We start from the raw sequence: 57671 nt of genomic DNA on the forward strand, positions 1-57671 counted from the left end.
CCGACTACCTCACCGAACTGGCCGGCGAGACAGCCGCGTACATGCGCCCGAACTTTTTCGTCAACACGCCCGACATCCTGCACGCGTACCTTCAGCAGGGCGGGCGTCCCGCCTTCGAGGCCCGCGCTGTACTGGCCGCCACCCTCTCCCCCACCTGGGGCGTCTACAGCGGCTACGAACTCTGCGAGAACACCCCTCTGCGCGAGGGCAGCGAAGAATACCTGGACTCCGAGAAATACCAACTCCGGCCCAGGGACTGGGAATCGGCCGAGCGGAACGGGCTGTCGATCGCCCCGCTCATCACTTCCCTCAACCGGATCAGACGTGCCCATCCCGCTCTGCACCGGCTCAGGAATCTGCACTTCCACCGGACCGACAACGAAGCGGTGATCGCGTACAGCAAACGTTCCGGCGACGACACCGTGCTGGTGGTCGTGAACCTCGACGCCCACCACACCCAGGAGGCGACGGTCTCGTTGGACATGCCGCAACTCGGCCTGGACGAGCGGGAAGACACACGGCATTCCCTCACGGCGCACGACGAGTTGAGCGGCGAGACCTACCACTGGGGCCGGACCAATTACGTACGTCTGGAGCCGGGCAGGGCGCCGGCACACGTCTTTCACCTGCTGCGGTATTCGACTGGAGGCCAGTAACACCGTGACCGTCAACGATCCCGTCCCGGACACCTTCGAGGACACTCCCGCCAAGGACCGGGACCCCGAATGGTTCAAACGCGCCGTCTTCTACGAAGTCCTCGTCCGCTCCTTCCAGGACAGCAACGGCGACGGAGTCGGCGACCTCAAAGGCCTCACCGCCAAACTCGACTACCTCCAGTGGCTCGGCATCGACTGCCTCTGGCTGCCCCCCTTCTTCAAGTCACCGCTGAGGGACGGCGGTTACGACGTCTCCGACTACACCGCCGTCCTCCCCGAATTCGGAGACCTCGCCGACTTCGTCGAATTCGTCGACGCCGCCCACCAACGCGGCATGCGCGTCATCATCGACTTCGTCATGAACCACACCAGCGACGAACATCCGTGGTTCCAGGAGTCCAGGAGCAACCCTGAGGGCCCGTACGGGGATTACTACGTCTGGGCCGCCGACGACAAGCAGTACCAGGACGCGCGGATCATCTTCGTCGACACCGAGGCCTCCAACTGGACCTTCGACCCGGTCCGCAAGGAGTACTACTGGCACCGCTTCTTCTCCCACCAGCCGGACCTCAACTACGAGAACCCGGCCGTGCAGGAGGAAATTCTGGCCGCTCTGCGCTTCTGGCTCGACCTCGGCATCGACGGCTTCCGTCTCGACGCGGTCCCGTACCTCTACCAGGCCGAGGGCACCAACTGCGAGAACCTGCCGCGCACTCATGAGTTCCTGCGGCGGGTCCGGCGCGAGATCGACGCGATGTATCCGGACACGGTGTTGCTGGCGGAGGCGAACCAGTGGCCCGAGGACGTCGTCGACTACTTCGGCGACTTCCAGAGCGGCGGCGACGAATGCCACATGGCCTTCCACTTCCCCGTCATGCCCCGCATCTTCATGGCCGTCCGCCGCGAATCGCGCTACCCCGTCTCGGAGATCCTCGCCAAGACCCCCGCCATCCCCTCCAACTGCCAGTGGGGCATCTTCCTGCGCAACCACGACGAGCTGACCCTCGAAATGGTCACCGACGAAGAACGCGACTACATGTGGGCCGAATACGCCAAAGACCCCCGCATGCGCGCCAACATCGGCATCCGCCGCCGCCTCGCCCCGCTCCTGGACAACGACCGCAACCAGATCGAGCTGTTCACGGCTCTCCTGCTGTCCCTGCCGGGCTCGCCGATCCTCTACTACGGCGACGAGATCGGCATGGGCGACAACATCTGGCTCGGCGACCGCGACGCCGTCCGCACCCCCATGCAATGGACCCCGGACAGGAACGCGGGCTTCTCCTCCTGCGACCCGGGCCGTCTCTTCCTCCCCACGATCATGGACCCCGTCTACGGCTACCAGGTCACCAACGTCGAGGCGTCGATGTCGTCCCCGTCCTCGCTCCTGCACTGGACCCGGCGCATGATCGAGATCCGGAAACAGAACCCCGCCTTCGGACTGGGCTCCTACACCGAACTCCCCTCCTCCAACCCGGCCGTCATCGCCTTCCTGCGCGAATACAAGGACGACCTCGTCCTGTGCGTCCACAACTTCTCCCGCTTCGCCCAGCCCACCGAACTCGACCTACGGGCGTTCAGCGGCGCACACCCCGTCGAACTCATCGGCGGAGTCCGCTTCCCCGCCATCGGCGAACTCCCCTACCTGCTCACCCTCGCAGGCCACGGCTTCTACTGGTTCCGGCTCACCCGAGTCGCCCCACGCTCTGCCCGACGACCGTGAGTGTGTGCCCGCGAAAGGACGCGTGACCATGCCGAAGACCGCATCTCTTCGCCCGGGCAGGACGGACCTCGTCCGGCCGCTGGCCTCGCTCGGCGGGCCGCTGCGCGAATGGCTGCCCCAGCAGCGCTGGTTCGCGGGCAAGGACCGGCCCGTCACGGACCTGGCTCTGCTGTCGATGACCGAGCTGTTCCCGGGCTGTCTGCATCTGCTCGTCCGCACCGGGCACACCCCCGTCCCCACCCCCGGCGGCACTCCCCCGCCCGGCGACTGCTACCAGCTGCTCCTCGGCGTACGGAACCGTATGTCGCCCCACCTGCGCCGGGCACTCATCGGCCGTGCGGGCGAGGGGCCCCTGGCCGGGATGCTGATCTACGACGCCCTCCAGGACCCCCGGGCGGCGGGGCTGCTGCTGGAGCGGCTCCGGCGCCCCGGCACGGCGGGCCCGCTGCGTTTCGAGGCCGACCCCGGGGTCACCGTGCCCGCCGGGCTCGCCCCGCGGCTCCTCGACGTCGAGCAGTCCAACTCCTCGCTGGTGTACGGCGACTCGTTCATCCTGAAGGTGCTCCGACGCGTGCAGCCGGGTGTCCACCCCGACCTGGAGGTGCCCGCGGCCCTCGCCCGCCAGGGCTGTGCCCGGGTCCCCGCCCCGGCCGCCTGGTTCGGCACCGACCTGCCGCAGGACGCGACCCTCGGGGTGCTCCAGCCGTACCTGCCCGGCGCCTCCGACGGCTGGACGCTCGCCCTGCGCGCCCTCGCATCGGGGCACCCGTTCACCGACGAGGCCCACGAGCTGGGCCGCGCCACCGCCGACGTACACCTGGCCCTCGCGAGCGCCTTCCCCGGCGACACCCGCAGCCTGCGGCACGACACGCGTACGGCGGCGGCGATGGCCGAGCGGCTCGATGCCGCCGTACGCCATGTGCCTGCGCTGCGGCCGTACGCCCGGGGGCTGCGGGCCGCCTTCGACGCGTCGGCCGGACTCGACGCGGGGCCGGACGCGCAGCGCGTCCACGGTGATCTGCACCTCGGGCAGGTGCTGCGCTCCGGGGGTTCCGGCGGGGACTGGTTCGTGATCGACTTCGAGGGTGAGCCGTCCCGCCCCCTCTCCGAACGCCGCAGCGCCCAGTCGCCGGTGCGGGACATCGCGGGGATGCTGCGCTCCTTCGACTACGCCGCCCGTACGCGCCGTCCGTGGCGCACCGAGTGGGCGCGGCACTGCCGGGACGCCTACTGCGCGGGGTACGCGGCCCGGGCCGGCTGGGATCCGCGCCGCGTCCCCGGGCTGCTGCGCGCGTACGAGACCGACCGGGCCGTGTACGAGGTCGTGTACGAGGCACGGAACCGTCCCGACTGGCTCCCCGTCCCGATGGCGGCGATCGAGCGACTCGCCGTCCGAGGAGGCTGACCGCTGTGGCCCTGCACGACTCCGCCCTCCCCGACCCGTCCTCCCTGGGCAGACCGGACGCCCTGTGGGACGCCGACGAGCGGCAGCGCCTGCTCTCCGGCACCCATCACGACCCGCACGGGCTGCTCGGTGCGCATCCCGCGCCGGGCGGCGGGGTCGTCTTCCGTGCCCTGCGTCCGCGGGCGCGTGGCGTGAGCGTGGTCGTGGACGGGATGGCGTGCGCGCTGGACGACGACGGCGGCGGGTTCTTCAGCGCCGTGCTCCCCTTCCCCGGGCTGCCCTGCTACACGCTGCGAGTCGCGTACGAGGACGGCACGTCGGAAGTCGAGGATCCGTACCGCTTCCTGCCCGCGCTCGGTGAGCCGGATCTGCGTCTCATCCGCGAGGGGCGGCACGAGGAGCTGTGGAAGGCGCTCGGCGCCGAGCCGATGACCCACCAAGGCGTCACCGGCACCCGGTTCACCGTCTGGGCGCCCAACGCACGCGGGGTCCGGGTGGCCGGGGACTTCAACTTCTGGGACGCCACGGCGTATCCGATGCGTTCACTCGGCTCCTCCGGGGTGTGGGAGCTGTTCGTGCCCGGTATCAGTGCGGGCGAGCGGTACAAGTTCGAGGTCGTGGCGCGGGACGGCGGCCGGGTGATGAAGGTCGACCCGATGGCCCGGCGCACCGAGGTGCCGCCCGCGACGGCGTCCGTCGTCGCCGTCTCCGACTACGAGTGGGGCGACGAGGAGTGGCTGGCGCAGCGGTCCGGCAGTGCCGTGCACGAGGAGCCGTTCTCCGTGTACGAGGTCCATCTGCCGTCCTGGCGGCCCGGGTTGACGTATCGTCAGGTGGCCGACGAACTTCCCGCGTACGTCCGGGACTTGGGCTTCACGCATGTGCAGCTGATGCCGATCGCCGAGCATCCCTTCGGCGGGTCCTGGGGGTATCAGGTCACCTCCTACTACGCCCCGACGGCGCGACTGGGCTCCCCCGACGACTTCCGGTATCTGGTCGACTCGCTGCACCGGGCCGGGGTCGGTGTGCTGTTGGACTGGGTTCCGGCGCACTTCCCGAAGGACGAGTGGGCGTTGGCCCGGTTCGACGGGGAGCCGCTCTACGAGCCGGGTGACTGGCGGCGGGCCGAGCATCCGGACTGGGGGACCTACGAGTTCGACCTCGGGCGGACCGAGGTTCGCAACTTCCTGGTCGCCAACGCCGTGTACTGGTGCGAGGAGTTCCATCTCGACGGGCTGCGGGTGGACGCCGTCGCCTCGATGCTCTACCTCGACTATTCGCGCGACTCCGGGCAGTGGACGCCTAACGTGCACGGCGGGCGGGAGGACCTGGACGCGGTCGCCTTCCTCCAGGAGATGAACGCCACCGTGTACCGGCGGGTGCCGGGGGTCATGACGATCGCCGAGGAGTCCACCGCGTGGGGCGGGGTGACCCGGCCGACCGACAGCGGCGGGCTCGGCTTCGGGCTGAAGTGGAACATGGGCTGGATGCACGACTCGCTCGGATATGTGGGGCACGAGCCGGTCCATCGCCGGTACCACCACCACGAGATGACGTTCTCGATGGTGTACGCGTACAGCGAGAACTACGTACTCCCCATCTCCCACGACGAAGTCGTGCACGGCAAGCGGTCGTTGGTGTCGAAGATGCCCGGCGACTGGTGGCAGCAACGAGCGAACCATCGGGCGTACCTCGGTTTCATGTGGTCCCATCCCGGCAAGCAACTCCTCTTCATGGGCCAGGAGTTCGCCCAGGGCTCCGAGTGGTCCGAGGCGGACGGCCCTGACTGGTGGCTGCTGGACGCGGAGTACGGGGCCGGGGCCGACCATCGGGGTGTGCGCGATCTCGTCCGTGATCTCAACACCGTCTACCGGCGCACCCCCGCCCTCTGGCAGCTCGACACCGACCCCGCCGGTTTCCGGTGGGTGGCCGGGGACGCCGCCGAGGACAACGTCTTCGCGTTCCTGCGGTATGACGCGGCCGGGACGCCCCTGTTGGCGATCAGCAACTTCTCGCCCGTGGTCCGGCACGGCTACCGTCTCGACGTGCCCGGCTCGGTGCCCGCCTGGCAGGAGGTCCTCAACACCGACGCCGCCCGCTACGGAGGCGGTGATGTCCGCAACTCCGGGCCGGTGAAGGCCAGTTCGTCGGGTGTCGAGCTGACGCTGCCGCCGCTCGCCACGGTGTGGCTGGCGCCGGTGCGCGGATGAGGTGACGGGAACCGATGTCGCGGAAAGCGTGTTCCGAAACGTCTTCGGGGAAGGCGAGTTCACAGTTCCCGACAACAACGTCCGTCACCTGAGCTAGATTCGTTCACCGTCGATAACTCCACTCGTCGGCGCGGTCACAGCCAGTACGATCCAGGAGCAGCGCATGCGCGACTTCGCCCTCGCTCCCCCCACCACCGCACCCATGACAGGCGGTCTCGCCGACAGCGTCTTCGACACGGCGCTGCGGACACCGGACATGCCTCAGATCGCGCGCCGCCCCGACCCGGCCAAGCCGGAGTGGACCCGGGTGACGGCCGCCGAACTGCGCGACGAGGTGGTCGATCTCGCCAAGGGCTTCATCGCCTCCGGCATCTCACCGGGCCACCGCGTGGCCATCATGGCCCGTACCCGCTACGAGTGGACGGTCCTCTCGTACGCCCTGTGGGCGGTGGGCGCCGAGGTCGTGCCGATCTACCCGAGCTCCTCCCGCGACCAGGTCGCCTGGATCCTCTCCGACTCGCAGTGCAGCGCGGTCGTCGTCGAGGACGAACAGGGCCTGATGACCGTCGGCTCGGTGTGCACCTCGCTGCCCCTGCTGCGCCATGTGTGGCAGCTGGACGACGGCGCCCTCACCCAACTCGTCGAGCTGGGGCGGGAGGTGCCGATGACCACCGTCGACTCGCTGCGCCGGATCGTGCTGCCTGACTCGGCCGCGGTGATCGCCTACACCTCCGGCACGACCGGGCATCCCCGCGGCTGCGCCCTGAGCCACCGCAACCTGGCCAGCCCCTGCGACACCCTCCTCGCGGGCTGGCGGCACACTGCGGCCCCGCCCGGCCAGCAGCCCAGCGTCCTCGCCTTCCTGCCCTTCTCGCACGTGTACGGCCTGATGATCCAGGGCCTGTGCCTGCGCGGCGGCATGCTGATGGGCCACGAGCCCGACCTCAGCGGCGAGGCGCTGTCGTCGGCGCTGCTGTCCTTCCGGCCGACGTATCTGTACGCGGTGCCGTCGGTGTTCGAGAAGATCTACAAGAACTTCCTGCGCGCCGCCCAGAAGGCCGGCCGGGGCACCCTCTTCGAGCGGGCCGTCGCCACCGCCCGGGACTTCGCGACGGCGGTCGAGAGACAGCGGCTGGGCACCGGTTCCGGCCCCGGCTTCGACCTGCGGCTTCAGCACGCCCTGTACGAGCGGACGGTGTACCGCAAACTCCGTGCCGCCCTCGGCGGTCGCGTGTGCGGCGCGGTGTCGGGCGGCTCGCCCCTCAACCGTGAACTCGCCCTGTTCTACGCGGGCATCGGCATCCTCGTCCACGACGGCTACGGCCTCACCGAGACCAGCGGCGGCATCACCGCCCAGCCCGTGGGCCGGGAGAAGTTCGGCACGGTCGGACAGGCGCTGCCCGGCTCGGAGATCCGGGTCGCGGACGACGGCGAGATCCTCGTGTACGGCGCCTCCGTGTTCCAGGGGTACATCAACGACGACGCCTCCACCCGCGAGGCACTGCACACCGGCTGGCTGGCCACCGGGGACCTCGGGCGGCTGGACCAGGACGGGTATCTGACGATCACCGGGCGCAAGAAGGACATCATCATCACCAGCAGCGGCAAGAGCGTCGCGCCGGCCGCCCTGGAGCAGCGGCTGCGGGTGCATCCGCTGGTGCACCAGGCGGTGATCGTGGGCGACAACCGGCCGTGCGTGGGCGCCCTGATCACCCTCGACCCGGAGTTCCTGGCCCACTGGCGGGGTTCGCTCACCCTCCAGGAGGACGCCCCGGAACGGCAGGCGCGCGAGGAGAACGCCCTGCGGGAGGAGATCGGCCGGGCCGTCGCCGCCGCGAACAGCACGGTGTCGCGGTCCGAGTCGATCCGGGTGTTCCGGGTCCTCGGCGAACCCTTCGCCCTCAGCAACGGTCTGCTGACCCCGTCGATGAAGCTGCGCCGGGACGCGATCGTGCGGCACTACGCCGTCGAGATCGAGGCGATGTACCAGGCCCGGGCGCCCATCCCCCGGCCGAACCCGGCGGCGGAGGAGCTGGCGCGCTGGGAGGACGCCGACAACATGTTCCGCTGAGCGCACGGTCCGTAGACAGCGCGGACGCCGGTTGACGGTACGGCGGGCGGGCCCGCACAGTGATCTCCGTATCGGCCCTCCCGTACGGATTGGACCCTGTCGTGACCAGTACCAACGCACCGTGGTCGCACGCACCCGTCAAGGTCGGACTCGTCGGCGCCGGACCCTGGGCGCAGTGGGTGCACGCGCGCGTGCTGGCCGCCGGGCCGGAGACCGAGCTGGCCGGGGTCTGGGCCCGCCGCCCGGAGGCCGCGCAGGAGACGGCGGCGCCTTACGGGGCTCCGGTCGCCGCCCGGTTCGAGGAACTGCTCGACTCCTGCGAGGCACTGGCGTTCGCCGTACCGCCCGCCGTACAGGCCGAGTTGGCCCTGCGCGCCGCGAAGGCGGGCAAGGCGCTGCTGCTGGAGAAGCCGATCGCCGAGGATCTCGGGGCGGCCCGGCGGCTGGTGGACGCGATCGAGGAGGCCGGGGTCGTCTCGCAGGTCACCCTGACCAACCGCTACCACCCCGAGACGCGCCGCTTCCTGGCGGCGGCGCGCGAGTCGGAGGTGTTCGGCGCGCGGGCGGCGTTTCTGAGCGGTGCCTTCCTGGGCGGGGCGTTCTCGACCCCGTGGCGGCTCGAACACGGCGCACTGCTCGACCTGGGGCCGCACGTCCTCGATCTGCTCGACGCGGCCGTGGGCCGGATCGTACGGGTGCGCGGGGCCGGGGATACGCGCCGCTGGATCGAGCTGACCTGCGAGCACGAGAACGGCGCGGTCAGCCAGGCCTCCCTGTCCGGTTCGGTGAACGTGACACCGGGCATCGTCCGTGTCGAACTCTTCGGTTCGGGACCGGAGTTGGTGTTCGACGGTGAGTCGCTCGACCACGAGGAGACCTGGCCGGTACTGCGCCGCGAGTTCGCGACCGCCGTACGCACCGGTGTCCCGGGTGAGCTGGACGCCCGTCGGGGGCTGCATCTGCAGACGCTGATCGCCCAGGTGTCGGAGGCCTGAGCAGCCCGTAACGGCACGTGACGTGGATCACGGCCTGTCGGGGAGTCGATGCGGAACAACCGAGGGAGGCCGGCCGTTCTTGTCTACGTGGCTGCGGAGGGGACAGTGTCCCCGGGCCCTACCTATAGCCCATGGGGAAGATCGTTCGGCTGAAGCCCCATGGAGCCTTTCGCCGCGAGGCGACCGCCCTCCGTGTGCCACCACCTACGGCCCTGGCTGGTCTCCCCCGTCCAGCCAGGGCCTTCTTATGTCCTCTCGTGTCAAAAAATCGGTTCGTTCCCGTCGCCGAGGTGCCCGGCACGTCCGCAACGGCTCAAATGGGGGTAGGGGAAGCATCCAGATCGCCGGCGAGGAGCCCTGCTCATGACCAAAGCGACAAAGCTGCTGACCGCCCTGCCCCCGCCCCGCCGTGAGCGCCTGCTGGCCCTCGCGACCGAGGTGTCCTTCCCCGAGGACGAGACGATCTTCGAGGCGGGCGGCACCGCCGACCGCTTCTGGGTGGTCCGCTCCGGCGCGGTCTCCCTGGTGCAGCAGGTGACACCGGTCCAGCGGGTCACCGTGGCCAGCCTCGGCGCGGGCGATCTGCTCGGCTGGTCCTGGCTCTTCCCGCCCCACCAGTGGGACTTCGGCGCCGAGGCCTTCAGTCCCGTACGCGCGTACGAGTTCGATGCCGACGCGGTGCTCGAACTCTGCGAGGAGGAACCGGCCCTCGGGCTGCAGCTCGTGCGGATCATCGCGGAGATCCTCGCCCATCGGCTGGAGCTGACACGGGGCCGGCTGATGGAGCACTTCTCCCTGCACAAGCGGGGGCACGGGTGAGGAACGCCCGGCTCGCCGCTCAGACGCGGTAGCGGCGCAGCGCCGGCATCGCGGCCGTCACGGCCAGGGTGACGGCGACAACCAGGAGTCCGCCGCCCGCGACGGCCGTGCGGGTGCCGAGGGCGGACGCCGTGGTGCCGTGCAGCAGGTCGGCCAGCCGGGGGCCGCCCACGACGACGACCGTGAACACGCCCTGCATCCGGCCGCGCATCTCGTCGGTCGCCGCCGACAGCAGGATCGCCACCCGGAAGACGCTGGAGACCATGTCGGCGATCCCGGCGGCGACCAGGAACGCCACCGCGACCCACAGGCTGGTGCTCAGCCCGAACCCGGTGATCGCCAGCCCCCAGGCGACGACCGCTCCGATCACCATCCAGCCGTGCCACCGAGCCCGCGAGAACGTGCCGGAGAACAGCCCGCCGACCACCGCGCCCACCGGAATCGCGGCGAACATCAGCCCGAGGGCGAGTCCCTCCCCGTAGGGGGCGTACGTCTCGGCGGCGAGCTGCGGGAACAGGGCGCGGGGCATGCCGAAGACCATGGCGACGATGTCCGCGAGGAAGGACATCAGGAGCACCTTGTGCAGGGCGATGTAGCGGAACCCGGCCAGCACCTCGCGCGGGCCCGCCTTCCGGGAGGCCGCCGGAGACGGCGGGAGCGCGGGCAGCCGTACGACGGCCCAGAGGGCGACGCACAGGGCGAACGCGTCGATCAGATACAGCTCGGCGAGACCGATGACGGGTATCAGGGTGCCCGCGAGGAGCGGGCCCGTGACCAGGCCGGTCTGCATCACGGTCGAGCCGAGGGCGTTCGCGGCGGCGAGTTCCTCCTCGGGGACCAGCCGGGCGACGGCGGCGCTGCGGGCCGGTGAGTTCAGGCCGAAGAAGGCCTGCTGGAGGGCGAGCAGGACCATCAGGGTCGCCACCGAGTCGAGGCCGACGAAGGCCTGGATCCAGAACAGCAGCGAGGTGACCGCGATACCGGCGTTGGTGATCAGCATCAGCTTGCGGCGGTCCATGCTGTCGGCGACCGCGCCGCCCCACAGGGCGAACACGACCAGGGGCAGCAGTCCGGCGAGGCTCGCGTAGCCGACCCAGGCGGAGGAGCCGGTGATGTCGTAGATCTGCTTGGGCACGGCGACGGCGGTGAGCTGGCTGCCGACGGCGGTGACGGCGGTCGAGGACCACAGGCGGCGGTAGGCGGGGTGGCGCAGGGGGCGGGTGTCCATGGCCCAGCGGCGTCCGTGCGGGCGGGGCTCGTCCGGGGGCGCGGTCGGCTGCGGGTCCGAGTCGTTGCCGGTGCTGCTGTTGCTGGGGTCCACGGGTGTCCCGGTTGCTAGTTACATCCAATCGGCTCAGCTTTCAATATCACAGGAGCCGTCGGCGCTGCCGGGGCCGTTCGCGGCGAGCGTCCGGGCCGCGCTGTCCAGCAGCATGTCGAGGGCCGTCGGATAGGCGCTGGCGACCATACGGGCGGCCAGCAGCGGGGCCGCCTCGGCGATCCGGGGATGGGTGGTGCGGGGCAGCCGGGCGTAGGTCGAGCGCCACATGTCCTCGTCGGCGGTGAGGCTGGCGCGCGGCAGGGCCAGGGAGGCGGCGTCGAGGGCGGCGAAGGCCAGCGTCTGGTCGATGAAGGCGTGGTAGATCCGTACCGTCTCCGGCAGCGGGAAGCCCGCCCTGCGCAGGACGTCGAGGATGGCCTCGTCGGCGGCGAGTTCGTTGGCGCGGCCCGTGACGCGGCTGGCGGTCAGGACTGCGGCCTGGGGGTGGCCGACGTACACGGCGTGGATGCGCAGGCCTATTGCTCGCAGGTCCGGCAGCCACTCCCCCGTGGGCTGCCAGCCGTGCAGCGCCTGGCCGATGAGGGCGTCGCCGATGGCGAGGGTGAGGTCGTCCATGCCGCGGAAGTAGCGGTAGAGGGTGCTGGGGTCGGCGTCCAGGGCGAGGCCGAGGCGGCGGGCGGTGAGGCCCGCGCTGCCGTGTTCGCGGAGCATGCGCAGGGCGGTGTCGACGATGAGCCGCTCGGACAGCACGGTGCCGCTTCTGGTGGGGCGGCGACGGCGTCGCCTCTCCTCCGGAACCACCGGTTTCGGCACGGTCGCTCGCCTCCCGCTCTTATGCCAACGCCATTGACCTTACGTGACGACAAGGCGTTGGATCGGCGGACAACAGCATCGGAACCTTCGCAAAAGGGAGTTTTGCCATGCGTGTGCTGCTCGTGGGCGCCGGCGGTGTGGGGACCGCGATCACCCGGATCGCCGCCCGGCGCTCCTTCTTCGACCGGATGGTCGTGGCCGACTACGACCCGGCGCGGGCGGAGGCGGCGGTCGCGGCACTCGGGGACGGGGATGGGGCCGCCCGGTTCGTGGCGGAGCGCGTCGACGCGTCCGACGAGGCGGCGGTGGCGGAGCTGCTGGCCCGGCACGGGTGCGATGTGCTCCTCAACGCGACCGACCCGCGCTTCGTGATGCCGCTGTTCCGCGCGGCCGGTACCGCCGGGGTCACCTATGTCGACATGGCGATGTCCCTGTCACGACCGGACGCCGAACGCCCGTACGAGGTGTGCGGGGTGAAGCTCGGCGACGAGCAGTTCGCGGCGGCCGACGAGTGGGCGAAGGCGGGCGCGCTGGCCCTGGTCGGCATGGGTGTGGAGCCGGGCATGTCCGATGTGTTCGCGCGGCACGCGGCCGACGAACTCTTCGACGAGATCGAGGAGATCGGCATCCGCGACGGCGCGAACCTCACCGTCGACGGCTACGACTTCGCGCCGTCCTTCAGCATCTGGACGACGATCGAGGAGTGCCTCAACCCGCCGGTCGTCTACGAGGCGGACCGGGGCTGGTTCACCACGGAACCCTTCAGCGAGCCGGAGGTGTTCGACTTCCCGGAGGGCATCGGCCCGGTGGAGTGCGTGAACGTCGAGCACGAGGAGGTGCTGCTCGTGCCGCGCTGGGTCGACGCGCGCCGGGTCACCTTCAAGTACGGCCTGGGCGACGAGTTCATCCAGACCCTGAAGACACTGCACCTGCTGGGCCTGGACCGCACCGACCCGGTGACCGTCCCGAGCGCCTCGGGCCCGGTCGCCGTGTCGCCCCGGGACGTCGTCGCCGCCTGTCTGCCCGACCCGGCGACGCTGGGCGAGCGCATGCACGGCAAGACGTGCGCGGGGACCTGGGTCAAGGGCACGAAGGACGGCCAGCCCCGCGAGGTGTACCTCTACCACGTGGTCGACAACCAGTGGTCGATGGCGGAGTACGGCTCGCAGGCGGTGGTGTGGCAGACGGCGATCAATCCGGTCGTCGCACTGGAACTCGTCGCCACCGGCGCCTGGACGGGCGCGGGCGTCCTGGGCCCGGAGGCGTTCCCGGCCCGCCCCTTCCTGGACCTGCTGGAGGCGTACGGCTCGCCGTGGGGCATGCGCGAGCAGTGACGCCTCCAACCGTCCGACGGCTCTACGGGGCGGACGGCTTGCCCTTGGTGCCGATCCAGGTCAGGAACAGCTGGTCCAGGTCCTTGCCGGAGAGGCGCTCGGCGAGGGCGGTGAACTGGGCGGTCGTACCGTGGCCGTTGCGGTTCTGGGCGGCCCAGGTGCGCAGGATCTTGAAGAACGCCGGGTCGCCGACGGCCTTGCGGAGCTTGTGCAGGGCCATGGCGCCCCGCGAGTAGACGGGGGTGCCGAAGATGTTCGCGCCGCTGCCCGGGTCGGCGGGCGGGAAGGACCACAGGTCGTCGCTCGCGGGCGTGGCGTACAGGTCGTCGAAGGTCTTCTGGGCGCTCGGGCCGCCGTGCTGTTCCGCGTACAGCCACTCCGTGTAGGTCGCGAAGCCCTCGTTGAGCCAGATGTCCTTCCAGGTGGTGAGGGTGACGGAGTCACCGAACCACTGGTGGGCGGACTCGTGGACCAGGGTGCTCAGATCGGGTGCCTGGTCGTACACGGGCCGGGTCTGCGTCTCCAGGGCGAAGCCGACCTGCGGGGCGCGGTCGACGATGGCTCCGGCGGCCTTGTACGGGTAGGGGCCGAAGAGTTTGGCCTCCCACTCCAGGACGGACGGCAGCTTCTTCAGCACGGGCGCGGCGGCGGTGGCCTCGCGCGGGTCGACGGCGTTGTAGACCTTTATGCCGCCGCGGGTCGTGTACTGCTCGACCTTGAACTTCCCGACCGTGGCGGTGGCCAGGTAGGCGGCCATCGGCTCGGACTGGCGCCAGCGGAAGGTGGACTTGCCGTGCGCGGTCTTCTGGCCCAGGAAGACGCCGTTGGCGACGGCGGTGCGCCCCTGCGGGACGGTGATCGTGAAGTCGTAGGAGGACTTGTCCTTGGGGTGGTTGTTGCCGGGGAACCAGCTCATGGAACCCTGCGGCTCCCCGGCGACGAACACGCCGTCGTCGGTGGCGATCCAGCCGTCCTTCGAGCCGTCCGGGTCGATGACCGCCTTCGGGACGCCGCTGTAGGTGACGGCGACCTGGAAGGTCTGGTTCTTGTTCAGGGCACGGCGCGGGCTGACGATCAGTTCCTGCCCGGAGCGCTGGAAACCGGCCTTCACGCGGTCCACGGTCAGGGCGGTGACCTTGAGGCCGCTGAGGTCGAGGTTGAAGCGGGTGAGCTTCTGGGTGGCGCGGACGGTGAGCACCGCCTTGCCGTCGAGGCGGCGGCTGGTGGGGTCGTAGCGGAGGTTCAGGTCGTAGTGAGCGACGTGGTAGCCGCCGTTTCCGGACAGCGGGAAGTACGGGTCGCCCACACCTGAAGTGCCGGTCGTCGCGGCTCCGGCGGGCCCGGCGGCGGCCAGCAGGGCCGCGAGGGCGACGGGCACGGTCGCGACGACGGCGTCACGGCGGAGAACTGCGGTGCGTGTGCCTGCGTACTTCCTGGGGGGTCTCACGCGAGCTCCTACGGTTCAGGGTCTGATCATCTTCAGGCTTTTCACCCTAGAGGCGCCACCGCGCGAATTCCTCCTCCTTATGGTCAAGTTGCGAGGCCACATGACCACCCGCATCATTCTTTCGGCCAGTGACCCGCATCTCCCGCACCGGAGGCCCCTCGTGACCGTCCGCGTCCGCCGTGTCTACGACCCTCCCGAGCCGGACGACGGCGTCCGCGTCCTGGTCGACCGGCTCTGGCCGCGCGGCCTGTCCAAGGACGCGGCCCGCGTCGACGAGTGGCCGAAGGCGCTCACCCCGTCGACCGAGCTGCGCCGCTGGTATCACGCCCAGGAGGACACAGCCGACTCGTACGAGGAGTTCCGGCGCCGTTACGAGGCCGAACTGGCCGCCCCCGAAGCGGCCGAGTCGCTCGACGCGCTGCGTGAACTCGTCGGCCGGGGCCCGGTGACGCTCCTCAGCGCCACCAAGTCCCCTGACCACAGCCATGCTTCGGTCCTCGTCGAACTCCTGACGTCCGGGCGCGAACCCCAAGCAGTCGCCTAGGCCGTCGCCCGTGCCGCCGCCCGTCCGGCCGCGCGGCCCGAGAAGAGGCAGCCGCCGAGGAAGGTGCCCTCAAGGGCGTTGTAGCCGTGGACGCCGCCGCCGCCGAAGCCCGCCACCTCGCCGGCCGCGTACAGGCCCTCGACTGGTTCGCCCGTCGCGCCCAGGGCGCGGGAGTCGAGGTCCGTCTGGATGCCGCCGAGGGTCTTGCGGGTGAGGGTGTGCAGTTTGACGCCGATGAGCGGGCCCGCCTCGGGGTCGAGGACGCGGTGCGGGGTGGCCGTGCGGCCGAGGCGGTCGCCGATGTAGCGGCGGGAGTTGCGGATGCCCTGGATCTGGGCGTCCTTGCTGTAGGGGTTGGCGATCTGGAGGTCGCGGGCCTCGATCTGGCGGCGCACCTGGGCCGTGTCGAGCAGCGGCTTGTCGGTCAGCCCGTTCATCTTGCCGATGAGCTGGTCCAGGTTGTCGGCGACCACGAAGTCCGCGCCGTGCTTCACGAAGTCGGCGACCGGGCCGGGGGCGCCCTTGCCGAGGATGCGCTCCTTGAGGAACGCCTTGCGGTTCTTGGCGGTGATGTCGGGGTTCTGCTCGGAGCCCGAGAGCGCGAACTCCTTCTCGATCATCCGCTGGGTGAGGATGAACCAGGAGTGGTCGTGCTCGGCCAGGTCCTCGGTGGTGCGCAGGTACTTGAGGGTGCTGAGGGTGTCGTACCCGGGCAGGCAGGGGTCCGGAAGGCGGCGGCCGAGCGCGTCGAACCACATGGAGGACGGGCCGGGCAGGATGCGGATGCCGTGGCCGGGCCAGATCGGGCTCCAGTTCTGGATGCCCTCGGTGTAGTGCCACATGCGGTCGCGGTTGACCAGGCGGACACCGGCCTCGGCGCTGATGTCGAGCATGCGGCCGTCGACGTAGGCGGGCACGCCGGTCACCATGTTGGCCGGGGCCTTGCCGAGCCGCTCGGGCCAGTACTGGCGCACGATGTCGTGGTTGGCGCCGATGCCGCCGGTGGTGACGATCACGGCCTGGGCGGCGAGTTCGAAGTCGCCGATCCGGTCGCGGTTGGACGCCACTCCGCGCGGTGAGGTGTCCTCGGCGAGGACCGTGCCGCGTACCCCGCGCACGGCGCCGTCCGTGACGACCAGCTCGTCGACCTGGTGGCGGTGGTAGAAGGTCAGCAGCCCCGCGCGGGAGGCCTGCTTGGCGCTGAGCACGAACGGCTCGACGACCCCGGTGCCGGTGCCCCAGGAGACGTGGAAGCGGGGTACGGAGTTGCCGTGGCCGTGGGCGCGCAGATCGCCGCGTTCCGCCCAGCCGACGGTGGGCAGGAAGGAGATGCCGTGCCCGGCGAGCCAGGACCGCTTCTCCCCCGCCGCGAACTCGACGTAGGCGCGGGCCCACTTGACGGCCCAGGAGTCCTCGTCGTCGATCCGGTCGAACTGGGCGCTGCCCTGCCAGTCGCTCCAGGCGAGGTCGAAGGAGTCCTTGATGCCGACGCGCCGCTGTTCCGGCGAGTCGACGAGGAACAGCCCGCCGAAGGACCAGAAGGCCTGTCCGCCGAGGTTGGCGGCGTTCTCCTGGTCGACGAGCGCGACCCGTCGGCCCTTGCTGGTCAGCTCGTGCGCCGCGACCAGTCCGGCGAGGCCGGCTCCGACGACGATGACGTCCGCATCCATGGCGACCGTTCCCTTTCTCATCCGCCGCTGCGCGCGGCCGGGTTGTCGCTGCCGTGGGTGAGCAGTGCGGTGAGCAGCTGCTTGAGCCACGCGCGCGCGTGCTCGACGTCCTTGTCGAGCAGCAGTTGGGTCGTGACCCCGTCGTACGCGGCGATCACCGCGTGGGCGGCGCCCCCGGTGTCGCCGAGTACGGCGGGCAGTTCGGTGTGTCCGGTGGCCCGGGCGAGCCGCTCCGCGATGGCCCCCCGGAGCCGTTCGCGGTGTTCCAGAAGGGTCTGGGCGACGGCAGGCGCCCTGGCCGCGTGCACCAGGAAGTCGGTCTTGACCAGCAGCCAGTCCAGGTCGAGCAGCAGTACCTCGGTGACCCGGTCGACGGCGGCGGGCACGTCGAGGTCCGGGCCGTCCAGGGCGAGGGCGCCCGCGACCTGGTCGGCGATCAGTCCAGCGCGTTCCGCGTAGAGGGCGAAGAACAGTTCGTCGAGGCTGTCGAAGTTCGAGTAGAAGGCACCTCTGCTGTAGCCGGCGGCCTCGCAGACCTCCTCGATGGAGACCCGCCCGAACCCCTTCGCGGCGAACACCGCGAACGCGGCCTCCAGCAGATTGGCGCGCGTGCGGACACGCCGTTTGGTCACCCGCCCCGCCGTCGCCTCGCCCGCCATGTCCGGACCTCCGTTCGATACGGGAATGTATCCGATACATCGATGTATCCAAAGGGTCCGGGAGGGAGAAGATCTGGCCACCCTCAAAATGGGAACATATATTCGAATACCGGAGTACGCTGATGTCATGACCGCGCATCTCCAGGGCTCCCTCTTCGACCAGACCGACGAGATCCGGCTCGGCGCACTGGCCGGAATCCGGCGCACGCCGCTCGGTCAGGGCGCCTGGATCGACGTACTGCCGGGGTGGCTACACGGCGCGGACGCCCTGTTCGAACAGCTGGCCGCCGAGGTCCCCTGGCAGGCCGAGCGCCGCAGGATGTACGACCAGGTCGTGGACGTACCCCGGCTGCTGGCCTTCTACGGCGAGCGGGACGAGCTGCCGCACCCGGTGCTGTCCCGCGCGCGGGACGCGCTCGGTGCGTACTACTCGGCCGAACTCGGGGAGCCGTTCACCACGGCCGGGCTCTGCTTCTACCGGGACGGGCGGGACAGCGTCGCCTGGCACGGTGACCGGTTCGGGCGCGGTGCGCGCGAGGACACCATGGTCGCGATCCTCTCCGTGGGCGCGCCGCGCGACCTGCTGCTGCGGCCGGTGCGGGGCGGCGGTGAGACCGTACGGCGTCCGCTGGGGCACGGCGATCTGATCGTGATGGGCGGCTCCTGTCAGCGCACCTGGGAGCACGCCGTTCCCAAGAGCACACGGGCCACGGGGCCGCGGATCAGCGTCCAGTTCCGGCCCCGCGGGGTGCGGTAGGGCGTGGGGGCCCGCCCTGTGGTGGGCCGCTTCCCCGGCGTCTGCTTTGCTGTGCGTCGTCCGGCAGCGAACTGCAGAACGGGAAGATCATGCGGGCAGAGGTCCACCAAGTCGCCGATGGCATTTACCTCGTACACGGAAGCAACACCAACTGGGTGATCGTCAGCGAGGGGGACGCCGTCACGCTGATCGACACGGGGTACCCCGGGGACCGGCAGCTGGTGCTCGACTCGCTGGCGCAGGTGGGAAGTTCGCCGGAGGCGGTCACGGCGATACTCGTGACGCACGCGCACAACGACCACATCGGCTCGGCCGAGTACCTGCGCGCCACGTACGGCACGCCGGTGCTGACCCACGAGGCCGAAGTGCCGCACGCGCGCCGGGACTTCCTGCACCAGGTGAGCGTCGGCGAGGTGCTGAAGAACGGCTGGCGACCCGGCGTGCTCCCCTGGGCGGTGCACGCGATCCGCTCCGGCGGTACGGCGAAGGTGCCGGTGGCCGAGCCGCAGCCGTTCCCGGAGGCGCTCGACCTGCCGGGCGGGCCCGTCCCCGTGCACACCCCCGGACACACGGACGGCCACTGCGCCTTCCACCTCCCGGACGCCGGCGTCGTGGTCTCGGGCGACGCCCTGGTCAGCGCGCACCCCACCTCCCGGCTCAAGGGCCCGCAGCTGCTGCCGGACATGTTCCACCGGGAACGCGCGCGTGCCGTGGCCTCGCTGGACCTGCTGGAGGGGCTCGCGGCCGATGTCGTACTCCCCGGGCACGGTCCCGTGCACCACGGGAGCGTGCGGGAGGCCGCTCGGCAGGCGCGGGAACGAGCCAGCTGAAGTGGCGTTCTAGAGTGAGCTGACGATCACCGGCGGGACGAGAACGAACGAGAACGGTCAAGCCATGGCATTGCAGATCAGCGCCACCAACCCCGAGCACCCCGTACTCCTGCTCGAACTGCCCTGGCACCTCCCCCTGGAGGAGTGGCCCGACCGCTATCTCGTCCCGCTGCCGCGCGGTATCTCCCGGCACGTCGTGCGCTACGCGCGCGCGGGCGACGAGGTGATCGCCGTCAAGGAACTGGCGGAACGCCCGGCCCTGCGCGAGTACGAGCTGCTGGTGGACCTGGACCGGCTCGGCATCCCGTCCGTCGACCCCCTGGGCGTGGTCACCGGGCGCACCGACGACGCCGGCGACGCCCTGGAGCCGGTGCTGATCACCCGGCACCTGGGCGGCTCGATGCCGTACCGCTCGATGTTCGAGACGACGATGCGCCCGGCCACCATGCACCGCCTGATGGACGCCCTGGCGGTCCTCCTGGTCCGCCTCCATCTCGCCGGGTTCGCCTGGGGCGACTGCTCGCTGTCCAACACCCTCTTCCGGCGCGACGCGGGCGCCTACGCCGCCTATCTGGTCGACGCCGAGACCGGCGACCTGCACGCGCAGCTCAGCGACGGGCAGCGCGAGTACGACCTCGATCTGGCCCGCGTCAACATCAGCGGTGAGCTGCTGGACCTGGAGGCGTCCGGGGCGCTGCACCCCTCCGTGGACCCGATCGAGTTCGGCATGGAGATCTGCGCCCGCTACCAGCGCCTCTGGCAGGAGCTGACCCGCACCTCCGTCTACCCGGCGGGCAAGTACCACTACATCGAGCGCCGCATCCGGCGCCTGAACGAACTCGGTTTCGACGTGGCCGAGATGCAGATCGAGCACTCCTCGAACGGCGACACGGTGACCTTCGTACCGAAGGTCGTCGACGCGGGCCACCACCAGCGGCAGCTCCTGCGCCTGACCGGCCTGGACACCGAGGAGAACCAGGCGCGGCGGCTGCTCAGCGACCTGGAGAGCTGGATGGCCACCCAGGACGACTACGAGCCCGGCGACCCCCTCGGCGCCAGCCCGGAGGTACTCGCGCACCGCTGGGTACGGGAGGTGTTCCGGCCGACCGTCCGGGAGGTGCCGCGCGAGCTGCGCGGCAACGTGGACCCGGCCGAGATCTACCACCAGCTCCTCGAACACCGCTGGTACCTGTCCGAGCGGGCGCAGCACGACATCGGGCTGGACGAGGCCGTCACGGACTACATCGCCAACATCCTGCCCAAGGCCCGCCAGTCGCTGCCCCTCCCGACGGACGAGGTGGCCCCGCCGCCGCCCGGCTGAGTCAGTCGTGCGGGACGACGGCCACCGGGCAGTGCGCGTGGTGCAGCACGCCGTGCGCGACCGAGCCGATCCGCGCGCCCACGGCGGACCGGCGGGCCCGCCGCCCGACGACCAGGAGCTGCGCCCGCGAGGCCACCGACAGCAGCACCTCCCCCGCGCTGCCCATCTCCACCTGCTGGGTGACGGGCACGTCGGGGAAGCGTTCGATCCAGGGTTCCAGAGCGGCGGCCAGCGCGTTCTTCTCGTACGGCTCCATGCCGCCGGCCTCGTCGAGGAGCTTCAGCGAGCCCGGGCTGTACGCGAACAACGGGGGCAGGCTCCACGCGCGTACGGCACGCACGGCGGCCCCGCGAGCCGCCGCGGCCTCGAACGCGAACCGCAGGGCCGGCGCGCTCTCCTCCGGATCACCGTGCTGCCCCACGACGACCTCACGCCCGGCGGCCTCGTCGGAGGCGCGGTCCTCCGCCCGTACGAGGACGACGGGCCGCGCCGACTCGGCGATCACGTGCTGGCCGACGGAACCGAGCAGGAACCCGACGAGGGCGCCGTGTCCCCGGGAGCCGAGGACCAGGAGTTCGGCCTCGCCCGCGGCCTCGGCGAGGGTGTGCGTGGTGCTTCCCTCGACCACGTCGACGGTCAGGTCCAGCTCCGGATGGCGCTCGGCGACGGTCCGCGCGGCCTCGTCCACGCCCTCGCGCACCCACTCGTCGTGGGTCTCCTTGGCGGCGGCCCCGAACGCCTGGTCGGGCACCAGCTCCCAGGCGTGCAGCACCCGCAGCGGGAGGCCCCGGCGTACGGCCTCGCGGGCCGCCCAGGCCAGTGCGGCGTGGCTCTCGGGCGTTCCGTCCACCCCTGCGGTGATCGGGCGAGTCATAACGGTTCCCTCCGCGTGGTGATCAGTCGCGATCAGTAATGATCATGCGTATCGGGCACAGTCTTCACTACTGTGTGCCCATGACTTTGGAGTGGGAACAGGTGATCGTGGACGCGGCGGACCCGGCCGCGCTGGGGCGCTGGTGGGCGGAGGCGCTCGACTGGGTGGTCGTCGACGACTCGCCCGAGGAGTACGAGATCCGGCCGACGCCCGACCAGGTGCCCGGCCTGCTCTTCGTACGGGTCCCGGAGGCGAAGTCCGTCAAGAACCGGCTGCACCTCGACTTCCGCCCCGACGAAGACCATCAGGCCGAGGTCGACCGCTTCCTGGCCCTGGGAGCGCGCCACGCGGACATGGGCCAGGACGGGCAGTCCTGGACCACTCTCCTGGACCCGGAGGGCAACGAGTTCTGCGTGCTCGGGGTGCGCAAGAGCTGACCGGAGCGAAGCGGGGCGAACGAACATACGATGGCTTGAGGGCGGCGCGGCACGGGGCTGACGCCGCCCGGTGAATCCGACCGCTCGGGGTGGGAGACGTATGGCACAGGCCGCGGACGCAGCGCGGACCGTCATCATGACCGTGGACGACGACGCAGGGACATTGACGTCGCTCGTGTAGCTCTCCAGTGGCCAGCCGATGATCCGGGGCATCCAGCACCTCACGGCTCCCGTCGCGGCGCCTTGTTGTCGTGGACGCGCAGTCTTTCGCATTGCCGGTGCGGAGCTGGTCGTACCAGCCAAGCCTGCCGCAGCAGCTCCTGCGCTGCTTGGGCAATCATCTGGACGGGATCTGCAGGATCCCGGAAATCGAACCACTCACGGCCCAGGGCTCTTGCAGCAAAGTGCTCGTGCAGACGATCCTTCAGCCGGCCGCCGCCAGATGCATGACCGAGTTCACGCGCGGCATCCGGACGCCGCTGAGCACCACCTCGATACCCGCGTCCTTGAGCACCTCGTCGAACGGCCGTGGGAACTTCCCGTCCCGATCCCTGATCCCCAAACAGAGTGACGGCCTCGAAGAAATCGCACGCCAGGAGCGCGTCGGCCTGGGAGCACAGGAAGCCGGCTCAAGTGCTCAAGGCCCGCTCGGGCGCCGGGCCGACATCGGCCTCCTTCAAGATTTCCCAGACCGTGGATGCCGCCGCCTTCACCCCGAGTACGAGCAGCTCACCGTGCAGGCGCCGATAGCCCCGACTTGGATTTTCCCTGGCCAGGCGCAGCACCAGCACCCGGATCGAGTACACGGTGCGGGGCCGGCCTCCACGCTTCGGCCGCATCCCGCGCAGCACTTCCCGTGCCAGGCCGTGGAGGAGCGACGCCACAAACGCCCGGCCGCTCGCGTGGAACCGGACCTGCTGCCCGTTCAGCCGCCGTTCTACAAAGCCGATCCGGTGGCGCAGAACGAGGATCTCGACACCATTCTCCCGGTCGCCCATCGGCAGCAGTCGCAGCATCGCGAACGCGTTCGTCACACCCAGGCACGCCAGCGTCAGCAGCACGACCGATCATCATGCCGCGCCAACCGGCACCGCGCGATACCGGCGACTCGATCGGCCTAGACCAACGCCCAAACCCGATCCCACCTGCGTGGATGAGGTATTCGACAAGGGCAGGGTCAGCCCGCGAAGGCGTCACCGAAACCGGGCGCCAGAACGGCGTGAGCGGTGCGGCCGGCGTACCTCTCGTCACCGTCCTCATCGAGGACCAGGCCGTGGCGCTGGAGGTGGTCGGCGTAGTCGGCGCGCTGCTGGCAGCTCCGTACGGCGGGCGTCGGCGGCGGACCGCTGGCCGGCGGCTTGCAGACGAATGACATGGGCGTCCGTCGGTGCAACCTCTCGTCGCTTCGGCAGTCTTACTTCCCGGGGTGCACATGACGACAGAGCATCAGGTTGCCTTCTTCCTGAGGGAGCTGGAGACGGGCGACACCTGGCGACGGGCGGCAGCGGCGAAGGGGCTCGGCAGACTCGGCGGCACCGAGCATGCCGCGGTGCTCGTCCGGGCAGCCGCCGACCCCGCGCCCGAGGTGCGAGAGGGCGCGGCGGTGGGCCTGGGCAGGCTGGGGGTCCCGGAGGCCGGGGCGGAGGTCCTGCCCGCGCTGATGGACGACGACGATCCGTGGGTGCGCAGGCGGGCCTCTTTGGCGTCGACCCGGCTCGGGTTGAGCGACCGCGAGGTCGTGGATGCCTATGGGCGTTTGCTCGGCGATCCCGACCATCACCTGCGGATCAACGCCTTGGAGGCGTTGCGGGAGCTGGGCGTGCCCGGTGATGTTCCCGCTCTCGTCCGGCTGATGGGTGATCCGGTACACCGCCTCTCGGGTCTGGCGTGGGCCATGGTCCGGGACTTCCGCAAGGACCCGAACGTCGAGGCGGAGGTGGTCCGTACAGCTCAGTGGGGCGAGGACACAGCCCGTGTGCGCGCCTTGTTGATGCTGCCGGACCAGCCCACTGAACAGCTGCTGCCGTCGCTGCTGAGAGTTCTGACCGACGACCCTTCCACCGAGGTGCGCTGCGCCGTGGCTTTCCGACTGGCACGGGTGAAGCTCCCGGAAGTGCAGTACGCGCTGTTCGCGACTCTGGAGGCGGAGCGGGACCCGGAGATGGCCATACAACTGCTGTTCCTGCTCGGACGATCCGGTGACGAACGGCTGCTGGATCCGGCATCCCGCTGGCTGAGCGACGAGCGGGCCGGCCCGTCGGCCGCCATTGCCCTGGGATCCGTCGGCGGCAGGACCGCCACGAAGCTCCTGCGGGCCGCGCTCACCGCCCAGGCGACGCACGCCCACACACTCGCGGCAGCGGCCAAGGCCTACGGCGAGATGGGGAGATGGGACGCCGTGTGGCTGCTGCTCCCCCTGCTGGACCATGCCGCACCCGAGGTGTACGAAGGTGGGCTCCGTGGCCTGGATGCCATGGCGGACACCGGGTTCCGGCCGTGGGAACGCGCGGCGGTCGCCCGGGCGCTGGTGACCCGTCTCGACGTCGCCCCCACTCTGGTCGGGGTGACGGAGAGGGTCCTCACGGGTTTGGCGGAAGCCCTGCCCGGTCTGCGGAAACTGGTGGACCGGACCACCTCCCCCATTGTCCGAGCCGCCGCGCTGTCGCTCCTGGACCCGCGCAATGCGACGGACGCCGGCACGCCGCACGATCTGCCGCTCTTCGTACGGCACTTGGACGACGCACATCCGTGGGTGCGCCAGGCCGCTGCAGAGGGGATCACCCACTGGGTGGAGGAGACGGGCACGCTCCCTCCGGGCGAGGAGCGGCTGCGCGACCGGCTCACCGCCCTGGAATCGGACCCAGACGATTTCGTACGCGAGGCGGCGGCCGAGGCGCTGCGGGCCCTGGACGACTGTCGGAACAACTGATGAGGCAGGGGTGACAGTGGCAACACCGGTGACACCCCACCCGGCTCTCCGGATCCGCCCGGCTCAGCACAGGACCGTATCGGGCTCGTGCAACTCCAGCCACGGCGCCAGGTCGAGGGGCCGATCCAGCCCACGCCGCTCGGCCTGCGCGCTGATCGGGCCGTCCCAGTGGAGAGTGGGGTACACGCGGTCCCGGTCGGCCGACTCCTGGTCGCCGTGCTCCACCTGCGCCGTGCCCGTCGGCGAGGACACGGCGCGGCCGGAGACCAGCGTCTGCCCCTCCGCCGCTCACGCCGACGCTGCGGATCTGCCTCGCTCATGGCGTCACGCGGTCCGATCCAGAGGGTGCGGCTTCATGAAGAATCCAGCACTAGTGCTCGTGCCTCCCGGAGTCTGGGCTGGTGTGGTCCGGGCTCGTGAAGCTCGGCCGCGGGCCGCGGGTGCCGTCGTCCGGGCTGCTGAAGTCGGGCCGGTTGTAGCCGAGGTGCGGAATGCGGCCGGTCGGTGTCGGCGGTGCCGTACGACGCAGCGTGGCGGTGCCGGGGTCGCCCATTGCACGTAGAAAGGGCAGGATGCCGCGCTCCAACAGAGCTTGGCGCCAGGCATCCCTGGCCCGGTCCACATCCTTGCTCAGTTCACGTTGGTGCGCAGCCACCCAATTGATCTGACCGCGGTTACGTGTGTGCGCCTCCGCCGCCGCCGCGGTTGCCGCCGGAAGCTCTGGGCGTACATGTAGGCCGATCACCGCTGCCAGCAGACGGCGGCCGTAGGGCATCCTGGCCCAGCGCTGCGCATCGACTCCGCTGCCGACCCGGCGGCCCCGTAGCCTGGCGGGCCCCATCGGGGTTGTGCACAGCTCGGCGGAGCCGGATTCGTGGAAGGACGAGGGAGTGGACGGCGCCGGGTGGCGGAGTTCGTCGCGGACCTTCACGTAGTGCTGGTATTCGGCCGCCGCGGCGACCGTGATGAGCGCGGTGGCGTTGAGTGCCATGGTGCGCAGTTGTTCGGGGTTCAGGCGCTGACCGACGGCGGCCGGTTCCGGGCGTTGTGGGGCGGAGCGCAGCGCCTCGTCGAGGATCCGCTCGTATTCCTGGCGGTCCTCGTTCAACAGGTGCTGCGGAACGCTGTTCACGGCCCTTCCTCCCTGATCGCCGGCCCTTGCCGCCATCGTGGCGCGCCCAGACCATCGACGCCAGATCCCGTTCCGTCGGCCGCATCCGGGGGGAAGCGCGTGTCCCCGAGGCGCATGCCATCCGGCAGCTGTGTTCGGTCTGTTGAGAGCGCGCCAGGTGCGGTATCCGGCGCGCGGCTGTCCGCCACTGCGGCATTAGGCCCAAGCGAAGGCATCGGCCGCAGAGGGCGCTGGACCGAGCTCGCAGGGGACGCGGAGGGTGCGGGTCGGGGCGGACGAACGACAGGCACTTCGGCGGCTGTGACACCCAGAGTTACTGTGTCTATGGAACCGCCTCCAGCTCTGGCGGCTGCAGGCACCCCAGCTCCTGCGGCGGCCTCTTCCACCCCAGCAGGTTGCCGATCGCCTGTCACCGCCTCACTCACTGTCTGAATGCGGCTGAGTTGCGTGAGCAGCATCGGGGCCGACAACCCAACGACGAGGGCGGCGTACTCGCCGCTGATCTGTCCCGTGGTGCCAAATAGCACTGCGGCGCCGGCACCCATCAGGCTGTGCACGACGGCCGCGACGATGTCCACGGAGGGATCGAAGTATGCCTGGAACCGCGGGGCTTTCTCCTGTGCCGTCCCTGCCGCGGTCGACTGCCGATGGGAGCGACGATCGGCCTGCCAGGACACGAACCGGGTGTACAGGTCCAGAGCCCCACGCAGCAGACCACCCGCCGCTCCCAACAGAATCAGCGTAGGGACATCCACGGTCTCCCCCAGTGGTGGCACTGACGCCTAGCATGAGCTTGCGGACTCAGGATGAGCGTAAAGCCGCGTACAAGCCACAAGGAAGCGCGCGAGCCATTGCCATTTGAAGGCGGCGTACAGACGGAGGCGCCTGAGGGACATCCGGGAACTGCTGGCAACCGCAGGCCACGACCTCCACCCCGCCGAACGCCAACTCGCCACCCTGAACGACCTGTTCAACCAGGCACGCGAGGCATGCATCATCACCACGCCAGAGATCAAAACTGCGGATTTATACTCTGCAAGCCCTGACTACCCGGCCTTGGGGAATGCCCCGGCGGTCGGGCATGGCCGCGCCGGGTTCCGGCTCGGAAAACCGTTCGCCAACCCGGAGTCTGTACGCCGAGACTGATGCTTACAGACAGATGAGCCCATCACAGCGGACGGAAGAGCGGCCAGCACTGACGTACAACCGAGACACCTTGCCCTTCCCCGAGAACCTCGTGCCCCGAGCCCCTGATCCGGGCATGCACCACTGGGAGGGTCTCGACCCGGCCCGTCACCCGTTCACCTGGAACGAGGACGAGGAAGCCCGGCTTTGCGCGCTGGTGCGCGAGTGGGTGCCATCCGTGCTCTCCGGCATGAGGGGCCACTGGGAGGGCGAGTACTGGTGTGCAAGCCAGGTGGACGCAATCATCCGGGAGCGGTACGGGAACTGGGCCCAGGGATGGAACTGGTGCTACCGGTACGGCGGGCCCATCGGCAGCTGGGTCACCGGGGCAAGCTCGGTGACGACCCCTGACGAGACCGCGGCACGCGTCGTGGCCGCGCTGTTGGAGTGGCGGGAGTGGTTGGAGAGGATGGCTCAGCGCTTTGCGGAGCTGGCGCCGCCACCAGAAGCCTCTCCCGCGGATCGCAGCTGGCATCTGGAGCGGGCCTGCGTCAGGCTCGTGACACTCGCGCTGGACTCGGGCGCGGAAGGCGGTTGGCACGGGCAGGCCGCGCGGGTCCTGCGCTGGTTCCTCACCACCACCGGCATGGGGCAGGCCGAGGCTGAGCAGGCGGTGGAGAGCGCGATCGGCGGCCGGTTCAAGAGCTGGGTCGCCCCTGGACGGACGCTGATCGAATCTGTTGGTGAGGACCTCGCCGTCGGCCTCACCGGCCATGCCCCCTACCGGGACCACCGTGAGCGGGCGGCCCTGGAGGATCTCCATGACCGCTACTGACAGCCTTTCGACCTGGCTGCGCGTGCGCGGCGAGACCGACTGGCGCCAAGCACCCGCCCTGCGGGTGCTGCCTACGAGCGACGGGTTCCGGGCGTGGTGCGAAGGGCCGGTCCGTCAGCGCGACCCTGTCCGCGCCGAGCGCCTGTTCGCCGCCTACACCCTGGCCCGCACTGATGCCGCCCGCCGAGCCCCGCTGGATTTCGCCCTGCTGGCCAGTTGGCAGCGCGAGGTCCTCGGCGGGGCAGATGTTCCGTTCCGTGCGGCGGACGCCTATGGGAAGGCCGGCCGCGAGCGCTACGGCCTGACCTCACGGACCCAGGCTGACTTCGCCGCCTGCCTGCGCGAGGCTACCGACCCGGGTCTCCCGCTGGCGGCCCGCGCAGCCCGCGTATACCTCGACGTGGCGTTCTTCCATCCTTTCACCGACGCCAATGCCCGCGCGGCCCTGCTGACCTTGGTCCACGTCCTGGCCCGTGAGGACATCGTCCTTCCGGAAGTCGGCCCTCTCCAAACGACTCGCTACGCGGACGACGCGGCGGGCGCCGCCGACCTGGCCACTCTCATCGGCGTACTCAACCGCCGCCGATGCTGAAATCTTCAGGGTGAGGATGCTGTAGGTGTCGAACCCCTCAGCAGTCGTCGTGGAGTGCCGTGCGCTGGCGGTAGGCGGCTTGTCGACAGCGGTGTGAGCAGTAACGAGCTTTTTGACGTCGGCCGTTGCTGCTCGTCCAGGTGACGCCGCAGGCTGGCCACTCCACCTTCTGCATGGTGGACGAGGGATCGCTGAGTGCGCGTTGGTGCTGCTGGAGCCTACGGTCGCGTGATCTGCATGCGGTTGAGCAGAACCGTGTCCTCGGATTTCGGGCCTTCAGTTGGTTGGCGCAACGGCTCGGGTCGTCGGAGGTGCGCATGGTGGCCCGGCGGGGAAGTTCGTCCGGTCTTCTTTGAGTTGTCCGCCCGGGGCTCGTCCGGCTTCGGCCACGGGTGGTCAGGCAGGGTGCGGTAGTAGCGTTCTTCTTCGATCCGGCGGACGAGAAGGCCGGCGGCCCCGGCGCCTTCGTAGCGGTAGCCGGGGGGCGACTCGGTCACGGACTTCCTTGATGAACCGGCGGAAGTCTCCGGCAAGGACGACGATGCTCGGGTAGCCGCTGGCGATGAGCCGAGGGTCGTCGCGGTAGTGGGACCATCCGGGGGCGCTGTCCTATGCGATTCTGGACAAAACCCGGCGGACCGCGTCGAAGTGGCCGAAGGACCGCCGGATCCCGGCAGTGTCCTTCACCGTCCATCAAATCCTGGCGTCCGTCGCCGACGACGAAGAACGGTTCACCACGATCACCAGCCCGCCCAGGGGCAAGGCACGCTGGACGCCGGACGAGGCGAACGGGAGGGTCGGCCGACAGGTCGAGCACCCGGTCACCCCACAGGAGAAGATCAGCGCACTCCACACCCTGACCACCGACGAGGAGGTCGCGGCCACCGGCCCGAGCGCATGCTCCGCGTCCCCAAGTACCGTGCCAGCCTGGTCGATCCCTACCGCGAACACCTGCGCAAACGCCGCGCCGAGGACCCCGCCGTCCCCGTCAAGCACCTCTTCGAAGAGATCAAAGCCCTCGGCTTCACGGGCTGCCTGAACCTCCTGCACAAGTACATCGACCAAGGCCGCGCGGACGCCGACCGCAGCCATATCTCCCCGCGCCGGCTCGCCCGGATGCTGCTGACCAGGCCCGACAACCTCAAGGCCGAGCAACAAGAACTCCTGGCCAAGCTCACCGCCGCCTGCCCCGAGATGACCCAACTGGCCGCAGGAATCAGCGGCTTCGCCCCGCTCCTTGCGCCTCACGTCGACAATGCCGACGCACTCTCGCGCCGGATCGTCCAGCTCTGCGGCGCCGACCTGCCCCACCTGCATGCCTTCGCCCGAGGTCTGGAGAGAGACCGCGACGCCGTGAACGCCGCCCTCACGCTCCCGTACAGCAACGGCCCCACCGAGGGTGTCAATACCAAGACCAAGCGGATCGCTCGCCAGATGCACGGACGAGCAGGCTTCACCCTGCTTCGCCACCGCATCCTCCTCGGATAGCAGCACTCTCTGTCACCACCGAAAGTGAGACAGGGCCGTTGGATTTACACTCCCAACTTTGGCTTCGTGCCCCAGGATGACGACGGATGTAGCTGGCGATTCGGAACATCCGTAGGTCCGGTGGACCCTGACGAATACTCAAAGTGGCAGTACGGTTTATGTGAGTAGCGACTAGCTGCAGGGGTGGCCGTGATCGCGAAAACCCGCACGAAGGTCGAATACGAACCTATGAGGGGTTCGTGAACGGGGCGGGTCCTCAGCGGACCGAGTTCCGGCGCCGCAGGTGGGTCTGCGATCCCACCGGGCGATTCGTGACAGAGGCCGGTCCCGCGTCCGCCTTCGTGAACGGGGCGAGTCCACAGCGGACCGAGTCCCGGCGCCGCAGGTGGGTCTGCGATCCCACCGGAGGGCTCGTGATGGAGCCCGGTCCCTTCGTGAAGAAGCCCGACCCTCCGCCGGCTGAGGCCCCGGGCGATCGGCCCCACAACCCGACCAACCACTACAGCCCACCGAGGGATGGTGCTCCTTTCGGCGCAGGGATGCACCAACGGGCCGAACACCGGACGATGGACCTTGCTGAGGGCATCGCCTACGGGCATGTCGCTGACGACTTCCTGCGGGGAGACGTCGTGACGGGTCTCGCGAGGGGTGCGGCCGTTGGAACTGAGAAAAGGGGTGGTGTTGCTGCGGGGGTCGCGAAGACGGTCCTTTTCTATGTGCACCCGGCTTCGTTGATCGTCGCGGTGACCGACATGTTGTGCGACCGGCCGAATGCACCGAAACCCACCAACCCGGAAGTCGTGCGCAACGCCGCGATGAACACCATTCTCGCGGCACTGTTCGGTCACCCCGGAAGGTGATCCCGGACAGCTCCGCTCGAAGGACCCACCGGACACAGGCTCCCTGGCGCTCGGGTCCCCGTCCTTAGACCAGTTGGGCTCGCGCCGTTCCCGCCCCCGCCGTTCAGCCTCATCAATTCATCGTGCGGACCCGAGTCAGTGGCGGATTGTCGAGTCTGGCAGCCATGAAAGTTACTTACCGCCATAGAACATCCATAAATGCCCACCTAAGGGGTTTTCAGGGAGATTTTGCAGGCGTATGCCTCCTCCGTCGAGGAGATGGACGCCGCGTTCACGGCGTGGGTGCCCCGGCGGCGGTCGCAGATCCACAAGACGCACCGGGAGGTCATCGGCGAGCGGGCGGCCCGTGAGCACGCGGCCCTCAAACCGCTGCCGCCGACTCCGTATCTGGTGGCCGAGCGGCACCTGCGGCCAGTCGGCAAGGACTGCCTGGTCGCCTTCGGCGGCAATCTCTACTCGGTGCCCGCCCGCCGCGTCCGCCCCCGCCGACTGGTGGAGACCCGGGCGACGAAGTCACAGGTCATGCTGCACTCCACCGCTCCGGACGCCAGCGGCGAGACGCTGCTGGCCATGCATCCGCGGGCGGTCGGCCGCGGGGCGCGCACCGCGACGGTGACGAAGCCCGGGCGGGCCAGACCGCAGGCAGCGCCCTTGGGCACGCGAAGACCCTGCCGTGCAGGGTGATCAGCGCGATCCAGCTCGACCAGGGCTGCACCGGTTCGCTCCGGCGTACAACCTCAGCCCCGGGTGCGCTGTCTAACGGGTACTCAGAAACCCACGGCACCACTCCCGCGAAGGGACTGCTCGGCATGCGTACACGGAGAAGGATCGCCATCGCGACAACCACCGCCCTCACCCTCACTCTTGTCCTGGGCGCAGCCGCGCTCACGGCTCCCGCCGTCCAGGCGGCCACTCCGGACGCGGGTACGCTGCGCGACGTCGCGCGCAACGGCGAGCGCGACCTCTGGTACAAGGACGAGGCCGGCCAGACGAACCGGCTGACGGTCTCGATGAAGTTCGAGAGCCGCGACGGTGGGAACGACGCCTACTACATCCTCACCTTCCGCGACCGCGCCCCCATCGCCATCGACAGCAGCGCGGCCGAAAACTACGAGTGCGTGTACCCGTCGGCGACCGACCGCACGGTCGCCCGCTGCGCGGTCCACGTCCCGGTGGGCACCGACTTCACCGACGACTACTACATCGACCTGGGCAACGGCAACGACACCGTGTCGATCGCCGCCGACAACTACGCGTACAGCACGATCTACGGCGGCAAGGGCAACGACGTGCTGGTGGGCAACAGCCAAACCGAGCTCTACGGCCAGGACGGCAACGACCGCACCGTCGGCGGGGGCGAGCAGCGGGGCAACGGAGCGCGCGGCGGAGCCGGGAACGACGTCATGACCGGGTGCTATGCGTGCTACGGCGACGCCGGCAACGACTCGCTCACCGGCGACGCCACCAGCAACCGCCTCGACGGCGGCGACGGCAACGACGTCCTGCGCGGAAATTCAGGCGCCGACAACCTCTACGGCGGCAGGGGCAACGACCGCCTGTACGGCGACCGGGGCAACGACGTCCTGTGGGGCAACAGCGGCAACGACGTCCTGCACGGCGGCCCAGGCAACGACAGGCTCTCGGGCGGTCCGGGCAACGACAAGGTGTATCAGAACTAGCAGAAAGACCCGGCCGTTCCCGGCCACGGCATGCGCCGCCGCTTACGACCTGAGACGCTCCTGACCAGGTCGATTGCAGTCCGCGGTGTGGCCGCCGGTTCCCTAGCCCTAGCCATTGGTAATGGTTAGGGCCCTGCTATAGGACGTCATCTCATTTGGCTGGGTAAGCCGGCGGTCGTGGCAGGGATCGTTGAGCGGCTGGTGCCGGAGGAGTTGTGGGAGTTGTTCCAGCGGGTGGTGCCGGAGGCGCCGTCGCGGCCTCAGGGTGGGGGCCGGCGGCGGCACGGTGAGCGCGAAGTGCTGGTCGCGATCGTGTTCGTGGCGACCTCTGGCTGCACGTGGCAGCAGTTGCCGACCGCGTCGTTCGGGCCGTCCGGCGCGACGGCTCACCGACGATTCACCGAGTGGACGAAGGCCCGTGTGTGGGTCAGACTCCACCGCCTGGTCCTCGATGAGCTGGGATCCCGCGGCGAGCTGGACCGGTCCCGGTGCGCGGTCGACTCGGTGAACATGCGGGCCCTGAAAAGGGGGAGCTGACAGGCCCGAATCCTGTAGACCGGGGCAAGTACGGGTCGAAGATCCACTTGATCACGGAGCGGACCGGCCTGCCCCTGCCCATCGGTATTTCGGGCGCCAACACGCACGACAGCCAGGCCCTGATCCCGCTGGTGAAGGGCATACCGCCGATCCGCTCCCGCCGCGGGCGCCGACGGCCCAGGCACCCGAAAACTTCACGCCGACAAGGGCTACGACTACAACCACCTGCGGCGATGGTTGTCCAGCCAAGGAATCCGCCACCGCATCGCCCGCAGGGCCATCGAGACCTCACAGCGACTCGGCCGACACCGCTGGACCATCGAACGCACCATGGCCTGGCTCGCCGGATGCCGACGTCTCCACCGACGCTACGAACGCAAAGCCGACTACTTCCTCGCCTGCACCAGCATCGCCTGCACCCTCATCTGCTATAGCAGACTGACCAAATGAGATGACTTCTGACGGCTGTTCGGAGGGGGATCTGACGCAGCGATCACCGTTGGAGCAGCATCCGAACAGAGTCCCTGCGGTGGCCTTCATCGCAGAGCGACGGGGGTGCACAGCGGCAGCCTCAACGGTGGTACCTCAGGGAAGTCCGGACGGTACGGACGTTCGGCCTTCTTGCCCTGCTGTTACTGCCCGGTGCGGGGTGGTTCCTGTGGCAGACGCAGCCGCTCACGAGCTGGGAGGAGGCAACTCTCCCGCCGGGATGGCCGGCTGCCGCAGGAACTGGGACCTGCTGGGCGCCCGATCCCTCAAGCCCGAGCGGCAGCTCAGCGCGTCGACCCTGTTCGACCTGGTCAAGCTCGCCTTCGGCGTGGCAGCCGGCTCAGGGGCGCTGGTGGCTCTCGTGGTCGCCTACCCGCAGGTACTCACGTGCTGTCCGGATCACCGTTGCCGTCGCCATGGCCCCTCCCCGTCACGTACGGTCGTTCCATGGCACCTGAGAGGTCTACCGTAGGTGTAATCATGACCGTGGACGACGACCCCGGGGTCTCCCGGGCCGTCGCCCGGGACCTGCGGCGGCGCTACGGCGAGTCGTACCGGATCGTGCGCGCGGAGTCCGGCGAGTCCGCGCTGGAGGCGCTGCGGGAGCTGAAGCTGCGCGGTGATCTGGTGGCGGTGATCCTGGCCGACTACCGGATGCCGCAGATGAACGGCATCGAGTTCCTCGAACAGGCGTTGGACGTCTATCCGGGCGCCCGGCGCGTGCTGCTCACGGCGTACGCGGACACCAACGCGGCGATCGACGCGATCAACGTCGTCGACCTCGACCACTACCTCCTCAAGCCCTGGGACCCGCCGGAGGAGAAGCTCTACCCGGTGCTGGACGACCTCCTGGAGGCGTGGCGGTGCAGTGACTTCCGGCCGGTGCCGAGCACCAAGGTGGTCGGGCACAGGTGGTCGGCGCGGTCGTCGGACGTACGGGAGTTCCTGGCCCGCAACCAGGTGCCGTACCGCTGGTACTCCACCGAGGAGCCCGAGGGGCAGCGGCTGCTGGCGGCCTGCGGGCAGGACGGGCAGCGGCTGCCGGTCGTGATCACCGCCGACGGTGCCACGCTCGTCGAGCCCGAGGTGCCGGAGCTGGCCGCGCGGGTGGGGCTGGCGACGACGCCCACGGCTGACTTCTACGACCTCGTCGTCATCGGCGGCGGGCCCGCCGGGCTCGGCTCGGCCGTGTACGGGGCCTCGGAGGGGCTGCGTACGGTGCTGGTGGAGCGGTCGGCGACCGGCGGGCAGGCCGGGCAGAGTTCGCGGATCGAGAACTATCTCGGGTTCCCGGACGGGGTGTCCGGCTCCCAGCTCACCGAACGGGCGCGGCGGCAGGCCACGAAGTTCGGCGCCGAGATCCTTTCCGCCCGCGAGGTGACCGGACTTGAGGTGAGCGGTGCGGCGCGGCTCGTGCGGTTCTCGGACGGATCGGCGATCGCCGCGCACAGTGTGATCCTGGCGACCGGGGTGTCGTACCGACAGCTGGAGGCGCCCGGGGCCACCGATCTGTCGGGCTGCGGGGTGTTCTACGGGTCCGCGCTGACCGAGGCCGCCGCCTGCCAGGGGCACGACGTGTACATCGTCGGCGGGGCCAACTCGGCCGGGCAGGCGGCGATGTACCTGTCCCGGGGTGCCAAGTCGGTGACGCTGCTGGTGCGCGGGGCGGATCTCACCGCGTCGATGTCGCACTACCTGATCCAGCAGATCGCCGAGGCGCCGAACATCTCGGTGCGGGCCGCCACGGTCGTCGAGGCCGCGCACGGTGGCGACCACCTGGAGCAGCTGACCCTGCGCGACACGGCAACCGGGCAGACCGAACTGGTCGACGCGCAGTGGCTGTTCGTGTTCATCGGCGCGGCCCCGCTGACCGACTGGCTGGACGGCACGGTGCTGCGCGACGAGCGCGGCTTCATCCTGGCCGGGCCCGACCTGACCGCCGACGGGCGGCCACCGGCGGACTGGGAGCTGGACCGGCCGCCGTACCACCTGGAGACCAACGTCCCCGGCGTCTTCGTCGCGGGGGACGCCCGCGCGGAGTCCGCCAAGCGGGTCGCGTCCGCCGTCGGAGAGGGAGCCATGGCCGTGATGCTCGTCCACCGGTATCTGGAGCAGTCGTGAGCGGCCGGCTGATGCCGTGCAGCCCGGCGGAGATCGGGGCGCTGTTCCTGTTCGAGAAGCTGACCGCCGAACAGTTGGGGCGGCTGTGCAGCGAGGGCCGGGTCGAACTGTTCGATCCCGGGCCGGTGTTCGCCGAGGGCGACCCGGCGACCTGCTTCTACGTGATGATCGAGGGCACGGTCGTCCTGTCGCGCCGGGTGGGCGGCGACGACGTCGAGGTGAGCCGTACGTCGCAGTCCGGGGTGTACGCGGGGGCCGTGCAGGCCTATCTCGGGGACGAGAAACCGCAGGTGTACCGGAACTCGTTGCGGGTGTCGGAGCCGACCCGGTTCTTCGTGCTGCCCGCCGACTCGTTCTCGGGCATCATGCACGAGTGGTTCCCGATGGCGGTCCATCTCCTGGAGGGCCTGTTCCTCGGTACGCAGAGCACCCAGCGGGCCGTCGGGCAGCGGGAACGGCTGCTGGCGCTGGGCTCGTTGTCCGCCGGGCTCACCCATGAGCTGAACAACCCGGCCGCGGCGGCCGTCCGGGCCACGTCCTCGTTGCGGGACCGGGTCGGCCACATGCGGCACAAGCTCGGGGTCATCGCCTCGGGCCCCTACCAGCGTGACGCCCTGAAGTCCCTGGTCGAGATCCAGGAGCGTACGGCCGAGCGGGTCGCCAAGGCACAGCCGCTGAGCCCGCTCGAAGCGTCCGACCGCGAGGACGAACTCGCCGACTGGCTCGACGACCACGGCATCCAGAACGGCTGGCAGATCGCACCGAACTTCGTGCAGGGCGGTCTCGACGTCGACTGGCTCGAACAGGTCGCTGCGGCCGTCGACGACGAGATCCTCCAGGCGGCCGTCGGCTGGCTCAACTACACGGTCGAGACCGAGCTGTTGATGTCCGAGATCGAGGACTCCACGGCCCGCATCTCGCACCTCGTCAACGCCGCCAAGCAGTACTCGCAGCTGGACCGGGCCCCCTACCAGGTGGCCGACGTGCACGAACTCCTCGACAGCACGCTGCTGATGCTGTCGGGCAAGTTCGGTCCGCTCGTCAAGGTCGTGAAGGAGTACGACCGTTCGCTGCCGAGGATCCCGGCCTATCCGGCCGAGCTGAACCAGGTGTGGACGAACCTCATCGACAACGCGGTCTCCGCGATCAACGGGGCGGGGGTGGAAGGGACGTTGACCGTCAGGACCGCCCTCGTGCACGACCAGCTCCTCGTGGAGTTCCGCGACACGGGACCGGGCGTACCTGCGGAGATCCGCGGCCGGATCTTCGACCCGTTCTTCACCACCAAGCCGGTCGGCGAGGGCACCGGCCTGGGCCTCGACATCAGCTGGCGGATCGTCGTCAACAAGCACCACGGCGACCTCAAGGTCGAGTCGGTGCCCGGCGACACCCGCTTCCAGGTCCTCCTCCCCCTCACCGCCGTCGACCCCGACAACGCCACAGCCCTGGAACCCGACCCGGCCGAGGAGCCGTCATGACCAAGGACACCGGAATCGACCCCAGCGTCCCGCCCAGCGGTGCCGGATGCGTCGAGTGCGACGCCGCCGGCGGCTGGTGGTTCCATCTGCGGCGCTGCGCCGAGTGCGGCCACATCGGCTGCTGCGACGACTCCCCCGCCAAGCACGCCACCGGCCACTTCAAGGAGACCGGCCACCCGGTGATCCGCAGCTACGAGCCCGGCGAGGCCTGGTTCTGGAACTTCGAGACGAACGAACTGTACGAGTCGGGCCCGGCCCTGGCGCCCCCGGCCAGCCACCCGACGGACCAGCCCGCTCCGGGACCGGCGGGACGCGTACCGGCGAACTGGGCGCAGACGCTGCGCTGAGGCCTCGTCGGCCCAGGTTGTCAGTGGTGCGTGTCAGGATTCAGTTGTGCCGCAGAACCTGTTCAACACCCCTCTCATCGGCCGGGACGACGAGCTGAGCCGTCTCTCCGGTGTGCTCGACCGTGCCCGGCTCCGGGAGGCCCGGGCCGTGCTCATCGCCGGGGACGCCGGGGTGGGCAAGACGCGGGTGCTCGCCGAGGTCGCCGGGCGGGCCTCGGAGCGGGGGATGACCGTGCTCACGGGGCACTGTGTCGATCTCGGTGACGTCGGTCTGCCCTATCTGCCGTTCACCGAGATCCTGGGGGTGCTGGCCGCCGACGAGCGGTTCGCGGAGGCGTTCGCCGCGCATCCCGTGGTCGGGCGGCTCCTCGGGGGCGGACCCGAGGAGGGGGTGCGGGACGCCGGTGGGCGGCTGCGGCTGTTCGAGGGCATGGCCGGGCTGCTGGCCCGGGCGACCGAGGTCGCGCCGCTGCTGCTCGTCCTGGAGGACCTGCACTGGGCCGACCAGTCCTCCCGGGACCTGCTGCGGTTCCTGCTCAGCCGGGGTGTGCTCCAGGGGCCCACGGGCGGGTCGCCCGGGCACCGGCTCGCGGTGTTCGCGTCGTACCGCGCGGACGACCTCCACCGCCGGCATCCGCTGCGTCCGCTGCTGGCGGAGCTGGTGCGGCTGCCCGCCGTGGAGCGGCTGGAGCTGCGGCCGATGGACGACGCCGAGGTGGCCCGGCTGGTGCGCGCGCTGGGCGAGACACCGCTGTCCGACACGACGGTACGGCGGATCGTCGAGCGGGCCGAGGGCAACGCCTTCTACGCGGAGGAGCTGCTCGCGGCCACCGACACGGAGTCGGGCGGGGTGCCCAGCGGGCTCGCCGACGTCCTCCTCATCCGCTTCGAGCAACTGTCCGACACCGCTCAGCAGGTGCTGCGTACGGCCGCTGTCGCGGGGCGGCGCGTCGAGCACGACCTGCTGAGCGACGCGGTCCGGCTGCCGGAGGACGAGCTGGAGTCGGCGCTGCGCGAGGCCGTCGGACGGCAATTGCTCGTCCCCGGGGAAGGGGACACGTACTCCTTCCGGCACGCGCTGGCCCGCGAGGCGGTCTACGCCGACCTGCTGCCGGGCGAGCGGTCGCGGCTGCACGGGGCGTTCGCGCGGCTGCTGTCCGGGCGGGGCCGCCTGCCCGAGAGTGCGGCGGAGCGGGCCCACCACTACCGGGAGAGCCACGACCTGGCCGAGGCGCTCACGGCGTCACTGGAGGCCGCCGGGCACGCCGACTGCGTGGGCGCTCCCGCGGAGGAGCTACGGCATCTGGAGGCGGCCCTCGACATGTGGCCGGCGGTGGAGGCGGGCGCGCGTCCCACGGGTGAGGGTCTCGACACGGTGACGCTGATGCTGCGGGCCTCCGCAGCCGCCGCGCACGCCGGGGAGTCGCACCGCGCGGTGTCGCTGACCCGGGCCGCGCTCGCCGGGATCGGCCAGGACACGGACGCCGAACTCGCGGCCCGGGTCCGCTACACGCTGGCCGACAACCTGATGAACGTCGACCATCTGGCGGCGGCCTTCGCCTACAGCAGCGAGGCGCTCGCCATGATCCCGGCCGATCCGCCGTCGCGGACGTGGGTGTGGGCGGCGGCCACCCATGTCATGGCGGCCCGGCAGATGGGCGACGACGACACCGCGCTCCGGGTGGCCCGGCAGGCACTCTCGGCCGCCGAGGAGTTGCAGGCCCTCGACGCACAGGCCGACCTCATGATCTCCGTGGTCGCTCTCGGGGCAGGTGGACGTCGCACGCCCGAGGCCCGCGAGCGGCTGCGGGAGGCGCGGGAACTGGCCCGGCGGGCGGGCAGTTCGCCGGTGGAGATGCGGGCCCTGTTCAGTCTCGCGATCGGCTGTTTCGAGTCCGGGCTGCCGGAGGAGTCCCTGCCGTGGCTGACCGAGGGCCTGGACCGGGCCCGCCGCGCAGGACTGCTCTCGTCTCCCTATCCCCGGGAGATGCGATACCTGCAGTCCCTGGTGCTGTACACCCTGGGCCGCTGGGACGAGTGCGTCCGCGCGGCGACGGCCGACACCGAGGTGCTCCCCGCGGCTGCCGGTTTCGTGGCGGGACCTTCGCTGTACGTGGCACTGGCACGCGGCGACCTGGGCGCCGTCGACCGTGCCCGGGCCCTGCTCGACGGCCCGTTCGACTGGATGGCGACGCTGATCGCGGGCATCGTGCTCACGGACGTCGCGGCCCTGGCGGGGGACCCGGAGGCGGCCGTGGAGCGGGTGCACACCACGGTGAAGGCGCTCACCGACGACGCCGGGGCCCGCCCGGAGGTGGCGGTCCGGCTCGCCGCCCTCGCCCTGGCCGCCGTCGCCGACACGGCCGTACGGCTGCGGGCGTCCGGCGACGAGGCGGGGACACGGCGCTGGACGGACACGGCGGCGGACCTGCTGGAAGTGGCCCGAGCCCGCGCCCTGAGCAGCCGGGACGGCACCCCGCAGGGCCCGGAAGGACTGGCCTGGCTGGCCCGCGCCGAGGCGGAGTGGACCCGGGCGACGGCCGGTCCCGGGGAGGCGGCGGCCTGGGAGCGGGCGGTCACGGCGTTCGGCTTCGGCGAGGTGTACGAAGAAGCACGCTGCAGAAGGCGGTTCGCGGAGGCACTGCTGGCGGAGGGCCACCGCGAGGAAGCTGCCGTCCAGGCCAGAACCACCCGCGAAACGGCGGTACGTCTGGGCGCCGCACCCCTCCTCAAGGAGGTGGACGCCCTGATCCGCCGGGGCCGACTCACCGCCCCGTCGGCCTCAGAGGACACGGTTGCCGCGCCCTCACCTCTCACGGCCCGCGAACAGGACGTCCTACGCCTCCTCGCCCTCGGCCGCAGCAACCGCCGGATCGGCGAGGAACTGTTCATCAGCGGCAAGACGGCCAGCGTCCACGTCTCGAACATCCTGGCCAAGCTGGGGGCCACGAGCCGGGGTGAGGCGGTTGCGGTGGCTTACCGGGAGGGGTTGATCCCGTCGGCCGGGGAGGCGGACACCGGGGCGAAGCCCCGGAGGGAGCCGACACCGGGCTCGGGCTGACCACGCAGGCCTGGCCTGCTGTCGATGGGGCGGCTGCGGGTGCGCGGGCACCGGATATCTGGGGGCTGGTGGCCTGACGACGCCCGGTGCCGCTGGTCCGGCACTTCGGAGCCACCGGTGCCGAGCCGACTGCGACCGACCCGGCGGCGCTGATCCGGCACGGCTGGCCAGGCGGCGGCTGGGCTGGGCTGGGCTGGCGCCAAGGGTCCAGCACTTCCAGGCCAGCACGGCCGATCCTGCACGGCCGACCCGGCGGCAGCTGATCCGGCGCCACTGGCCCGGCACTTCCGGGCCGGTGCTCCCGGTCCGGCTACGACCGATCCGCCGCCGATTCGGCACGACCGGCCGGACAGCACCCAATCCCCCGCCACTGGCCCGGCACTTCCCGGCCAGCGCTTTCCCTCCGGCTACGACCGATCCGGCACGACCGGCCCAGCGGCAGCTCATCCGGCGCTCCCGGCCCGTCGCCGGGTATCCGGTGCTGCTCGTCCGACTGGGGCCTAACCGGCGCCAACTGGCCCGGTACTTCCCGCCCGGACGCGACCGATCCCGTACCGCTGATCGGCGCTTCTGCCCCGGCACTACCAATCCGGCGGCAACTGCTCAGGCACCGCCGGCCCGACTCCACCTGGTCCAGCATCACCGCTCCAGCTACGCCCATCCCACGCCACTGGCCCGCCACCACCAGGTCGGCGCCACCGGTCCGGCACCACACGCCCCCTCCCCTCACCGATCCGCCCTGACGAACCCCCGGATAGCCGTCGCCGCCGCCCCCCGCGCCCACTCCTCGAAGGGCAGCGGGCGGGTCACCAGGTCGCAATGGGCCGCCGAGCCGAAGGCTGTGGCTGTGAAGGCGTCGCGGATCTGTTCGGCGAAGAGGTCGTACGCGGCCAGGCCCTCGCCGGAGATGATCACCCGCTCGGGGCCGAGCAGGTTCGCCACCGTCGCGATGCCCCGGCCGATCGCCTCGCCGGCCCTGGCGTACACCTCCCGTGCTCCGGGGTGCCCGGCGTGGGCCAGGGCGAGTGCCTCGGCGCTGTCCGTGATCGGGGTGCCCGTGATCTCCCCGACCCTGGCGGCGATCTCCGCGTCGCCCGCGTATGCCTGCAGACAGCCCCGTCGGCCGCAGTGGCAGGGCGGGCCCGCCGAGTCGATGGTGATGTGTCCGATCTCGCCGGCCACCGAGTGCGCCCCCGCGACCACGCGGCCGTGGACCACGAGCCCGCAGCCGATGCCCGCGCCGACGGTGACCACGGCGAAGTCGGACAGTCCCACGCCCGCGCCGAACCACTGCTCGGCGACCGTGAGGGCACGTACGTCGTTGTCGACCGTGACGGGCAGGCCCGTGGTCATGGCGGCGAGTTCGGCGAGTGGTACGTCACGCCACTCCAGGAACGGTGAGTAGCGAACCGTCCCTTGCGCGCGGTCGACCTCGCCGGCGACCGCGATGCCGCAGCCCAGCACCGGTACCCCGAAGCCGTCCGCCTCGGTGAGCAGTTCCCGGACCAGTTCGGCGAGCGAGGCCAGTACCGCCTTGGGGGCACGGGTGGGCAGCGGGAGGTGGCGGGCGACGCGGATGCGGCAGCACAGGTCGGTGAGGACGCCGAAGATCTCGTCGCCGGTGATCTTGACGCCGATGAACAGGGCCCGGCCGCCGTCGACCCGGACCAGGCTCGCGGGCCGCCCCAGCAGCGGGCGGGTCTCCGCGTCCGCGTCCTCGACCAGATAGCCCGCCTCGATCAGCGGACGGACCGCCTTCGTGACGGCGGCGGCCGACAGTCCCGCGCGCCGGGCGACGTCCGCGCGGGTGAGCGGGCCGTGCGACAGGACGGTGGTGAAGATCTGCGAGGCGGCCGGCGTGTGGGCCGGAAACACCTCGGCGCGGAGGGGCGGGGGCATGGCCGGAATCTACGGTCGCTTATTTTCCACTGTCAATGAAAGAAGCATGGATGAGACGAAGCACCATTGTTACCGCCCTTAGACTTGCGAAAGACCGAAACAGAACCCCCATTGACACATGATCGATGGTCACGCGAACGTGAGGCACCATGCCGCTGATCTCCCACGACCCGGACACCGGGGTCTGGCTGCTGACGACCCCGCGCACGTCGTACGCACTGCGGATCGACGAGACCGGGGCGCCCTGTCATCTCGCGTGGGGGCCGCGGCTGACCCTGTCGGAGGCCGGCGCGCTCGCCACCCCGGCGCAGGACATGACGAGCAGCTTCGAGGGCCGGCCTCCGGTGGGCGAGGAACTCCCGGTCGACGGCGGCACGCGATACGGCCCGCCCTCGCTCCAGGTCCGGTACGCGGACTCCTCCCGTGGCTTCGAGTGGGTGCCGACCGGTCACCAGATCCTCGAACCGGCGTCCGGGGCGAGCGAGCTGGTGCTGGAGTTCCGCGACCGCCGCTACCCCCTGCATGTCGCCCTGCACTACGCGGTCCGCGCCGACACGGACGTCATCGAGCGCCGGACCGTCATCCGCAACACCGGTGACGAGCATCTCGACCTGCTGCGCGCCGACTCCGCCGCCTGGTCGCTGCCGCCGCTGCCCGGCTACCGGCTCAGCCATGTCACCGGCCAGTGGTCGGCCGAGAGCCAACTGCGCCGCGACGCCCTGCCGTTCGGCGAGACCGTGCTGACCAGTCGGCGCGGTATCACGAGTCACCACGCCAACCCCTGGGTGATGCTCGACTCGGGCGAGGCGACCGAGGAGCACGGCCGGGTCTGGAGCGCGGCCCTTGCCTGGAGCGGGAGTTGGCGGATCACGGCCCAGCGGACCCCCGACGGGCTGGCTGGCTTCACCGGAGGCGTCGGCCACGAGGGGACGTCGGTACCCCTCGCGCCGGGCGAGGAGTTCGCCACGCCGGTGTTCGCCGGGCTGTGCACGGACGGCGGGTTCGGGGCGGCGAGCCGTGCCTGGCACGCGTACACGACGACCCATGTGCTGACCCACGCGCGCGAGACGGCGCCGGTGCTCTACAACTCGTGGGAGGCCACCGGCTTCGACGTCGACGAGGCGAGCCAGAAGGCGCTGGCCGAGCGGGCCTCGATGCTCGGGGTGGAGCTGTACGTCGTGGACGACGGCTGGTTCGGGGCGCGGCGCAGTGACCGTGCGGGGCTCGGTGACTGGACGCCGACTCCGGAGCGCTTCCCCGAGGGGCTCGGTCCGCTGGCCGACGCCGTGCACCGGCTCGGGATGCGGTTCGGGATCTGGGTCGAGCCGGAGATGGTCAATCCGGACAGCGCGCTGTACCGCGAGCACCCGGACTGGGTGCTGCACGTCCCCGGGCGGGCCCGGACCGAGATGCGCAACCAGCTCGTCCTGAACTTCGCGCGGGACGATGTGGCGGACTGGGCGTACGGCTGGCTGACCCGGCTGGTCGGGGACCACGGGGTCGACTTCCTCAAGTGGGACATGAACCGGGCGTTCGGCGAGTCGGGCTGGGCGGAGCGGCCGGACGGCAACGACCGGCTGTGGACGCGGTACGTCGAGAATCTGTACGGCGTCATCGACCGGCTGCGCGCCGATCATCCCGGGCTGCGGGTGGAGACGTGCAGTGGCGGCGGCGGCCGGATCGACCTGGGCATCCTCTCCCGTACGGACCAGGCGTGGACGTCCGACAACACGGACGCGGTGGACCGGCTGGCGATCCAGCACGGGTTCGCGCAGGTGTACCCGGCGCGGGCCATGTCGGCGTGGGTGACCGACGTGCCCAACCAGCTCACGTCGCGTTCGGTGCCGCTGCGGTTCCGTTTCCATGTGGCGATGTGCGGGCTGTTGGGCATCGGCGGCGATCTCACGCACTGGTCCGAGGAGGAGCTGGCGGAGGGCGCGGCGCTGGTCGCCGAGTACAAGGCGGTGCGGCATGTGGTGCAGCAGGGTGAGCTGTACCGGCTGTCCGGGCCGCTCGGGGAGGAGCCGACGGTCGTGCAGTACGTCGGCGAGGGCGGGACGGAGGCGCTGGTGCTGGGCTTCCGGTACGGGCCCCGGCACGGGCTCCCGGCGATTCCGGTACGGCTGCGGGGGCTGACGCCCGGCGCCCGGTACCGGGACGCGCGCACGGGTGCCGTGCATCACGCGAACGTGCTGAGCGAGTACGGGATGCGGCTCGATCTCGCGCCCGGCGACTGGTCCAGCACCGCCGTGCATCTGGTGCGCGTCGAGGAGGCGTAGCGAGTCGCTACCCGGCCGATCGCTGTCGTCGGCCGGGGAACTGCGGCGCCCTGGCCGGGCGTTATAGGGGCAACGCCCCCATGGGGCACGAACGACGACCCCAGGGCAGGCGCGATGAGCGAGTTGGTCCCCGGGGGCAACACGCCCCTGCCGGGCGGCACCCTCACGCTCCGGGTGCCGGGCCCCTTCGATGTGAGCGCCCTGGTGACGGACGACGGCGGCAGGGTCGGCGGTGACGCGGACTTCGTGTTCTACAACCAGCCGACAGCCCCGGGAGCCCGGTTGCACGGCGACACCCTGACCGTCGACCCGGCGAGCCTGCGCCCCGGCGCGACCCGCGTCACGGTGGTGGTCAGCGCGGCCGACCCCGGCACGGCACTGGGCGGGCTGCCCGCGCCGACCCTCCAGGTCACCGGCCCCGGTGGCCGCCAACTGGCCCGGTTCACACCGGCACGCCCGCAGCGGGAGACGGTCCTGCTGCTGGCGGAGCTGTACCGACGGGGCGCGGGCTGGAAGCTGCGCGCGCTGGGGCAGGGGTACGCGGACGGGCTGGCGGGCCTCGCCCGGGACTTCGGGGTGGATGTCGCGGACGACGGACCGTCGGCCTCGACCGGCACCGGGTCACCGGGACCGACGGGCTCGACCGGTACCGGGTCACCGGGAACGACGGCGGGTGCGCCCCCGCGTACACCGTCCCGCTGGTCCGACGCGGCGTCCCGGCTGTCGGGAGCCGCCTCCCGCCTGTCCGAGGCGGCGGCTGCACGCCGGTCCCGTTCCACGGGCACCCCGTCGCAGGCCACCGCGCCTGGCGCCCGTGCGCGGCCGGGGGCGGGGGCGGGGCCAAGGCCGGGGTCGGGGCCGGGGCCGGGGCCGGGGGCAAATTCGGGGTCGAGGTCGGGCTCGGGGCCGGGGCCGCGGTCGGAGCCGCTGGCTGGGCCGGGACTGGGGTCGGGGTCAAGCTCAGGACTGGGGTCGAGGCCGGGGTCGGGGCATAGGTCGGGCTCCGGGTCGGGGTCGGGCTCGGAGCTGCGGGCGGGGTCGGGGTCAATGCCGACGTCAGGGGCAGGGGCAAGGCCGACCTCAGGGTCGGGGGCGGGGCCGGGGTCAGGAGCCGGGCCGGGGTCGGTGTTTCCGGCCGCCAGGGCCTCTGCCCCCGCCGGGACACCCGGGTCGTTCTCCCCCACCGACAGCTTCCTCGCCCTCGTCAACTCCGCCCGGGCCGCCGCCGGTTCCCCGCCCGTCTCCCCCGACGCGCGGCTCGCCGCCGCCGCTCAGGCGCACGTCGCCGACATGGCGGCGGCCGGTCGCCTCGGCACCGAGAGCCGGGACGGCACCTCCGTGCACCAGCGGGTCACGGCCGCCGGATACACGTATCTGACCGTGGGCGAGCACCTGGTCTCCGGTCCGCGTACGCCCGAGGAGTTCGTCGAGTACTGCCTGCGCACGGAACAGGCCCGCCGGACCCTGCACGACCCGGCGTTCACCCAGGTCGGCCTGGCGTACGTCACCGGGTCCCGTACGGGTGACACCTACTGGACGGCGCTCTGGGCCCGGCCCCTGCTGCCCGGGGACCTGGAGCGCACGGCCGTCGAGGTCACCGAACTTACCAACCGGGAGCGGGTCCGGGCGGGGCTGCCGCCGCTGGCCACCGACGCGCTGCTCACCCGGGCCGCGCAGGCGCACAGTACGGACATGGTGGTCCGGGAGTTCTACTCCCACACCGGGCCCGACGGCAGCCAGCCGTGGGACCGGGCCGCCGCGGCGGGGTCCACGCGGCGCACGATCGGCGAGAACATCGCGTGCGGGCAGCGCTCCGCCGCCGAGGTCGTGGAGGGGTGGATGAACAGTCCCGGACACCGGGCCAACATCCTCAAGCGGGACTTCACCCACATCGGCATCGGCTTCGCGGGCGGCGGCAAGGCAGGCACGTACTGGACGCAGCTCTTCGGCGCCTGAAGCCCCTGAAGCCCCTGAAGCCCCTGAAGCCCCTACAGCTTGCGTGCGACGCCGCCCAGTGCGATCACGTCACCCACCCCGGGTGCCGTGTCGGGGTCGGGGCGCCAGTCGGTGATGGGGACGACACCGGGGGCCAGCAGTTCCAGGCCGTCGAAGAAACCGGCGAGTTCCTGGGGGCTGCGCAGGTAGTAGGGGGCGGCGCCGCTCTCGTTGTAGAGCCGGGTGGCCTCGGCGTTGCCCTTGTTGGTGTCCACGCTGTCGTTGAAGGCGAACCAACTGCCCGGCGGCAGGGCGCCCATCAGCGCGCGGACGATCGCCCGTGCCTCGTCGTAGTCGGCGATGTGCCCGCTGACCTGCATCAGGGTGAGCGCGACCGGCCGGCTGAGGTCCAGGGTCCTGGCCGCCTCGCGGAGTACGGCGGCCGGGTCGTGCAGATCGGCGTCGATGTAGTCGGTCACGCCCTCGGGCGCGCTGGTGAGCAGCGCGGCGGCATGGGTCAGGACGAGGGGGTCGTTGTCGACGTAGACGATGCGGGCGTCGGGGGCCACGCGCTGGGCGATCTCGTGTGTGTTGTCCGCCGTGGGCAGACCGGTGCCGATGTCCAGGAACTGCCGGATGCCGGCCTCGCCGGCGAGATGGCGCACGGCGCGGCCGAGGAAGGCGCGGGAGTCGCGGGCGAGGTCGGTGATGCCGGGGAAGATCTCGTGGAAGGCGTCGCCGGCCTGGTGGTCGACCGGGTAGTTGTCCTTGCCGCCGAGCCAGTAGTTCCAGATCCGGGCCGAGTGCGGCACCGAGGTGTCGATCTTCTCCGCCGTCTGTGTGCCGGGGGCGGACGAGTCCTGCGTCACCGGACAACCTCCTTGTGGGGAACCGTGGTTGGCCCTGGCCTCCAACGTAGCGTCACCGGCGGGCCGACACCGGGGCGTCCGCCGCGCAAGGGAGCGGTTCCGGCCGCGTTCTCCTGGCGGAACGGCGCCCTCCGGGACACGATGGCCCCATGAAGGGTGACCTCTTTTCCAGTCAGTACATGGTCCAGCCGGCCACAGCGCCCGGAATGACCGTCGAGAACGCCAAGTCCCTCAAGTACGCGGTGAACGGCGAGATGTTCGCCCGGCAGGGCGCGATGATCGCCTTCCGGGGCAATCTCCAGTTCGAGCGCAAGGGGCAGGGCGTCGGCGGCATGCTGAAGCGTGCGGTCACGGGTGAGGGGCTGCCCCTGATGGCGGTGCGCGGGCAGGGCGAGGCGTGGTTCGCGCACGAGGCGCAGAGCTGCTTCATCGTCGAGATCGACCCGGGCGACGTCTTCACCGTGAACGGCCGCAACGTCCTCTGCTTCGACGCGTCGCTGACGTACGAGATCAAGACCGTGAAGGGGGCCGGGATCAGCGGCGGCGGCCTGTTCAACAGTGTCTTCACCGGGCAGGGCAAGCTCGGGCTGGTGTGCGAGGGCAGTCCGCTGGTGATCCCGGTGTCGCCGCAGTACCCGGTGTACGTCGACACGGACGCGGTGGTCGGCTGGACGGCGAGTCTCCAGACCTCGCTGCACCGTTCGCAGTCCTTCGGCTCGATGATCCGCGGCGGCTCCGGCGAGGCGGCCCAGCTGATGCTCCAGGGGGACGGATTCGTCGTCGTACGGCCGAGCGAGGCGACGCCGCAGCGGCCCCAGCAGCACTGACGTCAGGTGTCCGGAACGTGTACAGGCCGTCGTCCCAGGTCCAGTGAATTCACCCAATTCTTCGCACACCCACTCGGCGCAGATGAATAAAAGGAGAATCGGGCCCGGGAGTTGCGGAATATTTGAACAGACCCCGTCGTACCCGTCGTACCACTGGGAAAGGTGAGAGCCAGGGGTTCAGCGAGGGATGGCCATGGTCAAGGCGCACGTCTCCACACACGAGTTGGTGGCCGGCAGGTACCGACTCCTCGATGTCGTCCATCGCGAAACGAACCGGGTCTCCTGGTACGGCGAGGACACGGCGTCCGAGCGCCCGGTCGTGCTCACCCAGATACAGCTCCCGCCCGATCCCCGGGAGCAGACCGCACGCCGGACCATCGCCCGGGTGATGCGCGCGTCCGAGATCCTCGGACTGGTGCTGCCCGGACGGGTGGGCGTCGTGATCGACGTGATCGAGGAGTTCGGCACGCTGTGGACGGTCGCCGAGTGGATCGACGGCACGCCGCTCAGTGAACTCCTCGAACGGCAGGGCACGTTCAACTACGTCCGGGCGGCGCGGATCGCGCTCGAAGTGCTGGACGTGCTGGACGCGGCGCACCGCGAGGGCATCGTGCACGCCGAACTCAGCCCCGGCCAGGTGTTCGTGCGCGATCAGGGGCCGGTCGTGGTGACCGGCTTCGGGCTTGCCGGTGCCACGTCGGCGTCCCGGGTCGGCGCACCGTCGTACGCCTCGCCGGAGCAGGCCCACGGGGCACGCCCCGAGCCGTCGACCGATCTGTGGGCGCTCGGCGCGCTGCTGTACGCGATGGCCGAGGGACGGCCGCCGTTCCGGGACCGGGGGCGGCCCGACGCCACGCTCAAGGCGGTCGACCGGCTGCCGCTGCGCAGCCCGGTGCGGGCCGGACCGCACACCCAGGTCATCACGGGGCTGCTGCGCAAGAACGCCCGGGAACGGCTGACCGCGCCGGTGGTGCGGGACGCCCTGAACCGGATCATCAGGGAGGACCCCGACACCTCGGACGAGCCGATCCCGTCCACGCGGCTGCGCAGCGCCTGTGCGGCGGTCGCCGCCCGGCGCTCCGGCCGGTCCTGGAACAGACGCGGCCCCGGCAAACTCGCCCTCGCGGGTACGGCCCTGGCCGCCGTCACGGTGACCGTCGCCGTCCTCGCCACGACGGACAGCCTGCCCGGGCTCGACGCCTCCGCGTCCGGCACGGACACCACCCCGTCGGTCGTCGCCCCGAACCCGTCGGCGTCCTCGGCCGGCGGGAACACCGCGCTCCCCGAGCAGCCCGTCGAGCCGAGCGCCTCCGCGCCGGTCGAGCCGTCCCCGTCGCCCACCGAGCCGACCCCCTCGCCCACCGCCTCGGCGCCGTCGACGGACGCCAACGCGCTGCCCGCCGGGTTCAGCGTGTACCAGGCCCCGGAGGGGTTCTCCGTCGCGCTGCCCAAGGGCTGGAAGCGGCTGAGCGAGGACGTCTCCCCCGGCAACATCGCCTACCGGATCGTGTTCGGCGCCGACGACGACCCGCGCACCCTGACCGTCACCTACAGCGAGGCGCTCCGCTCGAACCCGGTGGCGGTGTGGCGCGACGACGTCCAGCCGGGGCTGGAGCAGGCGGGCATCGGCTTCCAGCGGATCGGCGAGATCCGGGCGACGACCTACCGCGGCCGGAGCGCGGCCGACATGGAGTGGACGTCCGACTTCGAGGGCATCCGCATCCGTACCTTCGGCCGGGGTTTCCTCACCGGCGCGAACACCGGCTACTCGCTGCGCTGGACGACGCCCGCGGCCGACTGGAACGACACCGCCAACCGGCAGGCGCTGGACACCTTCCTGCGGACCTTCAGAGAGTGAACCGGGTTCGGCCACGGCCGGGGACACGTGTCGACCACCGGGTGTACGGGATCAGTGACGGGTTGGGGCAAGGGCCGGGGTCCGGGTCTGGCCCGGTCTGCCAAAGCCTCGCCAATGAGCGCATATAGGCTGCCTGTCTGTACCTTCGCAGTCCGTCAAGACCTGCCCGGGAGAGTCACCCGTGACCGTAGCGATCGACCCGTCCGAGACGTCCGAGACATCGGAGACCTCGGTTACCCCCGAGACATCGGCGATCCCCGAGCCCGCCGAGGCACCGGAGGCGTCCGCCCTGCCGCCCCTGTCCGAGGAGTTCGCCGGGGGCGAGTGGTCCGAGCCGGCCGCCGAGACCGAGGAGCCCGCCGAGTCCGGGGAGCCCGCCGACGTGTCGCCGCTCGTGGCGCTGGACGCACAGGAGTTCGGGGCGTACGCGCGGACCGGCGGCTGGGCCTTCGGGCTGAAGGTCGCACGCAGCGTACGGCCCGGCGGTGAGTCCGCCGGGGAGACGCCGAAGGTCTCCGCCAAGCAGTTCGCCGCGCTCGCCGACTGCTCGCCCGAGCGCGTCATGCGCTACTACAAGGCCTGGGACAAGGCGGCCGACGACGGCGTGGTCCCGCACTTCGAGGCGCTGGCCCCGGGCGCGGAGGTCGAACTCCCGGGCGCCGACCTGTGGCTGACGTACTACAGCTCCCGCTCCAGCGCCGGTTCCGAGCGCGGCACCGCCATCACGGAGGCCGCCGAGGCCGAGGGCATCCGGCCGACGAAGGCGCTGGAGGTCGCGGAGAACCCGACCGCGCTGCGCGCCGCGATCATGGCCGACCCCTCGACGGCCCGCGCCGCCCGGCACGCGCTGCTCGACCGGATCAAGGAGGACCCGGACCTCCAGGCCGAGCTGGCGCGCGACATCGTCCGCACCGACGACCTGAAGAAGGCCGTCGCCTCCGAGTCCCGGTCGGCCGACCGGGTCGGCTACGTCCGCCAGATCGCCGAGTCGGGCCAGGTGAAGACGCCCGCCGGACAGACCATCGACGCGCCGGTCGACCTGCGCCAGGAGGCCGAGCGGCACCTCTCCCTCCTCGACGAGCTGGACGAGGACGAGGACACCGGCGAGTGGGCCAGCGAGGCCTACGACACCCTCAAGAACCTGGTCGTCGAGGCCGTCGAGGCCGACCCCGAACTGCGCGTCCAGGAGCGGCGGACCAAGTTCTACAGCAGCCTGTCGAAGGCGACGAAGGCGTTCGAGGAGCTGACCTTCGACGACGTCCAGGAGTTCGCCGAGGACGACATGGTCCAGCAGCTGGAGGAGCTCCAGGAGGCCATCGCGTCCTGCATCACGGCGCTGCGCGGAGCACGTACCCCCGCCTCGTAGGGACGGCGGGCACCCCCGGTTGAGTACGTGTACTCATGTCCGGGGCCGGGACGCTCCCCCACGATGATGCTCCACGACAAGGAGCGTCCCGATGCCCGCAGTTGACACTTTTCCCCGCACCCTCCCGACGGCCGCCGACACCCCGCGACGGCACCTCCCGGTGCTGCTCGCCGGGCTGGTGGCCGCCGGTCTGGCGGTGTCGGCGTGGCAGCCGCACGATCTGATGACGTGGTTCCTGGAGACGGTCTGGATCCTGGTCGGGCTGCCGTTGATCGTCCTGACCTGGCGCCGTTTCCCGCTCACGAACCTCCTGTGCTGCCTCCTGGCCCTGCACGCGCTCGTCCTCATGGTCGGCGGCCACTACACCTACGCGCAGGTCCCGCTCGGCGACTGGGCGCGCGACACCTTCGCCCTCGACCGCAATCCGTACGACCGGCTCGGCCACCTCATGCAGGGCTTCGTCCCGGCGATTCTCGTACGGGAGCTGCTGAGCCGTACGTCGCCGCTGCGGGGCAGCCGCTGGCTGGCGCCGCTGACCGTGTGCGCCTGTCTGGCCTTCAGCGCGGTGTTCGAGATGTTCGAGTGGGCGGCGGCGGTGATCGGCGGCGCGGCGGCCGACGACTTCCTGGCCACGCAGGGCGATGTGTGGGACACCCAGTGGGACATGTTCTGCGCGCTGATCGGGGCGACCGTGTCGCTGCTGGTGCTGAGCCGGTTCCACGACCGGCAGCTGGCCCGGACCGGCGCTCACTCCTCCGTGTAGCGGTGGCGGGCCCACATCGGCAGGACGAACCAGCAGGCCACGTACCAGGCGGCGATCCCGGAGACCAGCCAGGGCACGTACCCGTCATGGGTGGCCACCCTCAGGACCAGCAGCAGCGCCGACGTCATCGTGGCGAACAGCAGCACCAGGCCGACGGCGGTCAGTCGTGAGGCCCACCGCACGGCCTGGGGTTTCACCCGGCGGCCGGAGACGATCCGGTGCAGGGCGACCGGGCCGATCAGGGCACCGGTGGCGGCGGCGCCCAGGACGACGGTGACGATGTAGATGGTGTGTTCGGTGTCGCCCAACTGCTCGTACCTCGGGGTGAACACGACGGTCAGCAGGAAGCCGAAGAGGATCTGCACGCCCGTCTGGGCGACCCGGACCTCCTGGATCAGCTCGCCCCACCTGCGGTCGGCGCGCTCCTCCTCGGTCTCCTCCCGTCCCCGGCCGCGCGTGCCGGCCTCACCGTCGGTGTCCGCCATGGTTCCTCCCGAGTTCCGCGTCCTGACACATCGGTCCGGAACCAGGTTCCCCGATCTGCCCGATCCGATCACATCGCGGCCGGGCGGTTTGGCTGATCGCCGGGAGGGTTACCCGGGGTGCACCACGGTGGCCACAGTGGAGGAGGTCCGGCCATGTCCGGTACGCAGCTCACCCTCACGTTCAGCGGCGGCAGCGCCGCCGACGCGCAGACGGTCGTACGGGCCCTGGAGTCGGCCTTCGGACCGGCCGACGAGTCCCCCGGGGACGACGACGGGCACTCCACGGTGCACTCGGCCGCGTTCACGGTCGGTACGGAGACACACCCGCCCGGGCATCCGGAGCGGGAGCGGCTGTCGGCGCCCGTGCTGGTCACCGTGCAGGGCACGCCCGAGGCCGTCCGCTGCGCGGACGCCACCCTCACCGGTGCGTTCACCGCGCACGACCGGGGCAGCGTCTCCGGCGACCAGGAACAGCAACGGCAGCTGCTCCTGGAGCCGTGAGACGTTCTCGTACGGGATTCCGCCTACCAGCGGGTCTCCACCTGGGCCTTGATCCGGCGGTCGTAGAGGTCCTGGATCGCGGTGAGCGCCTCCTGGGACAGCGGCGGCAGGGCGGCGGTCGCCGCGTTGGCGCGGGCCTGCTCGGCCGAGCGGGCACCCGGGATCACCGTGGTGACACCGGGCTGCTGGAGGATCCAGCGCAGGGCCAGCTGGGCCGGGGTGTATCCCTCCGGAACCAGCGCGGAGAACTCGGCCGCCGCCTCGACGCCGGTCGCGTAGTCGACGCCGGAGAAGGTCTCGCCCTGGTCGAAGGACTCGCCGTGGCGGTTGTAGGTGCGGTGGTCGTTCTCGGGGAACACCGTGTCCTTGGTGTACTTGCCCGAGAGCAGGCCCGAGGCGAGCGGGACGCGGGCGATGATGCCGACGCCCGCCTTCTCGGCGGCCGGGAGCACCTCGGCGAGGGGCTTCATGCGGAACGCGTTGAGGATGATCTGCACGCTGGTCACGCCCGGGCGGGCGATCGCGGTGAGCGCCTCCGCGCAGGTCTCGACGCTGACGCCGTAGCGCGCGATGCGCCCCTCGTCGACCAGGGTGTCGAGGGCGTCGAAGACCTCGTCGGAGGAGTAGACGGGGGTCGGCGGGCAGTGCAGCTGGACCAGGTCGATCCGGTCGACGCCCAGGTTGCGCCGCGAACGGTCGTTCCAGGCGCGGAAGTTGTCGAGGACGTAGTTCTCGGGCAGCTGGTCGACCCGGCGCCCCATCTTCGTCGCGACCAGCAGATCCAGCTCGGGCCTGCCGCGCAGGAAGGTCGCGATGGTCTGTTCGCTGCGCCCGTCGCCGTACACGTCGGCGGTGTCGAAGAAGGTCACTCCCGACTCGACCGCCGCGTCCAGCACCGCGAGGGCGTCCTTGTCCTCGACGTCGCCCCAGTCGGCGCCCAACTGCCACGTTCCGAGGCCGACGACCGACGCCGACTGACCCGACCTACCGATTGCACGCTCGTCCATGGCGTCAGTCTGTCATCCGTCCGACCTGTCCGCAGACAGGGGCAGATGTCACCCACACGAGTGAATCGATGAATGCGGCAACTAAATCGCTCTCCTCACCCTTTAGCGTGACCGGATGACTGATCACCTGGCACGCCGGGGCTTCCTGCGCGGCGCCGCCGCCCTCGCCCTGGTGGCGATCCCGGCCGATCCGGCGGTCGCCGCCGCCGAGCTGCCCGACTTCCCGGCGGACGTCACCCCCTACCGCTCCGGCTACCGCAACTGGGTCGGCGAGATCACCGCCGACGGACTCTGGGCGTGCGCTCCGGCCGACCCCGGCCAGGTGGTCGCCGTCGTCAACTGGGCCTGGCTCCACGGCTGGACGGTCCGCGCCCGGGGCTCCGCGCACGGCTGGTCGCCGCTGACGATCACCGCCGGTACGGAGTCCGACTCGCCCGTACTCCTGATCGACACCGCTCCCCACCTGACCGGCCTCGCCCTGGAGTCCACCGGCCCCGCCGCCGTGCGCGCCGGCACCGGGGTCACCCTGGAGGCGCTGCTCACCTACCTGGAGGGGCACGGACTGGGGGTCACGGCAGCCCCCGCCCCCGGCGACCTCACCCTCGGTGGCGCGCTCGCGGTCGACGCCCACGGGACCGCCGTACCGGCCACCGGGGAGACCCGGCCGCCCGGACACACGTACGGCTCGCTCAGCAACCTCGTCCTGTCGCTGACGGCGGTCGTGTGGGACGAGGGCGCGGGCGCCTACGTCCTGCGGACGTTCCACCGCGACGAGGCGGACTGCGCGGCGCTCCTCACCCACCTGGGCCGTTCGCTGGTCGTCGAGGTCGTGCTGCGGGTGGGGGCGAACGCGAACCTGCGCTGCGTGAGCCGTACGGACATTCCGGCGGCGGAGCTGTTCGCGGCGCCCGGCGGCGGTTCCGGTGGGCGTACCTTCGCGAGCTTCCTCGACCGGGCCGGGCGGGTGGAGACGATCTGGTTCGCCTTCACCGAGTTCCCCTGGCTGAAGGTGTGGAGCGTCGCGCCGGGCAAGCCGCTGACCTCGCGGCGCGTGTCGTCGCCGTACAACTACCCGTTCTCCGACAACGTCCCGACCCTGGTGGCGGACCTCGTCGGGCGGATCCTGTCCGACGGGGCCTGGTATCTGGCGCCGGTGCTCGGCAACGCGCAGCTGGACGTGGCCGCGCTCGGGCTGGTGGCGACGCTGTCGGCGGACATCTGGGGGCCGTCGAAGAACACGCTGCTGTATGTGAAGCCGACGACCCTCCGCGTCACCGCGAACGGGTACGCGGTGCTGACCAGCCGGGACCAGGTGCAGCGTGTGATCGCCGAGTTCACCGCGTTCTACCGGGAACGCCTCGCCGCGTACGCCGCCCAGGGCCGCTTCCCGGTCAACGGGACCGTCGAGATCCGCGCCACCGGCCTCGACCACCCGGGCGACACCGACTCGGCCGGCGCGCGGGCCCCGCTGCTGTCCGCGCTGCGGCCCGTCGAGGGGCGCCCCGAGTGGGACACCGCCATCTGGCTCGATGTACTGACGCTGCCCGGGACGCCGTACGCGGAGGCCTTCTTCCGTGAACTCGAACAGTTCCTGCTCGGCACGTACGACGGCGGGCACGCGCTGACCAGGGTCGAGTGGTCGAAGGGGTGGGGGTACACGGACACCGCCGGGTGGAGCGACGAGGACGTCGTCGGGACCGCCGTACCGGCCTCCTACGGGGACGGCGTATGGCGGGAGGCCGTCGGGACGCTGGACCGGCTCGACCCGCACCGCGTGTTCGGGAACGCGTTCCTGGACCGGCTGTTGCGCTGAGCACCCTCAGGGGGTGAGCAGGGCCTGCACGGTGGGGGCGTACCGGTCCACGATGTCGTCGATCGTCGCCTCGCGGAGGTGCGTTCCCCGGGCGATGCCGTACATGACGCCCAGGCCGAGCAGGGTGCCGACGGCCAGTTCGGCGCGCAGGCCCGGGTCGGGGCCGGTGAGGCGGGCGGTGAGGCGGTCGCTGACCTGGGTGCGGAAGTTGGCGCGCATGATGTCGCCCTGGTCGCCCTGGAAGGGGGCGAACACGATCCGCAGGACGGGGTCGGCGCCGCGCTCGGTCTGGCCGGTGAGGAGATGGCGGACCATGTGCCGGCCGAGGCCGTCGACCGGCGCGTCCAGCAGGGCGTCGGCGTCCTCCTCGAAGGACATCACGCGGGCGAAGAGGGCGTCCTTGTTGCCGAAGTACTTGAGGATCAGCGGCGGGCTGACACCGGCCCGTTCGGCCACCGTCCTGAGCGTGATGTCGGCCTGGGCGTGGCGGGCGAGGAGGTAGCGGGCGGCGCGCAGGATGGCGGCCTTCGTCTGCCCGGCGTCCCGGCGCGGGGCCGGTTCGGTCCGGTGGTGGTCGGTCGTCGGTGGAGTGGTCACGGCACTCATGCTCCCTCCAGCGCGCCGTTGCGGACGCCCTTGGTACGGCCACGAGCGCGTCGGGTGCCGCCGGTGGCCGGTTCGCCGGGGATGGTCAGGGCGGCCGTGCAGGCCAGCAGGGCGACGACGCCCGCCATGCCGAACGCCAGCAGATAGCCGTGCAGGGTGGGCACGGGGACACCGGCGACCGGGCTGGTGTGGCGTACGAGCACGGCGACGACGGCGGCACTGCACATGGCCTGGCCGACCGTGCGCATCAGGACGTTGACGCCGTTGGCGGAGGCGGTCTGGCCGGGCGGTACGGCCCGCAGGATCAGCGTGGGCAGGGCCGAGTAGGCGAAGGTGGTGCCCAGGCCGACGACCGACGCGCCCACGATGATCATCCAGAGGTCGCGGCTGTCCGCGATGCGCACGACATAGCCGAGCGCGATGACCGCCGTGCCGACGACCAGGGTGACGCGCGGCCCGTACGCCGCCGAGACGCGGGCCGAGACCGGCGAGAACACCAGCATGACGATGCCGCCGGGCAGCAGTACGAGGCCCGTCTCGACGATGGACAGGCCGAGCCCGTAGCCGGTGGCCGCCGGGGCCTGTACGAGCTGGGCCGTCACCAGGGAGTTGGAGTAGAAGGAGAACCCGGTCAGCAGGGCGGCGACATGGGACAGGCCGACCCGTGGCCGGGCCACCAGCCGCAGGTCCACCAGGGGCTCCGGGGTTCGCAGTTGCTGCCACCACCACAGCCCGAACACCCCGACCGAGCCGAGGAACAGCCCCAGGACGCGCGCACTGCCCCAGCCCCACTCGCCGCCCTCGACGATCCCGAGGAGCAGGCACACCAGCCCGACGGCCAGGCCGAGCGCGCCCACGACGTCGAAGCGCCCGGGCTCCCGGACGGGCGACTCGCGCACCGCCCACCACACGGCGGTCACGCCCGTGGCGCCCAGCCCGGCGG

Annotated in this window: 46 protein-coding genes and 6 pseudogenes (1 of these 52 running past the window's edge); 35 read left to right on the top strand and 17 right to left on the bottom strand. The window is 70.9% G+C overall.

The genetic code is table 11. The features are described 5' to 3' along the window. The 7 genes from CW359_RS24950 to CW359_RS24980 all read left to right on the top strand — a co-directional run. Window positions 1-656, top strand: a 656-nt coding sequence (locus CW359_RS24950) for an alpha-glucosidase C-terminal domain-containing protein (RefSeq protein WP_157968633.1), incomplete at its 5' end; no start/stop codon positions are given. A gap of 4 nt (window positions 657-660) precedes the next feature. Further along, window positions 661-2379, top strand: a complete 1719-nt coding sequence (gene treS / locus CW359_RS24955) for a maltose alpha-D-glucosyltransferase (protein WP_105972357.1) — start codon at window positions 661-663, stop codon at window positions 2377-2379. A gap of 28 nt (window positions 2380-2407) precedes the next feature. After that, window positions 2408-3784 (top strand): maltokinase N-terminal cap-like domain-containing protein, encoded by a 1377-nt coding sequence (locus tag CW359_RS24960; protein ID WP_105972358.1) that lies wholly within the window; start codon window positions 2408-2410, stop codon window positions 3782-3784. Between the two features lie 5 nt (window positions 3785-3789). Continuing rightward, entirely contained in the window at window positions 3790-5994 is a 2205-nt protein-coding gene (gene glgB / locus CW359_RS24965) for a 1,4-alpha-glucan branching enzyme (protein WP_105972359.1), read from the top strand. 163 nt (window positions 5995-6157) lie between these two features. Then, window positions 6158-8065, top strand: a complete 1908-nt coding sequence (locus tag CW359_RS24970) for an AMP-dependent synthetase/ligase (RefSeq protein ID WP_105972360.1) — start codon at window positions 6158-6160, stop codon at window positions 8063-8065. Window positions 8066-8166: 101 nt separating this feature from the next. Next, entirely contained in the window at window positions 8167-9060 is an 894-nt protein-coding gene (locus CW359_RS24975; RefSeq protein ID WP_105972361.1) for a Gfo/Idh/MocA family protein, read from the top strand. Window positions 9061-9423: 363 nt separating this feature from the next. Beyond that, on the top strand, window positions 9424-9879 hold the full coding sequence (locus CW359_RS24980; protein WP_105972362.1) for a cyclic nucleotide-binding domain-containing protein: 456 nt from the start codon (window positions 9424-9426) through the stop codon (window positions 9877-9879). A 19-nt stretch (window positions 9880-9898) separates the two neighbouring features. On the opposite strand, the gene CW359_RS24985 is transcribed toward CW359_RS24980, so the two are convergent. Both CW359_RS24985 and CW359_RS24990 read right to left on the bottom strand, forming a co-directional pair. Next, window positions 9899-11200 (bottom strand): MFS transporter, encoded by a 1302-nt coding sequence (locus CW359_RS24985; RefSeq protein ID WP_105972363.1) that lies wholly within the window; start codon window positions 11198-11200, stop codon window positions 9899-9901. Window positions 11201-11233: 33 nt separating this feature from the next. Next, a complete protein-coding gene (locus CW359_RS24990) occupies window positions 11234-11974 on the bottom strand; it encodes a TetR/AcrR family transcriptional regulator (protein ID WP_105972364.1) in 741 nt (246 codons plus the stop codon). Between the two features lie 107 nt (window positions 11975-12081). Here CW359_RS24990 and CW359_RS24995 point away from each other — a divergent pair, with 107 nt between their 5' ends. Continuing rightward, window positions 12082-13308, top strand: a complete 1227-nt coding sequence (locus CW359_RS24995; RefSeq protein WP_105972365.1) for a saccharopine dehydrogenase family protein — start codon at window positions 12082-12084, stop codon at window positions 13306-13308. 22 nt (window positions 13309-13330) lie between these two features. Here the strand turns inward: CW359_RS24995 and CW359_RS25000 are convergent, their stop codons facing one another. Then, window positions 13331-14755 (bottom strand): M1 family metallopeptidase, encoded by a 1425-nt coding sequence (locus tag CW359_RS25000; protein ID WP_105972366.1) that lies wholly within the window; start codon window positions 14753-14755, stop codon window positions 13331-13333. A gap of 160 nt (window positions 14756-14915) precedes the next feature. Here CW359_RS25000 and CW359_RS25005 point away from each other — a divergent pair, with 160 nt between their 5' ends. Next, window positions 14916-15299 (top strand): DUF488 domain-containing protein, encoded by a 384-nt coding sequence (locus CW359_RS25005; protein ID WP_105972367.1) that lies wholly within the window; start codon window positions 14916-14918, stop codon window positions 15297-15299. Here CW359_RS25005 and CW359_RS25010 read toward each other — a convergent pair. Beyond that, window positions 15296-16969 carry an FAD-binding dehydrogenase gene (locus tag CW359_RS25010; RefSeq protein ID WP_105972368.1) on the bottom strand — a complete coding sequence of 558 codons (1674 nt, stop codon included), beginning with the start codon at window positions 16967-16969 and terminating at the stop codon, window positions 15296-15298. The two genes, CW359_RS25005 and CW359_RS25010, sit on opposite strands and share 4 nt — an antisense overlap. Before the next feature lie 17 nt (window positions 16970-16986). After that, window positions 16987-17628, bottom strand: coding sequence for a TetR/AcrR family transcriptional regulator (locus CW359_RS25015; protein WP_105972369.1), 642 nt, complete (start codon window positions 17626-17628; stop codon window positions 16987-16989). 127 nt (window positions 17629-17755) lie between these two features. On the opposite strand from CW359_RS25015, the gene CW359_RS25020 reads away from it, so the two are divergent. From CW359_RS25020 to CW359_RS25030, 3 genes are all read left to right on the top strand, one after another. After that, a complete protein-coding gene (locus tag CW359_RS25020) occupies window positions 17756-18385 on the top strand; it encodes an alpha-ketoglutarate-dependent dioxygenase AlkB (RefSeq protein WP_105972370.1) in 630 nt (209 codons plus the stop codon). Window positions 18386-18474: 89 nt separating this feature from the next. Beyond that, complete coding sequence (locus tag CW359_RS25025) at window positions 18475-19215, top strand: MBL fold metallo-hydrolase (RefSeq protein WP_105972371.1); 741 nt, start codon at window positions 18475-18477, stop codon at window positions 19213-19215. 64 nt (window positions 19216-19279) lie between these two features. Next, the gene (locus CW359_RS25030; RefSeq protein WP_105972372.1) at window positions 19280-20536 is read left to right on the top strand and encodes a DUF4032 domain-containing protein; all 1257 of its coding nucleotides are present in this window, start codon (window positions 19280-19282) and stop codon (window positions 20534-20536) included. 1 nt (window position 20537) lies between these two features. Here CW359_RS25030 and CW359_RS25035 read toward each other — a convergent pair whose 3' ends face one another. Further along, a complete protein-coding gene (locus tag CW359_RS25035; RefSeq protein WP_105972373.1) occupies window positions 20538-21410 on the bottom strand; it encodes a universal stress protein in 873 nt (290 codons plus the stop codon). Window positions 21411-21490: 80 nt separating this feature from the next. On the opposite strand from CW359_RS25035, the gene CW359_RS25040 reads away from it, so the two are divergent. Further along, the gene (locus CW359_RS25040) at window positions 21491-21847 is read left to right on the top strand and encodes a VOC family protein (protein ID WP_105972374.1); all 357 of its coding nucleotides are present in this window, start codon (window positions 21491-21493) and stop codon (window positions 21845-21847) included. A 424-nt stretch (window positions 21848-22271) separates the two neighbouring features. Here the strand turns inward: CW359_RS25040 and CW359_RS25045 are convergent. Beyond that, window positions 22272-22908: pseudogene (locus CW359_RS25045) on the bottom strand (helix-turn-helix domain-containing protein). 116 nt (window positions 22909-23024) lie between these two features. Continuing rightward, window positions 23025-23222 carry a hypothetical protein gene (locus CW359_RS25050; protein ID WP_105972375.1) on the bottom strand — a complete coding sequence of 66 codons (198 nt, stop codon included), beginning with the start codon at window positions 23220-23222 and terminating at the stop codon, window positions 23025-23027. A gap of 57 nt (window positions 23223-23279) precedes the next feature. On the opposite strand from CW359_RS25050, the gene CW359_RS25055 reads away from it, so the two are divergent. After that, window positions 23280-24776, top strand: a complete 1497-nt coding sequence (locus CW359_RS25055) for a HEAT repeat domain-containing protein (RefSeq protein WP_105972376.1) — start codon at window positions 23280-23282, stop codon at window positions 24774-24776. A 63-nt stretch (window positions 24777-24839) separates the two neighbouring features. Here CW359_RS25055 and CW359_RS25060 read toward each other — a convergent pair whose 3' ends face one another. Both CW359_RS25060 and CW359_RS25065 read right to left on the bottom strand, forming a co-directional pair. Next, a complete protein-coding gene (locus CW359_RS25060; RefSeq protein ID WP_105972377.1) occupies window positions 24840-25028 on the bottom strand; it encodes a hypothetical protein in 189 nt (62 codons plus the stop codon). A gap of 118 nt (window positions 25029-25146) precedes the next feature. Continuing rightward, window positions 25147-25944, bottom strand: a complete 798-nt coding sequence (locus tag CW359_RS25065) for a hypothetical protein (protein ID WP_105972378.1) — start codon at window positions 25942-25944, stop codon at window positions 25147-25149. Between the two features lie 1225 nt (window positions 25945-27169). On the opposite strand from CW359_RS25065, the gene CW359_RS25075 reads away from it, so the two are divergent. Next, on the top strand, window positions 27170-27868 hold the full coding sequence (locus tag CW359_RS25075; RefSeq protein WP_105972379.1) for a hypothetical protein: 699 nt from the start codon (window positions 27170-27172) through the stop codon (window positions 27866-27868). Next, the gene (locus CW359_RS44910; RefSeq protein WP_107503117.1) at window positions 27855-28460 is read left to right on the top strand and encodes a Fic family protein; all 606 of its coding nucleotides are present in this window, start codon (window positions 27855-27857) and stop codon (window positions 28458-28460) included. Before CW359_RS25075 ends, CW359_RS44910 begins: the two co-directional genes overlap by 14 nt. A 218-nt stretch (window positions 28461-28678) precedes the next feature. Here CW359_RS44910 and CW359_RS45435 read toward each other — a convergent pair whose 3' ends face one another. Further along, window positions 28679-28957, bottom strand: a complete 279-nt coding sequence (locus CW359_RS45435; RefSeq protein WP_157968634.1) for a hypothetical protein — start codon at window positions 28955-28957, stop codon at window positions 28679-28681. 179 nt (window positions 28958-29136) lie between these two features. Here CW359_RS45435 and CW359_RS46670 point away from each other — a divergent pair. The 10 genes and pseudogenes from CW359_RS46670 to CW359_RS25130 all read left to right on the top strand — a co-directional run. Beyond that, window positions 29137-29289, top strand: a pseudogene (locus CW359_RS46670) (DUF6192 family protein); the annotation flags it as partial. Between the two features lie 47 nt (window positions 29290-29336). Next, window positions 29337-29948 (top strand): annotated as a pseudogene (locus CW359_RS25085) (transposase); the annotation flags it as partial. A 434-nt stretch (window positions 29949-30382) separates the two neighbouring features. Then, window positions 30383-30808: a hypothetical protein gene (locus tag CW359_RS25090; protein ID WP_157968635.1), complete on the top strand. Its 426-nt coding sequence runs from the start codon at window positions 30383-30385 to the stop codon at window positions 30806-30808. 228 nt (window positions 30809-31036) lie between these two features. After that, a complete protein-coding gene (locus CW359_RS25095) occupies window positions 31037-31492 on the top strand; it encodes a Mu transposase domain-containing protein (RefSeq protein WP_456300559.1) in 456 nt (151 codons plus the stop codon). Window positions 31493-31617: 125 nt separating this feature from the next. Continuing rightward, on the top strand, window positions 31618-32487 hold the full coding sequence (locus tag CW359_RS47160) for a calcium-binding protein (RefSeq protein WP_105972477.1): 870 nt from the start codon (window positions 31618-31620) through the stop codon (window positions 32485-32487). A 186-nt stretch (window positions 32488-32673) separates the two neighbouring features. Then, window positions 32674-33474: pseudogene (locus tag CW359_RS25105) on the top strand (IS5 family transposase). A gap of 486 nt (window positions 33475-33960) precedes the next feature. Continuing rightward, window positions 33961-35634 carry an NAD(P)/FAD-dependent oxidoreductase gene (locus CW359_RS25115; RefSeq protein ID WP_105972382.1) on the top strand — a complete coding sequence of 558 codons (1674 nt, stop codon included), beginning with the start codon at window positions 33961-33963 and terminating at the stop codon, window positions 35632-35634. Further along, on the top strand, window positions 35631-37112 hold the full coding sequence (locus CW359_RS25120) for an ATP-binding protein (RefSeq protein WP_105972383.1): 1482 nt from the start codon (window positions 35631-35633) through the stop codon (window positions 37110-37112). The genes CW359_RS25115 and CW359_RS25120 overlap by 4 nt, the downstream gene beginning before the upstream one ends. Next, a complete protein-coding gene (locus tag CW359_RS25125; RefSeq protein ID WP_105972384.1) occupies window positions 37109-37459 on the top strand; it encodes a UBP-type zinc finger domain-containing protein in 351 nt (116 codons plus the stop codon). The genes CW359_RS25120 and CW359_RS25125 overlap by 4 nt, the downstream gene beginning before the upstream one ends. 46 nt (window positions 37460-37505) lie before the next feature. Then, window positions 37506-40520, top strand: coding sequence for a helix-turn-helix transcriptional regulator (locus tag CW359_RS25130; protein ID WP_105972385.1), 3015 nt, complete (start codon window positions 37506-37508; stop codon window positions 40518-40520). 726 nt (window positions 40521-41246) lie between these two features. Here the strand turns inward: CW359_RS25130 and CW359_RS25135 are convergent. Beyond that, complete coding sequence (locus CW359_RS25135) at window positions 41247-42419, bottom strand: ROK family transcriptional regulator (RefSeq protein WP_105972386.1); 1173 nt, start codon at window positions 42417-42419, stop codon at window positions 41247-41249. A gap of 149 nt (window positions 42420-42568) precedes the next feature. Here CW359_RS25135 and CW359_RS25140 point away from each other — a divergent pair, with 149 nt between their 5' ends. From CW359_RS25140 to CW359_RS47620, 3 genes and pseudogenes are all read left to right on the top strand, one after another. Beyond that, the gene (locus CW359_RS25140) at window positions 42569-44698 is read left to right on the top strand and encodes an alpha-galactosidase (protein ID WP_105972387.1); all 2130 of its coding nucleotides are present in this window, start codon (window positions 42569-42571) and stop codon (window positions 44696-44698) included. 114 nt (window positions 44699-44812) lie between these two features. Then, window positions 44813-45388: pseudogene (locus CW359_RS47615) on the top strand (TerD family protein); the annotation flags it as partial. Window positions 45389-45880: 492 nt separating this feature from the next. Continuing rightward, window positions 45881-46654 (top strand): annotated as a pseudogene (locus CW359_RS47620) (CAP domain-containing protein); the annotation flags it as partial. Window positions 46655-46686: 32 nt separating this feature from the next. Here CW359_RS47620 and CW359_RS25150 read toward each other — a convergent pair. After that, a complete protein-coding gene (locus tag CW359_RS25150; protein ID WP_105972389.1) occupies window positions 46687-47502 on the bottom strand; it encodes an SAM-dependent methyltransferase in 816 nt (271 codons plus the stop codon). Window positions 47503-47651: 149 nt separating this feature from the next. Here CW359_RS25150 and CW359_RS25155 point away from each other — a divergent pair, with 149 nt between their 5' ends. The 4 genes from CW359_RS25155 to CW359_RS25170 all read left to right on the top strand — a co-directional run bounded on the left by CW359_RS25155 (window position 47652) and on the right by CW359_RS25170 (window position 52316). After that, entirely contained in the window at window positions 47652-48329 is a 678-nt protein-coding gene (locus CW359_RS25155) for an AIM24 family protein (protein ID WP_105972390.1), read from the top strand. 193 nt (window positions 48330-48522) lie between these two features. Then, window positions 48523-50187, top strand: coding sequence for a serine/threonine-protein kinase (locus tag CW359_RS25160; protein WP_105972478.1), 1665 nt, complete (start codon window positions 48523-48525; stop codon window positions 50185-50187). A 181-nt stretch (window positions 50188-50368) separates the two neighbouring features. Further along, window positions 50369-51553 (top strand): hypothetical protein, encoded by a 1185-nt coding sequence (locus tag CW359_RS25165; protein WP_408647514.1) that lies wholly within the window; start codon window positions 50369-50371, stop codon window positions 51551-51553. A gap of 91 nt (window positions 51554-51644) precedes the next feature. After that, entirely contained in the window at window positions 51645-52316 is a 672-nt protein-coding gene (locus CW359_RS25170; RefSeq protein WP_198655377.1) for a DUF2238 domain-containing protein, read from the top strand. Here CW359_RS25170 and CW359_RS25175 read toward each other — a convergent pair. Beyond that, window positions 52301-52801, bottom strand: coding sequence for a DUF6328 family protein (locus CW359_RS25175; protein WP_105972391.1), 501 nt, complete (start codon window positions 52799-52801; stop codon window positions 52301-52303). The two genes, CW359_RS25170 and CW359_RS25175, sit on opposite strands and share 16 nt — an antisense overlap. Window positions 52802-52954: 153 nt before the next feature. On the opposite strand from CW359_RS25175, the gene CW359_RS25180 reads away from it, so the two are divergent. After that, window positions 52955-53302, top strand: coding sequence for a hypothetical protein (locus tag CW359_RS25180; RefSeq protein ID WP_105972392.1), 348 nt, complete (start codon window positions 52955-52957; stop codon window positions 53300-53302). 23 nt (window positions 53303-53325) lie between these two features. On the opposite strand, the gene CW359_RS25185 is transcribed toward CW359_RS25180, so the two are convergent. Continuing rightward, complete coding sequence (locus tag CW359_RS25185) at window positions 53326-54309, bottom strand: aldo/keto reductase (protein WP_105972393.1); 984 nt, start codon at window positions 54307-54309, stop codon at window positions 53326-53328. Window positions 54310-54424: 115 nt separating this feature from the next. Between CW359_RS25185 and CW359_RS25190 the strand changes: the two genes are divergently transcribed. Beyond that, a complete protein-coding gene (locus CW359_RS25190; RefSeq protein ID WP_105972394.1) occupies window positions 54425-56122 on the top strand; it encodes a cholesterol oxidase substrate-binding domain-containing protein in 1698 nt (565 codons plus the stop codon). 6 nt (window positions 56123-56128) lie between these two features. On the opposite strand, the gene CW359_RS25195 is transcribed toward CW359_RS25190, so the two are convergent. Then, complete coding sequence (locus CW359_RS25195; RefSeq protein WP_105972395.1) at window positions 56129-56728, bottom strand: TetR/AcrR family transcriptional regulator; 600 nt, start codon at window positions 56726-56728, stop codon at window positions 56129-56131. Then, window positions 56725-57671, bottom strand: partial view of an MFS transporter gene (locus CW359_RS25200; protein ID WP_105972396.1) — the 3' portion only. 535 nt of this gene lie beyond the right edge of the window; the window shows 947 of its 1482 coding nt (coding positions 536-1482); the start codon falls outside the window, past its right edge; the stop codon is at window positions 56725-56727. Before CW359_RS25200 ends, CW359_RS25195 begins: the two co-directional genes overlap by 4 nt.

The sequence above is a fragment of the Streptomyces geranii genome (genome assembly GCF_002954775.1).
Classification (GTDB): Bacteria; Actinomycetota; Actinomycetes; order Streptomycetales; family Streptomycetaceae; genus Streptomyces; species Streptomyces geranii.

Excerpts from the sequence above, each read along its gene's own strand:
- CW359_RS24960 (WP_105972358.1), top strand. The coding sequence starts at position 2,408 with ATGCCGAAGACCGCATCTCTTCGCCCGGGCAGGACGGACCTCGTCCGG.
- CW359_RS24970 (WP_105972360.1), top strand. The coding sequence starts at position 6,158 with ATGCGCGACTTCGCCCTCGCTCCCCCCACCACCGCACCCATGACAGGC.
- CW359_RS24980 (WP_105972362.1), top strand. The coding sequence starts at position 9,424 with ATGACCAAAGCGACAAAGCTGCTGACCGCCCTGCCCCCGCCCCGCCGT.
- CW359_RS24995 (WP_105972365.1), top strand. The coding sequence starts at position 12,082 with ATGCGTGTGCTGCTCGTGGGCGCCGGCGGTGTGGGGACCGCGATCACC.
- CW359_RS25010 (WP_105972368.1), bottom strand. The coding sequence starts at position 16,969 with ATGGATGCGGACGTCATCGTCGTCGGAGCCGGCCTCGCCGGACTGGTC.
- CW359_RS25015 (WP_105972369.1), bottom strand. The coding sequence starts at position 17,628 with ATGGCGGGCGAGGCGACGGCGGGGCGGGTGACCAAACGGCGTGTCCGC.
- CW359_RS25020 (WP_105972370.1), top strand. The coding sequence starts at position 17,756 with ATGACCGCGCATCTCCAGGGCTCCCTCTTCGACCAGACCGACGAGATC.
- CW359_RS25025 (WP_105972371.1), top strand. The coding sequence starts at position 18,475 with ATGCGGGCAGAGGTCCACCAAGTCGCCGATGGCATTTACCTCGTACAC.
- CW359_RS25030 (WP_105972372.1), top strand. The coding sequence starts at position 19,280 with ATGGCATTGCAGATCAGCGCCACCAACCCCGAGCACCCCGTACTCCTG.
- CW359_RS25035 (WP_105972373.1), bottom strand. The coding sequence starts at position 21,410 with ATGACTCGCCCGATCACCGCAGGGGTGGACGGAACGCCCGAGAGCCAC.
- CW359_RS25040 (WP_105972374.1), top strand. The coding sequence starts at position 21,491 with ATGACTTTGGAGTGGGAACAGGTGATCGTGGACGCGGCGGACCCGGCC.
- CW359_RS25050 (WP_105972375.1), bottom strand. The coding sequence starts at position 23,222 with ATGTCATTCGTCTGCAAGCCGCCGGCCAGCGGTCCGCCGCCGACGCCC.
- CW359_RS25055 (WP_105972376.1), top strand. The coding sequence starts at position 23,280 with ATGACGACAGAGCATCAGGTTGCCTTCTTCCTGAGGGAGCTGGAGACG.
- CW359_RS25065 (WP_105972378.1), bottom strand. The coding sequence starts at position 25,944 with ATGGCGGCAAGGGCCGGCGATCAGGGAGGAAGGGCCGTGAACAGCGTT.
- CW359_RS25075 (WP_105972379.1), top strand. The coding sequence starts at position 27,170 with ATGCACCACTGGGAGGGTCTCGACCCGGCCCGTCACCCGTTCACCTGG.
- CW359_RS44910 (WP_107503117.1), top strand. The coding sequence starts at position 27,855 with ATGACCGCTACTGACAGCCTTTCGACCTGGCTGCGCGTGCGCGGCGAG.
- CW359_RS47160 (WP_105972477.1), top strand. The coding sequence starts at position 31,618 with ATGCGTACACGGAGAAGGATCGCCATCGCGACAACCACCGCCCTCACC.
- CW359_RS25115 (WP_105972382.1), top strand. The coding sequence starts at position 33,961 with ATGGCACCTGAGAGGTCTACCGTAGGTGTAATCATGACCGTGGACGAC.
- CW359_RS25125 (WP_105972384.1), top strand. The coding sequence starts at position 37,109 with ATGACCAAGGACACCGGAATCGACCCCAGCGTCCCGCCCAGCGGTGCC.
- CW359_RS25135 (WP_105972386.1), bottom strand. The coding sequence starts at position 42,419 with ATGCCCCCGCCCCTCCGCGCCGAGGTGTTTCCGGCCCACACGCCGGCC.
- CW359_RS25140 (WP_105972387.1), top strand. The coding sequence starts at position 42,569 with ATGCCGCTGATCTCCCACGACCCGGACACCGGGGTCTGGCTGCTGACG.
- CW359_RS25155 (WP_105972390.1), top strand. The coding sequence starts at position 47,652 with ATGAAGGGTGACCTCTTTTCCAGTCAGTACATGGTCCAGCCGGCCACA.
- CW359_RS25160 (WP_105972478.1), top strand. The coding sequence starts at position 48,523 with ATGGTCAAGGCGCACGTCTCCACACACGAGTTGGTGGCCGGCAGGTAC.
- CW359_RS25170 (WP_198655377.1), top strand. The coding sequence starts at position 51,645 with ATGCCCGCAGTTGACACTTTTCCCCGCACCCTCCCGACGGCCGCCGAC.
- CW359_RS25175 (WP_105972391.1), bottom strand. The coding sequence starts at position 52,801 with ATGGCGGACACCGACGGTGAGGCCGGCACGCGCGGCCGGGGACGGGAG.
- CW359_RS25180 (WP_105972392.1), top strand. The coding sequence starts at position 52,955 with ATGTCCGGTACGCAGCTCACCCTCACGTTCAGCGGCGGCAGCGCCGCC.
- CW359_RS25185 (WP_105972393.1), bottom strand. The coding sequence starts at position 54,309 with ATGGACGAGCGTGCAATCGGTAGGTCGGGTCAGTCGGCGTCGGTCGTC.
- CW359_RS25190 (WP_105972394.1), top strand. The coding sequence starts at position 54,425 with ATGACTGATCACCTGGCACGCCGGGGCTTCCTGCGCGGCGCCGCCGCC.
- CW359_RS25195 (WP_105972395.1), bottom strand. The coding sequence starts at position 56,728 with ATGAGTGCCGTGACCACTCCACCGACGACCGACCACCACCGGACCGAA.